Annotated in this window: 35 protein-coding genes, 1 tRNA gene and 1 pseudogene; 33 read left to right on the top strand and 4 right to left on the bottom strand. The window is 32.0% G+C overall.

Annotated features, from left to right (window positions below; translation table 11 throughout):
* Positions 1 to 105: 105 nt before the first annotated feature.
* The 15 genes and pseudogenes from KPL55_RS19835 to mltG form a co-directional block, all read left to right on the top strand.
* Positions 106 to 438, top strand: a pseudogene (locus tag KPL55_RS19835) (P-II family nitrogen regulator); the annotation flags it as partial.
* 23 nt (positions 439 to 461) lie between these two features.
* Positions 462 to 2,060 (top strand): nitrogenase molybdenum-iron protein alpha chain, encoded by a 1,599-nt coding sequence (gene nifD / locus KPL55_RS19830; RefSeq protein ID WP_216308486.1) that lies wholly within the window; start codon positions 462 to 464, stop codon positions 2,058 to 2,060.
* A complete protein-coding gene (gene nifK, locus KPL55_RS19825) occupies positions 2,060 to 3,430 on the top strand; it encodes a nitrogenase molybdenum-iron protein subunit beta (RefSeq protein WP_216308485.1) in 1,371 nt (456 codons plus the stop codon). The genes nifD and nifK overlap by 1 nt, the downstream gene beginning before the upstream one ends.
* Positions 3,431 to 3,454: 24 nt before the next feature.
* Complete coding sequence (gene nifE, locus KPL55_RS19820) at positions 3,455 to 4,780, top strand: nitrogenase iron-molybdenum cofactor biosynthesis protein NifE (protein ID WP_216308484.1); 1,326 nt, start codon at positions 3,455 to 3,457, stop codon at positions 4,778 to 4,780.
* Positions 4,781 to 4,795: 15 nt separating this feature from the next.
* On the top strand, positions 4,796 to 7,426 hold the full coding sequence (gene nifB / locus KPL55_RS19815) for a nitrogenase cofactor biosynthesis protein NifB (protein WP_216308483.1): 2,631 nt from the start codon (positions 4,796 to 4,798) through the stop codon (positions 7,424 to 7,426).
* On the top strand, positions 7,423 to 7,731 hold the full coding sequence (locus tag KPL55_RS19810; RefSeq protein ID WP_216308482.1) for a 2Fe-2S ferredoxin: 309 nt from the start codon (positions 7,423 to 7,425) through the stop codon (positions 7,729 to 7,731). The genes nifB and KPL55_RS19810 overlap by 4 nt, the downstream gene beginning before the upstream one ends.
* 50 nt (positions 7,732 to 7,781) lie before the next feature.
* Entirely contained in the window at positions 7,782 to 8,828 is a 1,047-nt protein-coding gene (locus KPL55_RS19805; RefSeq protein ID WP_216308481.1) for a homocitrate synthase/isopropylmalate synthase family protein, read from the top strand.
* On the top strand, positions 8,821 to 9,549 hold the full coding sequence (locus KPL55_RS19800) for a hydroxymethylglutaryl-CoA lyase-like TIM-barrel protein (protein ID WP_246599682.1): 729 nt from the start codon (positions 8,821 to 8,823) through the stop codon (positions 9,547 to 9,549). Before KPL55_RS19805 ends, KPL55_RS19800 begins: the two co-directional genes overlap by 8 nt.
* 47 nt (positions 9,550 to 9,596) lie before the next feature.
* Positions 9,597 to 10,229 (top strand): Fe-only nitrogenase accessory protein AnfO, encoded by a 633-nt coding sequence (anfO, locus tag KPL55_RS19795; RefSeq protein ID WP_216308480.1) that lies wholly within the window; start codon positions 9,597 to 9,599, stop codon positions 10,227 to 10,229.
* Between the two features lie 27 nt (positions 10,230 to 10,256).
* Positions 10,257 to 11,165: a hypothetical protein gene (locus KPL55_RS19790; protein WP_216308479.1), complete on the top strand. Its 909-nt coding sequence runs from the start codon at positions 10,257 to 10,259 to the stop codon at positions 11,163 to 11,165.
* Positions 11,166 to 11,361: 196 nt separating this feature from the next.
* On the top strand, positions 11,362 to 12,681 hold the full coding sequence (locus tag KPL55_RS19785) for an HD domain-containing phosphohydrolase (RefSeq protein ID WP_216308478.1): 1,320 nt from the start codon (positions 11,362 to 11,364) through the stop codon (positions 12,679 to 12,681).
* A gap of 40 nt (positions 12,682 to 12,721) precedes the next feature.
* Positions 12,722 to 13,690 (top strand): aromatic acid exporter family protein, encoded by a 969-nt coding sequence (locus KPL55_RS19780; protein WP_216308477.1) that lies wholly within the window; start codon positions 12,722 to 12,724, stop codon positions 13,688 to 13,690.
* Between the two features lie 154 nt (positions 13,691 to 13,844).
* A complete protein-coding gene (locus KPL55_RS19775; protein ID WP_216308476.1) occupies positions 13,845 to 14,303 on the top strand; it encodes a hypothetical protein in 459 nt (152 codons plus the stop codon).
* Positions 14,304 to 14,516: 213 nt separating this feature from the next.
* The gene (locus KPL55_RS19770; protein ID WP_216308475.1) at positions 14,517 to 15,965 is read left to right on the top strand and encodes a sensor histidine kinase; all 1,449 of its coding nucleotides are present in this window, start codon (positions 14,517 to 14,519) and stop codon (positions 15,963 to 15,965) included.
* Between the two features lie 93 nt (positions 15,966 to 16,058).
* A complete protein-coding gene (gene mltG / locus KPL55_RS19765; RefSeq protein ID WP_216308474.1) occupies positions 16,059 to 17,063 on the top strand; it encodes an endolytic transglycosylase MltG in 1,005 nt (334 codons plus the stop codon).
* A 76-nt stretch (positions 17,064 to 17,139) separates the two neighbouring features.
* Here mltG and KPL55_RS19760 read toward each other — a convergent pair whose 3' ends face one another.
* Both KPL55_RS19760 and KPL55_RS19755 read right to left on the bottom strand, forming a co-directional pair.
* Positions 17,140 to 18,522 (bottom strand): hypothetical protein, encoded by a 1,383-nt coding sequence (locus tag KPL55_RS19760; RefSeq protein ID WP_216308473.1) that lies wholly within the window; start codon positions 18,520 to 18,522, stop codon positions 17,140 to 17,142.
* A gap of 103 nt (positions 18,523 to 18,625) precedes the next feature.
* Complete coding sequence (locus KPL55_RS19755) at positions 18,626 to 19,411, bottom strand: glycyl-radical enzyme activating protein (RefSeq protein WP_216308472.1); 786 nt, start codon at positions 19,409 to 19,411, stop codon at positions 18,626 to 18,628.
* Between the two features lie 258 nt (positions 19,412 to 19,669).
* Here KPL55_RS19755 and KPL55_RS19750 point away from each other — a divergent pair, with 258 nt between their 5' ends.
* The 15 genes from KPL55_RS19750 (at position 19,670) to nadE (ending at position 35,334) form a co-directional block, all read left to right on the top strand.
* Positions 19,670 to 20,416, top strand: a complete 747-nt coding sequence (locus KPL55_RS19750) for a DeoR/GlpR family DNA-binding transcription regulator (protein WP_216308471.1) — start codon at positions 19,670 to 19,672, stop codon at positions 20,414 to 20,416.
* 18 nt (positions 20,417 to 20,434) lie between these two features.
* A complete protein-coding gene (locus KPL55_RS19745) occupies positions 20,435 to 22,840 on the top strand; it encodes a glycyl radical protein (RefSeq protein ID WP_216308470.1) in 2,406 nt (801 codons plus the stop codon).
* Positions 22,841 to 22,860: 20 nt separating this feature from the next.
* The gene (locus KPL55_RS19740) at positions 22,861 to 23,541 is read left to right on the top strand and encodes a fructose-6-phosphate aldolase (RefSeq protein WP_216308469.1); all 681 of its coding nucleotides are present in this window, start codon (positions 22,861 to 22,863) and stop codon (positions 23,539 to 23,541) included.
* A 174-nt stretch (positions 23,542 to 23,715) separates the two neighbouring features.
* Positions 23,716 to 25,227, top strand: coding sequence for a glucose-6-phosphate dehydrogenase (gene zwf, locus KPL55_RS19735; protein WP_216308468.1), 1,512 nt, complete (start codon positions 23,716 to 23,718; stop codon positions 25,225 to 25,227).
* Between the two features lie 14 nt (positions 25,228 to 25,241).
* Entirely contained in the window at positions 25,242 to 25,868 is a 627-nt protein-coding gene (locus tag KPL55_RS19730) for a cyclase family protein (protein WP_216308467.1), read from the top strand.
* Between the two features lie 9 nt (positions 25,869 to 25,877).
* Entirely contained in the window at positions 25,878 to 26,513 is a 636-nt protein-coding gene (locus KPL55_RS19725; RefSeq protein ID WP_216308466.1) for an aspartate/glutamate racemase family protein, read from the top strand.
* 50 nt (positions 26,514 to 26,563) lie between these two features.
* Positions 26,564 to 28,258: a M3 family oligoendopeptidase gene (locus KPL55_RS19720; protein ID WP_216308465.1), complete on the top strand. Its 1,695-nt coding sequence runs from the start codon at positions 26,564 to 26,566 to the stop codon at positions 28,256 to 28,258.
* Positions 28,259 to 28,877: 619 nt separating this feature from the next.
* Positions 28,878 to 29,297: a SoxR reducing system RseC family protein gene (locus KPL55_RS19715; RefSeq protein WP_216308464.1), complete on the top strand. Its 420-nt coding sequence runs from the start codon at positions 28,878 to 28,880 to the stop codon at positions 29,295 to 29,297.
* A 76-nt stretch (positions 29,298 to 29,373) separates the two neighbouring features.
* Positions 29,374 to 30,714, top strand: coding sequence for an electron transport complex subunit RsxC (gene rsxC, locus KPL55_RS19710; protein WP_216308463.1), 1,341 nt, complete (start codon positions 29,374 to 29,376; stop codon positions 30,712 to 30,714).
* Complete coding sequence (locus KPL55_RS19705; protein ID WP_216308462.1) at positions 30,711 to 31,700, top strand: RnfABCDGE type electron transport complex subunit D; 990 nt, start codon at positions 30,711 to 30,713, stop codon at positions 31,698 to 31,700. Before rsxC ends, KPL55_RS19705 begins: the two co-directional genes overlap by 4 nt.
* A 5-nt stretch (positions 31,701 to 31,705) precedes the next feature.
* Entirely contained in the window at positions 31,706 to 32,290 is a 585-nt protein-coding gene (locus KPL55_RS19700; RefSeq protein WP_216308461.1) for an RnfABCDGE type electron transport complex subunit G, read from the top strand.
* Between the two features lies 1 nt (position 32,291).
* The gene (gene rsxE / locus KPL55_RS19695; protein WP_216308460.1) at positions 32,292 to 32,915 is read left to right on the top strand and encodes an electron transport complex subunit RsxE; all 624 of its coding nucleotides are present in this window, start codon (positions 32,292 to 32,294) and stop codon (positions 32,913 to 32,915) included.
* Positions 32,915 to 33,496 carry an electron transport complex protein RnfA gene (locus KPL55_RS19690; RefSeq protein ID WP_216308459.1) on the top strand — a complete coding sequence of 194 codons (582 nt, stop codon included), beginning with the start codon at positions 32,915 to 32,917 and terminating at the stop codon, positions 33,494 to 33,496. Before rsxE ends, KPL55_RS19690 begins: the two co-directional genes overlap by 1 nt.
* A 29-nt stretch (positions 33,497 to 33,525) precedes the next feature.
* Complete coding sequence (gene rnfB / locus KPL55_RS19685; protein ID WP_216308488.1) at positions 33,526 to 34,401, top strand: RnfABCDGE type electron transport complex subunit B; 876 nt, start codon at positions 33,526 to 33,528, stop codon at positions 34,399 to 34,401.
* 132 nt (positions 34,402 to 34,533) lie between these two features.
* A complete protein-coding gene (gene nadE, locus KPL55_RS19680; RefSeq protein ID WP_216308458.1) occupies positions 34,534 to 35,334 on the top strand; it encodes an NAD(+) synthase in 801 nt (266 codons plus the stop codon).
* A 120-nt stretch (positions 35,335 to 35,454) separates the two neighbouring features.
* Here the strand turns inward: nadE and KPL55_RS19675 are convergent, their stop codons facing one another.
* A complete protein-coding gene (locus tag KPL55_RS19675) occupies positions 35,455 to 37,098 on the bottom strand; it encodes a methyltransferase domain-containing protein (RefSeq protein ID WP_216308457.1) in 1,644 nt (547 codons plus the stop codon).
* Positions 37,099 to 37,264: 166 nt separating this feature from the next.
* Here KPL55_RS19675 and KPL55_RS19670 point away from each other — a divergent pair, with 166 nt between their 5' ends.
* The 3 genes from KPL55_RS19670 to KPL55_RS19660 all read left to right on the top strand — a co-directional run bounded on the left by KPL55_RS19670 (position 37,265) and on the right by KPL55_RS19660 (position 40,397).
* Positions 37,265 to 37,825, top strand: coding sequence for a nitroreductase family protein (locus KPL55_RS19670; RefSeq protein WP_216308456.1), 561 nt, complete (start codon positions 37,265 to 37,267; stop codon positions 37,823 to 37,825).
* Positions 37,826 to 37,949: 124 nt separating this feature from the next.
* Positions 37,950 to 38,026, top strand: a tRNA-Lys gene (locus tag KPL55_RS19665).
* 139 nt (positions 38,027 to 38,165) lie between these two features.
* Positions 38,166 to 40,397, top strand: a complete 2,232-nt coding sequence (locus KPL55_RS19660; RefSeq protein ID WP_216308455.1) for an SPFH domain-containing protein — start codon at positions 38,166 to 38,168, stop codon at positions 40,395 to 40,397.
* 90 nt (positions 40,398 to 40,487) lie between these two features.
* On the opposite strand, the gene KPL55_RS19655 is transcribed toward KPL55_RS19660, so the two are convergent.
* Positions 40,488 to 41,993, bottom strand: a complete 1,506-nt coding sequence (locus KPL55_RS19655; protein WP_216308454.1) for an alanine/glycine:cation symporter family protein — start codon at positions 41,991 to 41,993, stop codon at positions 40,488 to 40,490.
* Positions 41,994 to 42,380: the final 387 nt, after the last annotated feature.

Below are 42,380 nucleotides of genomic sequence, written 5' to 3'. Positions count from 1 at the left end.
CAACAATTATACCAAACAGAGGGGGTCATTGTTTTTTGTGCTGAAAATAGCTACAAACCTTGCAATAGCAGGGTTTTAAATAAATAAAGCAAAGATAGTGTTAACACTATCCTTCTTAAACTAGGGGTCCCTTCTATGACTGCAGTAAAAGTTATGGGAAGAGGAAAGAAAAAAATAGCATATGAATTGTTTCAAAATGCTTTTGATGAAAATGATGAACTTCCTAAAATAGTAGCAGAACAATTGTCTGAGGTTCACAGATTAATGCCAAAGAGAATGATATTATTAGGCGTTTTGGATAAAGACGTAAAAGCTATAGTGGATACAATTATTGAAGTAAATCAAAATGGTAACCCGGGAAACGGAAAGATTTTTGTTCAGGCGGTAGAGGATGTCATTACAGTGAGAACTGGTCAAACTGGAGTAGAAGCAATTTAATAAAATGAAGAGAGGTGAAGTATATGAAGGATTTTATGGATAAGGTTCTGGAGAAATACCCTGCAAAAACTTTTAAAAGCAGAAAAGAACATATAGTTATTAAAAAAGCAAGTGAAGCACCACAAAAGATAATAGCTAATACTAGGACAATTCCAGGGATGATCACTAATCGAGGATGTTGTTATGCGGGTTGTAAAGGAGTTGTACTTGGTCCTATAAAGGATATGATTCATATAGTTCATGGTCCTATAGGTTGTTCTTATTATACTTGGGGTACAAGACGTAATAAGGCGAAAACCCAGCCAGGAGGTCAAAACTATATAGAATACTGTTTTTCAACAGACATGCAAGAAAGTGATATCATTTTTGGTGGAGAAAAGAAGTTAAGGGCGGCTATTACAGAGGCTGTTGAAATATTCAATCCCAAAGCAATAACAATTTCTGCTACTTGCCCAGTTGGATTAATTGGTGATGATATAAATGCTGTAGCTGTTTGGGCAGAAAAAACTTACGGGATTCAAGTTTTATCTTTTAATTGTGAAGGATATAAAGGAGTAAGTCAATCCGCGGGACATCATATTGCTAATAATAATTTAATGAGAAGTGTAATTGGAACAGGAACTAAAGTACCAACTAAAAAACACTCAATAAACATGTTAGGTGAGTATAACATCGGTGGAGACGGATGGGAAGTTGCTAGAATACTTAAAAAAGTAGGTTATGATATAGTCTGTGTAATGACAGGAGATGGAAGTTATGAGGAAATAAAAAATGCTCATACTGCGCAGCTTAATTTAGTTCAATGTCACAGATCTATAAATTATATAGCTGAAATGATGGAAGTTAAATATGGAATACCTTGGATAAAAGTTAATTTCATAGGAGCTACGGGTACAACGCAAACACTGAGGGATATAGCATTATATTTCGGAGAACCAGAACTGATAGAGAAAACAGAACAGATAATTGCGGAGGAAATAGCTGAAATTGAAGGTCAAATGCAATATTATAAAACAAGACTTGAAGGTAAAACTGCATGTTTATATGTAGGAGGCTCAAGGTCTCATCATTATCAAACACTTTTAAGGGAACTCGGAGTTGAGACTGTTGTTTCTGGTTATGAGTTCGCACATAGGGATGATTATGAAGGTAGAGAAGTTATTCCTAGTATAAAACTTGATGCAGACAGTAAAAATATTGAGCATTTAACAGTTGAGAAAGATGAGAAGAAATACAGAATGATTCTATCACCTGAAAAGTATGAAGAGTTAGCTAAGATAATACCACTAGCAAAATATGATGGTCTTATCAAAGATGAGAATGAAGGTACTATAATAATAGACGATATAAATCATTATGAAACAGAGGAAATAATTAAAAAATTAAAACCTGACATGTTCTTTTCAGGTATTAAAGATAAGTATGTAGTTCAAAAGATGGGAGTAATGTCTAGGCAGTTACATTCTTATGATTATTCAGGACCATATGCTGGGTATAAAGGAGCAGTAATTTTCGCTAGAGATATAACTTCAGGTGTTCATACTCCTGCATGGAGATATGTAACAGCGCCGTGGAAAGTAGAACCATTATTAGAAGGAAAAGTTGTTGGAGGTGATGAGTAATGTTAGATTTAACCACAAAAAAGATTGTAGAAAGAAAAGCATTAAGAATTAATCCTGCAAAAACTTGTCAACCTATTGGGGCAATGTACGCTGCACTCGGTGTTCACGCTTGTCTGCCTCATAGTCATGGTTCTCAAGGATGTTGTTCTTATCATAGAATGCAACTTACTAGGCATTTTAAGGAACCAGTAATGGCAACTACTAGTGCATTCACAGAAGGAGCATCAGTATTTGGTGGAGGATCAAATATGAAAACTGCAGTAAAAAATATATTTGAGCTTTATGCGCCAGATATAATTGCAGTTCATACTACATGTTTATCAGAAACTATTGGGGATGATCTTAAAACAATGATTTCACAAGTTCAACCTGATGTACCAGAAGGTAAATATGTAATTCATGCTAATACACCAAGTTATGCAGGTTCACATGTAACAGGTTTTTCTAGTATGGTAAAAGCATTTGTGTCTTACTTGTCTGTAAATAGTGGAACTAAAAGCAATCGAATTAATGTTATTCCAGGCTGGGTAGAACCAGGTGATATGAAAGAAATAAAAAGAATTCTTAGTCTTATGGAAATTGACAATATTCTTTTTCCGGATACAAGTGGTGTGTTAGATGCACCAATGACAGGAACTTTTGAAATGTATCCAGAAGGTGGTACTAAAATCGAAGACATTATTGATGCAGGAAATTCTAAGTTAACATTAGCACTTGGCACGTATACTTCAGAAGCTGCTGCAATAGAACTTGAGAAAAAATGTAAAGTTCCTATGAAAACTTTAGGTATTCCGATTGGTATTGAAGCTACAGATAGGTTGATTTCAGAACTCGCAACACTTACTCATAAAGCTGTTCCTAGTTCTATAGAAGTAGAAAGAGGACAATTAGTAGATTTAATGTTAGATAGTCAAGCATATTTTAGTGGTAAGAAAGTTGCTATTTACGGTGATCCAGACACAGTTCTTGGACTCGTGGAATTTGTAATTAGTTTAGGTATGATTCCTAAGTTTGTGATTTCAGGAACTCCTGGAGATACTTTTGCAAGGCAAATCAATGCAGTATTAGCTGAAAATGAAATAACAGATGCAGTAGTTAAAGGGTCAGCTGATTTGTTTGAGCTTCACCAATTAATGAAAAATGAGCCTGTTGATTTATTAATGGGAAACACTCATGGTAAATTTATTGCTAGAGCTGAGGATGTACCATTTGTAAGAGTTGGTTTCCCAATACTAGACAGATATGCACATCAATATTTCCCGATAGTTGGTTATACAGGTGCAATTAGATTAATAGAAATGATGTCAAACGTGATTTTAGATAAAATAGACAGAACTTGCGCTGAAGAGGATTTTGAATTAGTAATGTAATAAAATATTTGTGGAGGTGATTATATGAAACCGGAACTGCTTAAAGGAAGAGAAGACTCAGTCTGTTATAACTCTAAAAGTGAAGGCAAAAAAATGAAGTGCGACAGTAATAGTGTATCTGGTTCTGTAAGTCAGAGAGCTTGTGTTTACGCTGGAGCAAGGGTTGTATTAAATCCCATAACAGACGCTTTCCACTTGGTTCATGGACCTATTGGATGCGCTGCGTATACTTGGGATATAAGGGGAAGTTTATCGAGCGATTCCGAAAATTACAGAAATAGTTACTCCACAGATGTTAGAGAAAAGGATGTTATATTTGGGGGTGAGAAGAAACTTGCTGCTGCTATCGATGAGATAGTAGCAGGAAATTCCTCTAAATTGATATTTGTATATTCAACATGTATTGTAGGCGTTATAGGAGATGATATTGATGCTGTTTGCAAAGCTGCTGAAAATAAACATAATATTCGGGTTATTCCAGTTAAAGCACCTGGATTTTCAGGAAATAAAGCAGTAGGTTATAGAGCTGCATGTAATGCAATATTAAATCTTATGGGAGAAAATAATTCTCCAAAAGTTAACGGTATAAATATTTTAGGTGATTTCAATTTAGCCGGAGAAATGTGGATTATAAAAAATTATTTTAAAAGAATTGGTGTTAATGTGATTGCAAGAATCACAGGAGATAGCACAAGTGATGAGATAAAAAATGCTCCAACAGCTAGTTTAAATATTGTACAGTGTGCAGGTTCTATGCATTACCTAGCTAATCAAATGGAAGAAAAATTTGGGATACCTTATATAAATGTTAGCTTTTTAGGCCTTGAGGATATAAAAGCTTCTTTAACTAATGTTGCTGAGTTTACTAAAAATAAAGAAGTAATTCAGAAAACTAAAGATTTAATATTTGCTGAGGAAAAAGCAATTGAAGATGTATTGGCTTATTATAAAAAAAGACTAACAGGTAAGAAAGTAGCAATATATGTAGGTGGTGGATTTAAAGCCATTTCACTTATAAAGCAGTTTAGAGAATTTGGAATTGAGACTGTTATGGTAGGAACTCAAACAGGTAAAGAAGAGGACTACGATATTATAAAGAAAATAACTTCTGAGGGAACAGTAATATTAGATGATACTAATCCTGCAGAATTAGAGAAATTTATATTAGAGAAAAAAGCAGATATTTTAGTCGGTGGAGTTAAAGAAAGACCACTCGCATATAAACTAGGAATTGCATTTTGTGATCATAATCATGAAAGAAAACATGCCTTATCTGGATTTGATGGTGCGGTTAACTTTGCTAAAGAAATAGATTTATCTATAAATAGTCCAGTTTGGAAATTTATTTAAAGGGGAGGTGTTAATATGGAAAATAAAAATTCAGTAAATCTTAGTGTTAACCCTTGTAAAATGTGCATGCCGCTAGGCGGAGTAATGGCACTTAAGGGAATTGAAAATAGCATGGTAATTCTGCATGGGTCTCAAGGGTGCAGCACATATATTAGGCGTCACATGGCAACTCATTTCAATGAACCAATAGATATAGCTTCTTCGTCACTTACTGAAGATGGGACAATTTATGGCGGAGCTAAGAACTTGAAAATAGGACTTAAGAATATTATTAAATTATATAATCCTAGTGTTATTGGAGTACTCACAACTTGCCTTGCAGAAACTATAGGGGAAGACATTGGACGTATAATTATAGAGTTTGGGGAAGAGGAGAAAGACACTAAGGGTATAAAGATTATTCCAATATCGACACCTGCTTATTCTGGTACTCAATCTGAAGGGTATTATAAAACACTTAGAAGACTAGTTGAATCTTTAAGTAATGATGAATTGAAAAATAATAAAATAAATGTAATTGCTGCAAATATAACTCCAGGAGATATAAGGCAATTAAAATATATTTTAAATGAGTTTGGAGTAGAATACACATTACTACCTGATATATCAGATACCTTAGATGCAGGATACACTAAGGAGTACAATAAAATTCCACCTGGAGGCACAAGACTTGAGGATATAGTTTCAATGGGAGGATCATGTGCAACTATAGAAATGGATTTCACATCAGAAATAGGGTCTACTGCAGGGGATTATCTATTAGAAGCCTTTGGAGTGCCATTATATAAATGTGCTGTGCCAATGGGAATAAAAGCTACAGACTATTTAATAAATTTAATATCTAAAATTAGTAAAAAACCTATTCCAAAAGTATTAGAAAAGGAAAGAGGAAGGTACCTAGATGGAATAATTGATTCTCATAAATACAATGGAGAAGGAAGAGTTGTTATTTTTGGAGAACCAGAAATTGTTTATGCAGTAACATCGTTATGCGTAGAAAATGGAATTAAGCCACTTCTCATAGCTACTGGTTCCAAAAATAAAATTTTAGTAAATAATTTAAAAGAACTTACAAAGGATCTTGAGATTTTACCTATTATACTAGATGATACTGACTTTGAAGTTATTGAAAAGTATTGCAAGGCACTAGATGTTAATTTATTAATTGGAGACTCAAATGGAAGAAGACTTGAAGAAAAATTAGAGATTAAACTCATAAGGATTGGATTTCCTATTCATGATAGGATTGGCGCTCAAAGAGCAGTTAATATAGGATATTTTGGTTCATTAAGATTTTTAGATGAAATCACTAATGCTCTTTTAGAAAGAAAAGAGAGGGGATATAGAAAAGATATGTATGATAAATATTATGATAACGAAAAAGTTGAAGTTTCGATAGCTCACGAAAATTCGATAACCCCGGCCGTTAAAAAAGTGATTAGTATGGAAGAAAGAACAAAAAGTCATCCTTGTTTTAATAACTGTGCACATGATAATGCTAGAATTCACATACCTGTAGCTCCAGCCTGTAATATTAGTTGCAACTATTGCAGTCGTAAGTTTGATTGTGTAAATGAGAGTAGACCAGGAGTGACAAGCACTATATTATCACCAATAGAGGCACTAGAGAGATTTAAAGAGTATAAAGCTAAACTTAAAAATCTTACAGTAGTTGGAATAGCAGGTCCTGGAGATGCATTAGCAAATTTTGATGTGGTTAAAGAGTCTATTAGGTTAATTAAAGAGGAAAGTCCTGAAATTACATTTTGTTTATCTACTAATGGATTAATGTTACCTTTTTATGCTAATGAAATATTAGAACTTGGAGTTTCGCATATTACTATAACTATTAATACAGTAGATCCAGAGATAGGTGTAAAACTTTATAAGGAAATTAATTATCTTGGTGTGAAATATACTGGAATTGAAGGAGCTCGCATTTTATTACAAAATCAATTATCAGGCCTAAAATACCTAACTTCAAAAGGACTTATTTGCAAGGTGAACATAGTTTATGTAAAAGGTGTTAATGATATTGGAATAGAGGATACAGTTAAAAAAGTTAAAGAATGTGGAGCCTTTATGACAAATATTATGCCGATGATAAATGCACCGGGCAGTGTATTTGAAGATATTATAACAGTCAATAATGAAGAATTGTTATCTATGAGAAAAAAATGCGAAATCGATCTTAAACAAATGTATCATTGTAAACAGTGTAGAGCGGATGCTGTAGGAACACTTGGTAATGATATATCACAAGAGGCAGAAGTTACAATATCATCAGAGAGCGATGATATTAAAACAATCAGATTTGCAGTAGCATCTAAGTCAGGACTTAATGTGGATCAGCATTTTGGACATGCTACAGAGTTCTATATATATGATTTTGCAAGTGGCGATGCAACATTTGTTGAAAAAAGGAAAATACCTAAATTTTGTACAGGTGTCGATGATTGCAATGAGAGTCATGAAGATAAGATAGATTATATAATAAAAACTATTGATGACTGCTCTGGAGTGCTTGCTCTTAGAATTGGGGATGTACCTAAACAAAAACTTGAAAAGAAAGATATAAAAGTATATCTTTTATGTGATGAGATTAGAAGTGGAATTAGAAAAATAGTAGGGGAGGCAGTGTCATGAATAAACCAGAGTTTCACATTTTTGTCTGTACAAGTTCTAGAATAAATGGAACACAAAAGGGGTATTGTCATTCAAATGAATCAACTGAAATAGTGACTAATTTCTTAGAAGCTATAGAAGAGAATGACATTAGTGATAAGGTAATGGTATCTAATACTGGATGTTTTGGATTATGTAATGATGGACCAATAGTTGTTATATATCCAGAAGGAACATGGTATGGCAAGGTAACACCAGATGATGTACTCGAAATTGTGGAATCACATTTAATTAATGGAAACATAGTAAAAAGGTTAGAAATATAATTAAAAATAAATATTAGTTATATTGTAGATTGAAAAGGGGAGTGTTATTAATGTCAGTAGTTATAAATGGAAGAGAAAAATTTATTATTGATAGGACATTAATAACTATTACCCAAAAGAGCCTTGACCGAAATACAATTCATGAAAATGGATTAGCTGAGTTCATTATAAATTTAAAAAAAATAGGAGTAGATTTTTTTGAGATTGATGAGAGGACTTTTAATTATGTGGGACCTCTGATAATATCAGAGGCCTTTATTTTTAGAATAGATGAACTTAAACAATTGGAATTTTGTAGAAAAAGTGGTATAGAGTATATTATAATAAAAGAAGAAAATTTAGAATTAGTTAATATATGTAATAACAATAACTATAACTTTAAGATTATATTAGAAATAGGTACTAATTTATTTAAGAGAAATAATATTAATAAGATTATAGATGTAAATAAATTATTTTCTATAAGAGTTAAAGGTGAAAACAATTGGCTTTTTAATGATTATATAACTACAAATTGCAATGTTAAAACCGATATGTATGCAAGCAATGAATTTTCCATGGCAACCTCTATTGGGTTTCAGGCTATAAGCAGGGGGTATAGTTATGTAACTACTAGCTTTTGTGGCAAGGACGGGGTATATGGCACAACAGCTTTAGAGGAATTATTAGTTGCGTTGCAGGTTATTCTAGGAACGAAGATAAATGGCGAAATAAGTTTGCTCTCGCAAATGAGAAAGCAATATGAGAAAATAACCCATTGTAAGTTACCTAATAATAAACCTGTTATAGGTGTAGATGTATTCAAATATGAATCTGGAGTACATGTTGCTGGAATCCAAAAAAATCCAGAAACATATGAACCATTTAAACCTGAACTTGTTGGACTTGAGCGAAAGCTAGCATTGGGTAAACACTCCGGTAAGAACTCAGTAATTTGTAAACTTAAAGAACTTGGCATAGAAAATGAATTTAATGTATGTGACATTATTACAATATTAGAAAAGGTTAAAAATATTAGCATATCAAATAAAGTTGAACTTTCAGATAAGGACTTTATAGAGATATGCAGCACAATTGAGAGGCTACATTATGTGTAAGATTGTTGATACTACGCTAAGAGATGGTGAGCAAATGGCGGGTGTTGAGCTTGGGTTTGATAACAAAATTGAATTTGCAAAAATAATAGATTCGAAAAATGTATATCAAATTGAGGCTGGTACCCCTGCCATGGGTGGTGATGAAAAAAAGAGTATTGAAAAATTAATGAGCCTGGGTCTCAAAAGTAAAATATCAGCATGGAATAGAATGAATATAAACGATATAAATCATTCTATTGATTGTGGGGTTGATATTGTGCATATTGCAGTACCGGTCTCTGATATACAAATAAAGTGGAAACTAGGAAAGGATAGAAGTTGGGTTATAAACCAAATGAAAAAGAGCGTCTATTATGCTGAAGAAAAGGGCCTTGAAGTTGTAGTGGGACTTGAAGATGCCTCGAGGACTTCTACAGATTTTTTAGTACAAGTTATCAAAGAAGTCAAGGAACTTGGCATAAAGCGAATTAGATATGCAGACACCGTAGGCATATTGTATCCTGAGAAAACTTTTAAAATAATTTATGATATAAAAAGACAAACGGGTATTTCCATTGAATTTCATGCACATAATGACTTTGGTATGGCAGTTGCAAACTCAGCTTCCGCGGTTATGGCTGGTGCTGAATACGTGGATACTACATTTGGGGGAATAGGAGAAAGAGCAGGTAATTGTGATTATATAAAATTTATGGAGGCAATAAATAAAAATAAACAATAAAATAAGGAGGATAATTTATCATATTTATATGATGAATAGAAAATTATATGGAGATTGCAGTATTTCAAGACGTTAGTGGGAAAACACAATCTTTCCTAGAGCCTGGTATAATTAAAGTTTATTCAAGGCATTTGGGGAAATGGGCAGTAACTAAAGAAATTATGTTTAAAATTGACAATATAGGAGGACTAAAAGCAATTAGAGAAAATATTATAAATATGACAGAATCCTTAGGGGATTGCAATGTTTTTGTTGGGAGAGACATAAAAGGAATGGTTTATAACGTTCTTGATGGAATGGGATTCAATACATGGGAAATAGAAGGAGAACCTTTGGAATTTTTGGAGTTTGTGTATGAGAAGGAAGAAGAAGAGGCAAAAGCAAATGCTTTAGAAGGTAAGGCTTATAAATCACCTCAAATAATTTTACTTAAAGATGGAACCTATTTTTTAGATTTGAAGAAAATTCAGGAGAACGATGTTAACATTACTTCAAAGGGAATATTGTTACCGTTCCTAAATACCACAGTTTTTTATGGACTTGAAATAATTTGCAAGCATATTCCACATTGGTTTGAGGTCGAATTTAAAAGACTCAATTTGAAAATGAAAAATGAAATTATTGGAAATAATGAGGTTAAAGTTACAATACATCCTATGATTTGTGAAGAAGAGGAGTAATGAATATTCTATTTTGGAGATGATAATATGGAAGGATTTAAGACTAGTTATGGAATGCTTAATGGTATAAGTAGTATTGAATTTTATAATGGAGGCGCCATAAAGGAATGTAAATTAAATAAATACTCCGAAATGAAAACTATTTATGGGAAGCTAGTACCTCAATATGACGGAGCAGAATTAAGAAGAAAATACAAAAGATCACTATCGTTTTATGAAAATGGAAGTTTACAAAGCATCTCTTTTCAAAAACAGACTACTATTGATACAAGTATTGGTAAGTTACCTGCAGAACTTGCTGTATTTTATGAAAATGGAAAGATTAAACGTATTTTTCCTTTAAACGGCAAGATGACTGCCTATTGGACCGAGCAAAATGAATATAAACTCGCGGAAGAATTAAATTTTAGTTTAGAATTTGGAGCCTTTAAGAAAAAGATTATTGGGATTAGTTTTTATGAATCAGATTCGGTTAAAAGCTTAACCTTATGGCCAAAAGATTTCATTGAGGTACTAACACCTTGTGGTATTATTGAAACGCGTATAGGGGTATCATTATATCCAAATGGTGCTGTCAAATCATGTGAACCAAGAAAACAAACAATGATTAATACTATAATTGGTGAACTACATGCATTTGATGTTGGGGCTATTGGTATTAATGGAGATGTAAATTCTTTGAATTTTAACGAGGATGGAACTATTAAATCATTGCGATCATCACTAGATAAAATATCAATTAAAGATATAGATGGCCAGTTGAAAACACATGAACCAGGATTAAAAACAAATAGATTTAATCCTTTAGCTATGGATGTGGTACCAATGAACATTCAATTCTATGAAGGCAAAATAAAAATTAATGAAGATGAATATATTATAAAAGAAAATGAATTTTATATTGATAAATATATTAGAAAATTTTTAAGAAGCTAGTTATAGTTCTTTTTAGTATTTAATACCCTTATATGATGTTGAAATTTATAAAAGCTATTGTATATTAATTTATAAGTTTGTTATTTTAGTAAAAAAGAGGTAATATTTTATTGATATATTATTTTATCTTTAATTAAAATAAACAAATATGAAATTGTTGCTTTAATAAATTAAACATATATGAGGTGGTTTATAAATGCTTGAATTAAGCGATATTCTTATGAAAAAGGAATCAACTATTGAGAAAAAAATATATACAAAATCTTCGCTTATGGGTATTAGTCATGGTCTTGAAGATATGATAGTTGAGTTTAAATTAAAATCTGAAATTTTTGTATCATTTCAAAAGTTTGAATTTTTTATGGTAGAACTTGAAAGGTATAAAATTCTTGATAATTTATGCGAAAAAGTTTATGTATTTGCTCGAAATATTAATTTTGATAGTGTAAAAGATTTTAAAAACACAGTATTTATTGAACTTAATGAGGATGATTTAATGATAGATGAATGGAACATTATTATAAATCATAATGAGCATCCTGCCATTTTTATAAGTAAGGAAATATTTTATGATGAACCTGCAAAAGAGGATCAATTTAGAAAATTTAGTGGATATTTAAGTTTCTCAGCAAATATCCTATATGAAGCATTAATAATAATGAAAAATAAACTGGGTAAGTATGGTATTAATTATAATTTACGAAGGATTGAATGTGAAAATATTGAACAGGACATAATGACTAGAAAAATGAGTTTTTTTATAAATCATACTCTCAGCGAGATAGAGGATAAAAATTCTCAATTGATATCAAGAAATGCCATGCTTGAAAATGCTCTTAGTGAAAATGGAGAGCTTACAAACGAAATTATAAAACGTTTATGTTATGCGGCTGAATACAGAGATGATGATTCTGCAGTTCACATGGCCCGAATGAGTATATATTCATCAATTTTATATGAAAAGGTAGAAACATCTCAGGAAAAAATTAATTTAATGAATTATGCAGCTTTAATGCATGATATAGGGAAGATAGGCATTCCAGATTCGGTTCTCTTAAAACCTGGTAAGCTTACAACGCAGGAATTTGAAATAATGAAAACACACACAGTTATCGGGGCGAAGATACTTAAGGGATCGAAACGTAGTGTAATTAAAATGGGTTATGAGCTAGCCCTAAGTCATCATGAAAAATGGGATGGTAGTGGGTATCCATCAGGGCTTAAGGGTAAGGATATACCATTAACTGCTAGAGTTGTAGCTATTACAGATGTTTTTGATGCATTGTCTACAGAAAGAGTATATAAGAAGGCTTTCAAAATTGAAACTTGTTTAGATATATTAAAGGCAGAGAGGAACAAACATTTCGACGGTGAATTAGTAGATTTATTTCTGGAAAACATTGAAAAAATAATCAAATGTAAAAACACTATCGATTTGAAATTTTTAAGGAATGAAAATGAAGATGTGTTTGAGTTATTGTTTAATAATCCTATAAGCTTTTTCATTAAAGAATAAAAAATATTATACTATTATGATGGTAGGAGAAAGTTAAAAAATGATAAATTTGATGCAATCAAAAACAGTTAAGATAACAATGGCTGCAACAATAGCAGTTCTTATATCCACCTATTTAGAATTAGATTTTGCAGTAACAGCAGGCATAATTGCAATACTAAGTATTCAAGATACAAAAAGAGAAGCTCTATTAGTTGGTTCAAAAAGAATAATTGCATCATCAATAGCAATAATTTTATCTTTTGCATTATATGTTTTACTTGGAAATAACTCGGTTGTATTCGGAGTGTTTTTACTTGTATTTATACCTATAACAAATATTTTGAAAATAAATGAGGGCATGGTTGTTGGTGCAGTATTGTCAACGCATCTTTTAATAAGTACAAATATTAATATATATTGGATTATAAATGAAGTTAAGTTAACTATAATAGGCATTGGAGTCGCAATGATATTTAATTTATACACAAAATCATTAGAAGAAGATTTTGAGAAAAACAAGGAATCTTTAGAAGAAAAATATAGGTTGATATTATCAGATATGGCAGAAAGTTTAGTTTCGCAAGCTGTACCAATCTATGATAAAAAAATACTTTTAGATATTGAAGAATTAATTAAAAATACTAAATTAATGGCTCAAATAATAAACAATAATCATTTATTTAAGACTAATAATTATTACGTAGATTATATAGATATGAGGCTAATGCAATTAGATGCTATAAAAAGAATGAAAAGACATTTTTCTAGGTTTTATATGACTTACGAGCAAACTAGGTTATTGTCAGTGTTTACAAATGATGTTGCAATTAATATACGTGAAGATAATGATTGCATAAAGCTTATTGACGAGCTCGATTTACTTAGGAAATATTATAAAATGATGGAACTTCCCAAAAATAGAATTGAATTTGAAAATAGAGCGTTATTGTTCCAATTCTTAAATGATTTAGAGGATTTCTTGGTTATTAAAAAGGAATTCAAAGAATATTCTAACAATTTCAAATAATTAACTAAATCTAAACATTTTTATAACATAATCTTTACAATTAACTACTATAATAAATGTATCATGTACAATTTATTATAAAAATATCAATTAAGTGGCTTAAGGAATTTTAGTTTTATTAATCTAATTATTTATTAGAAAGGTGGAGATTAGAATGAAAGAAGAGGAATTATTATATAATGCTATTTTTCCAGAGGATAATGATCCTAATCATATTAATTATGGATATTTTATAGGTAGGAGCAAAAAAAGTGTAGATAGATTGAAATCTATAATTAACGAAAGTCAATTAAACCCAATATTAATTTGTGATGATAATAAGGATAATGCTTTTTTTGTTAAAGTTTTTGAAAGTGAAGTAGATAGATTTTTGAAGATTGTAGATGAGCTCAAGTTTAAACAAATTATTATAAATAGTTGCCATATGAACGAGGTAAAATATATGTTCGAAGAAGAAATAATGAATCATATAAAAAAAGGGCAAAAGTCACATAAATATATGTTGCCACAGAAATTTAATAGAGGGAAAAGAGACTGGAAATTACCAGATGTAATAAAGTTTAATCCTACAAATGAAAACAAACCTACATTAAAAGGAGTAATTAATTTATAAAAATTCTAAAATTTAATCTAGTTAACTATTATATATAGGATTGTCTATTAATGGCAAGCCTATATTTTTTTAGCTTAACAAAGAAATAATAATATTTATTGTCTAAGAAGGTGAAATATGCTAAAATTTAGATAATTACAATAATATATAAAAAATGACAAAGTCAGCGAATAAATATTCAATATATTTAGTGTCATAGGAGGAATTTTACAAATGCTGCAACAAAAACATGAGCAAGAACCAACTTATATTACTGAATCTAAAAAAAGGTGTATTGAATTAGGTATGAATCCTAATGAGCTAGGAACACCTAAAAATGTTTTAACAGAATTAGAGATTAAAGAGAAAAAACATGATTATAAAGAAATCTTAGAGGTTGTAAAATTCTTTAGTGAGAAAATAATTAAATCACTAGAAGGTACTCCTATATTAATTACTATATCAGATGAAAATGGTTATTTATTAGATATTCTAGGAGATGAAACAATTAAATCAACTATAGAGTTACTAGGAATTAAAACTGGTAATCAATTTAGTGAAGATATGGGCACAAATGTTGTTAGTTTAACTTTAAAACAAAATCACCCTGTACAGTTGATTGGAACAAATCATTTTAATAAAGCGTTATTTGGTAGTGCTTGTTATGGAGTACCATTTCATTATACCGATGACAATAATTTACTTGGAAGTATATGTATAATGACGGCGGTTATACTTCATAACCCGTTTTTTTTATTGACATTAACTACTGTAGTAGATGCAATAGAACGTGAATTATTACTTAGAAAACAAAATTCCAAACTTAATATAATGAACGAAATGATGATAAATAAGAATAAAATAATTGAGGGACAGAAAAAAGAATTGGAAAAATCATTGAAAGCACAGGAGGAGTTTTTGACTAACATATCCCATGAACTTAAAACTCCACTCAATGTTATATATTCAACAATACAACTATTTAATATGTATTGTAAAAATGGTTCATTAGATCAAAATAAAGATTCTATTTTTAGTTATATTAATTCAATGATGCAAAATTGCTATAGGTTATCTAAACTCATCAATAACATAGTAGACTTATCAAAAATTGAAGCTGGATTCTTTGAACTTTCATTATCGAATTATAATATAGTAGAAATTGTAGAGGAAATAGTAAATTCTGTTGCGGCTTATACTGATATTAAAGGATTAAATATAATTTTCGATACAGACATTGAGGAAAGAATTATAGCTTGTGACCCAGAGAAGATAGAAAGGATAGTATTAAATCTTATATCAAATGCAATTAAATTTTCTGATGCGGGAAACGAAATATTTGTTAATATTAAAGATAATGATAAATTTATTGAAATATCAATAAAAGATAATGGTATAGGGATTGAGAATGACCAATTGGATATAATATTTAATAGATTTAAGCAGGTGGATAAATCACTGTCAAGAAATGCAGAGGGCACAGGAATAGGACTAAGTTTAGTTAAAGCTCTTGTTGAAATGCATCAGGGCACCATATATGTTGAAAGTGAAATTGGAAAAGGAAGTAAGTTTACATTTGAACTTCCATCTCAAAAAGTGAAACAAGAAGATATATTAATTAGTAAAACGATTAGAAGTAAAATTGAGGATTTACAAGTTGAACTTTCTGATGTGTTTTCATAAGGATGAAAAGGTAATAGAAAATTAACTAAATTTAAAAATAGTAAAGAGTAAATAAATCGTATTTATTTATTGCTAATATACGGAGTTGATAATGTGCGAAAAAGAACGTTAGTGGTTACAATTGCAGTGATTTTATGTGGGGTAATATTAGGAAGCGGTTATTTGTATTATAAGCATATAACAACAATAAATGCTTGTGATATTAATATTATATTTAAGAAAAGTCAAACAATTGAGCAAGTAGCAAAGCAGCTACAAGAAAAAAATATAATAAAAGATGAGGGTACATTTATATATCATGCCAATAAAAAGGGACTTAAGGAAAGCGTTAAGGCAGGGAATTATATAATAAATCCTAGAACAAATTTAAATGATCTTATTACAAGGTTTAAGAACGGGAAATCAGACTTTACTATTATAACTATACCTGAGGGATATACGTTATATCAAATTGGTACTATTCTTGAAAAAAGTAATATTGTAAAAACACAAGATGTATTAAATGAAAAACTTGATGTTTTAAAAACAAATACTTTACTACTTAACCAAAAAGACGTTTATTATGATTTAGAGGGGTATTTGTTTCCAGATACCTATTTTATACTTAACGGAAGTACTAAAGAAGAGATTATAAATATAATGGTAAATAGATTTAAAATGGTTTTTTCAGATAAAAATAAGGCTCGAGCTAAAGAATTAGGGTTAGATGTTAATGAGGTTATAACTATAGCTTCACTAATTGAAAAAGAAACAGCAAATGATAGCGAGAAAAGTATAATATCTGGAGTTATTTATAACAGGCTCAAAAAAGGAATGCTACTTCAAGTGGATGCAGCAGTTATTTATGCAAAGACAAGAGGAGAAAAGAGTCTTGACAAGGTATATTATAATGATCTTAAGATTAAGTCGAAATACAATACATACTTATATAAGGGGTTGCCACCAGGACCAATATCATCACCAGGGAAAGCTTCAATAGAAGCCGCACTATATCCTCAAAAAAATGATTATTTATATTACTTAGCAAATGGAAATAAACATGTATTCAGTAAAACTTATAATGAACACTTAATAAATGAAAATAAATACATTAAATAATATTTAAAAACATTAAAGACTTAATTATAACATATGAAGTCTTTAATGTTTTTTGTTTCATATATAGAGTCTTAAATTAATATTTTATATCAGTAAATAATGTAGTGTTAAAATGTCCATAATAGTTTTGCACGGGAAAATCCATATCATTGTAGAATATTATTCCATCTGTTAGCATTGTTTCTTGACCATTAACAGATTTCCAGAGGGACACATTTTCAGTTTTATCACTTCGAAAAAATATCATGTCTTTGTTATTTACATAAATCGGAGAAAAATCAAAATAATTTGAGTTACTTGTAAGCTGTATTATTTGTTTTGTAGTTGTATCAATACTAAAAATATGGTGATTACCACTTAAAAGCCATTGAGCTATATTTCCAGGTGCATATGATGCTTCTTTAGAAGAAGCATATAGAATCGTTTTTCCATCTCCAGAGTAATTGGGGGTCATAAATGCATATTCCTTTGGTGGTATGGACTGAAATTTACCAGTTAAGATATTCAAAATAATTAGATGTTTATTATTACCCATAAATCTACCTTCCCCTGAGACTAATGCTAAAAATCTGCTGTTTTTAGGGTTTGGGGATATATTGTCTTTATAAGCTAGTGATATTATATTTGGATTTTCATATTCTATCAATTTATTATTCAAGATATCATATACAGCAAGTGGAACTCCATCTGCTGCGATAGAACCTGAATGTGGGTGCTTCCAAACATACAAATACTTATAATCATTTGATATTCCACTTATGATAGGGTACATCCCTAAATCACCACCTGTATCCATTTTATTTGGGATTGATTTTATAACTATTTTTTCTTCTTTTGATACTGGATTAAAGAATAGTACTCCGTAATCATTAATAAAATAAGAGTTATTCTTTTTATAATACAGGTACTGCTCTGCGTATATTCCCCCTGTAACGTCTAAGGTAATGTTTTGGTAATTATATTTATTTGCTAAATAAGGTTTGCTTATTTTATTTACTACATCAAAACTATATAAGCCACCAGAGGTTGGGGAATATAACAAAGTATTTTCATCTTTCCATGCAAAAGATAACTGCAATGCAAATGATAAATCAATAGGATTATGAGCTACTTTTATATGCTCATGTTTATCCGTTGTTATATACAAGTTTTTATCCTTAATATATGAAACATATTTTTTATTAGGAGATATGAGAGGACGTGAAAAGGAACCACCACTATCTAATGTGATATTTTTACCATTTAACGATACTGAAAGTAATTCATTTTTTCGTATTACCACGATATTTATATTACCTGTACTAGATATATCCTTTAAATCATCATTATTAAGAGTAGATGTTTCTATGCTTTGGAAGTCTGTATTGAGTTTTACCATGCAGCCAATTGTGATTGCAACAGTAATTAGTAATAACATAATAATTGAAAATTTCTGTAAATCTGATTTTGAATTTACCATAATTTCATATCCTCCTAGTTATATTTCATCTTACCAAGCTATCTTTTTATAAATAGTATTCCCTGATTTAAATGAAACAAACTGGAATAAAAAACAAGCTAAATTATATAGTGCAATTTAACCCGTTTTGTTTGAATATTTCTTTATAGTTTATTAAATCTTCTTCATGTAATTGTGCAACATCTTTAAACTTGTACTCCTTATTTAATAAGGAGTATTTTTTTTGCCCAAATTGATGAAATGGTAATAGATTTACTTTTGTGGCACCTGCCGCTTTTAATAAATCACAAAAACCTTGTGCATCTTTCAAACTGCTATTTATGCCAGGTATCACAGGGATACGTACAATAACATCCGTGCCTTGTCTAATTGCAGTTTTTAAGTTTTGAATAATTTTTTCGTTATAGACATTGGTATATTCATAATGTTTTTGGCTGTCATAATGTTTTATATCAAATAATATTAAATCAACATTTTCAATAAAAGTTTGAAAAATTTCTTGCGTGGCGTATCCCGTGGTTTCACATGCAGTATGAATGCCACAATCTTTAAATTGTTTTAGTAAAGCTATAGCAAATTCATATTGAAGCATAGCCTCTCCTCCAGATAAAGTAACACCACCACCCGACTCATCATAAAAGTCTTTATCTTTCATAACTTCACTCATTATGTAACTTAGATTTCTGGTGTCTCCAATAATGGTAAGTGCTGACTTTGGTTGAGCCTCCTGATCAAAGGATACCTCAGGACCTACATATTGTGACTCAGGGTTACTACACCAAAGGCATTTTAATGGGCAACCTTTAAAAAATACTACAGTTCGAATACCTGGTCCATCGTGAATGCTATATTTTTGTATATTAAATATACAAGCGGTTAAATTATTCATTCAAAACTCCTATATGTTTTATTTTTTTAATTTACTTAGATAAAATTATAGTAGCATAAACATATTTTAAAGTAAAGAAAATGCTTCATTAAAAACTATTTTAATTACGAATGAAACTTATTGTTGACTTATTTGATGATGTTAGTATAATTAAGTTATGAACATAAGAAATTTAATTTCATTCGAAACTAATTCCTTTCATTTCGAAATTTATTGTGATATAATTCTGATAATAATTGATAAGGAAGGGAGATCATCATGAATAAAAGACACACGAAATTATTAGAAATTGTAAATAAAGAGGGACGTATTGAGGTCACTTTACTATCAAGTTCACTAGAGGTTTCGCAAGTTACAATTCGCAAGGATTTGGCACTTCTTGAAGAGAAAGGCTTTCTAAAAAGAGAGCATGGGTTTGCCGTAATGGTCAGTAGTGATGATATTAGTAACCGTTTGGCATTTAATTACGATGTGAAAAGTAAAATTGCAATTGAAGCTGCAAAAATAGTTGAAAATGGTGAAACGGTTATGATTGAATCAGGGTCCTGTTGCGCATTACTTGCTAAGGAGCTTGCTACAAATAAGCGTGACGTTACCATAATAACAAACTCTGCATTTATAGCATCATACATTAGAGAATGCCCTTTTGCAAAGATAGTTTTGCTTGGAGGTGATTACCAGGCGGAGAGTCAGGTTGTTGTTGGTCCCATTGCGCGTAAATGTATAGATAACTTCTATGTGGATAAGCTTTTTGTTGGCACAGATGGATTTACTGCTAAATTGGGATTTACAGGAAAAAACCATATGAGGACCGAAATTGCACGTGCGATGGCTGAAAATGCAAATAAAGTTATTGTTCTAACTGAATCTACAAAATTTTCTAAGCAGGGCGTAGCTTTCCAATTCAATACTAAAGAAGTTGCTATGATTGTTACTGATAGTAAAATACCAGGCGAAATAACAAATTTACTAGTAAAAGATAATATAGATGTAAAGATGGTGTGATAAAAGGAGAAAAGTTAAATGAGCTATTTTGGTGAATTAAGTACAAGAATGAAAGAATTTAGGAATGATTTATTAAATGCAAAACCTATGGTATGCACCGAGCGTGCAAAACTTGCTACTCAGAGTTACAAATTACATGCTGATAAACCGATGGTTGTGCGAAGGGCTTTAATGCTTGAAAATGTTCTTAAAAACATGAGCATATATATTGAGCCTCAAACACTAATTGCAGGAAATCAAGCATCGTCTAATCGAAGTGCCCCAATATTTCCTGAATACGCAATGGATTGGGTTATTGATGAGCTTGATGAGTTTGATAAACGTGATGGAGATCGTTTTTATATAACGCAGAAAAGTAAACAAGATTTAAGAGATATTGCACCGTACTGGGAGCACAACACATTAAAAGATCGTGGACTTGCTGCTATGCCGCCCACTAGTAAGGTGTTTTATGATTTAGGAATTATTAAAGCTGAGGGTAATATTACTTCTGGAGATGCCCATCTCGCAGTTAATTATGAAAAAATATTAAAGTATGGTTTAGTTAAATATAAGTCGCATGCAGAGGAAAAGCTTAAGAAGTTAGATTTAACTGATTGTAAAAACTTAAATAAATCTTATTTCTATCAAAGTATTATAATTGTTTTGGATGCTGTGGTTTCTTTTGCTGGTCGTTATGTTGATTTAGCATTAGCTATGGCTAAATCTGAGCAAAATGATATAAGGAAAGCTGAACTTTTAAAGATGGCGCAGATTTTAAGTAAAGTGCCTTATTCTCCGGCTGATAATTTACATGAGGCGCTGCAATCGATGTGGATAGTACATTTATGTTTGCAAATTGAATCAAACGGTCACTCGTTATCTTATGGTAGAATTGATCAGTTTTTATATCCATTTTATGAAAAAGATCTGAGATTAGGTATTGTTACAAAAGACTCAGCTTGTGAACTATTAACTAATTTATGGATAAAAACTTATACCATCAATAAAATTCGTTCTTGGAGTCATACTCAATTTAGTGCTGGTAGTCCACTTTATCAAAATGTTACGGTGGGAGGACAAACAACATTAAAGCGAGATGCTGTTAATCCACTATCTTATCTTATATTACGAAGCGTAGCACAAGTTAAGCTACCACAACCTAACTTGACTGTTCGTTATCATAGGGGACTAGATGATGCCTTCATGAGGGAGTGTATAGAAGTTGTTCGATTAGGTACAGGTATGCCAGCTTTTAATAATGATGAAATTATAATTCCAAGCTTTATTCAAAAGGGCGTAAAGGAAGAAGATGCATATAATTACAGCGCTATTGGATGCGTTGAGGTTGCTATTCCTGGGAAATGGGGTTATCGTTGCACTGGGATGAGTTTCTTAAATTTCGTTAAGAGTTTTATGATTGCATTAAATGATGGTGTTGATATTGAGAGTGGGATTAAAGTGTGCGATGGAGTTGGCCACTTTAAGGATATGAAAAGCTTTGATGAGGTGCTTGCAGCATGGGATAAAATAATCCGTGAATTTACACGTCATAGTGTTATTATTGACAGCTGCGCAGATATTGTGCTAGAACAAGATGCTGCGGATATATTATGTTCTGCCTTGGTTGATGACTGCATTGAACGTGGATTAACCCTGAAAGAGGGGGGCGCTGTTTATGATTTTATAAGCGGGCTACAAGTTGGTATAGCAAATTTAGGGGATTCTCTTGCCGCTATTAAAAAATGTGTATTTGAGGATAAACTATTTACTCCAAAGCAGTTATGGGAAGCTTTAATAAATGACTTTGGAGGAGTAGATGGAAAGTGCATTCAAGATGCTTTAATAAATGGTGCACCTAAATATGGCAATGATGAAGACTATATTGACCTATTGCTAAAAGATGCATATGGTGTTTATATTGATGAGATTAGCAAGTACCATAACACTCGGTACGGACGTGGACCTATTGGAGGCATATACTATGCGGGAACATCTTCGATATCTGCAAATGTGCCACAAGGAGCTTCAACAACAGCTACGCCAGATGGAAGACGGGCACATACTCCACTTGCCGAAGGGTGTTCTCCAAGTCATGCAATGGATAAAAATGGTCCTACATCTGTGTTTAAATCAGTTTCTAAATTACCAACTGATAAAATTACAGGGGGAGTGCTTCTAAACCAAAAGGTTAATCCTCAAATGCTTGAAAAAGAAGAAGACAGGATGAAGCTTGTAATGCTACTGCGGACATTCTTTAATAGGTTACATGGTTTCCATGTTCAGTATAATGTTGTATCGAGGGAAGTTTTAATAGATGCACAAAACAACCCAGATGATCATCGTGATTTAATAGTACGTGTAGCAGGTTATAGTGCATTCTTTAATGTACTATCAAAACAGACTCAAGATGATATAATAGAGCGCACAGAACATAAAATATAGTATAAAAGGAGATTATAAAAATGGAGTATATGTTTGATACAGTTAATATAGATGATATTAAGCACTATAGTGAGTTTTTCAAAATTGTAGGAATTACAAGTAACCCTAGCATTATTAAACTAGAGGGTAAAATTAATTTTTTTAACCACTTCAAAGAAATTAGAAAGATTATAGGAATGGATAAATCATTACATATTCAAGTAGTCGCTAAGGATTATGAAGGCATGATGGCAGAAGCTGAGGCTATAATTAAAAATGTTGATGATAAGGTATTTATAAAGATTCCAGTAACTGAACAAGGGTTGAAAGCTATTAGGGGATTAAAATTAAAAGGTGTTGGGGTTACTGCAACTGCAATTTATACCAAGGTGCAAGGATTACTTGCAATGGAGGCTGGTGCAGATTTTATAGCACCATATTATAACCGTATGGAAAACATGGATATTGATCCTCAAGACGTTATTACAACTTTTGCTAGTATGATTAGAGAGTATAATTACTCAACTATAATACTCGCCGCAAGCTTTAAAAATATGGGGCAGGTAAATTCGGCATTTGAATGTGGTGCTCAAACAGCCACAGTTCAGCCAGCACTACTACATGCTGCTCTTGAAATGCCAGTAATTAATAAGGCTGTTGAGGATTTTGCAGGAGATTTTGAAACTGTATTCGGAAAAGGTGTATCTATTGTAGACTTATAGGATATAAATAAAGCCAACTTGTAATTTCTTTTTACAAGTTGGCTTTTTTAGACTGTGATATTATGGATATGGTATAATATATGTTCTAGATAAAATGCTTACAAAATAAGGTATACGTATTTCGTAATTTTGTGGTATATTATTCTTATAAATTATTAGAAAGGAGAACCTCGAATGGATAAAAATATAGATATAGATCTTTCTAGTATATTTGTAATTTTTGGCGGAACTGGTGATTTGACGAAACGAAAACTCATTCCCGCTATATTTAGTTTGATGTATGAGGAGAGATTACCAGAAAACTTTACAATCGTGGCAATAGGAAGACGAGAAAAAACAAATCAGCAATATAGAGATGAAATGTATGAATCAGCAAAACAATTTTGTAGGTTTTCATTAAATGATAAGTTATGGAATAAGTTTAGTAAAAGAATCTTTTATAAAAATTTTGATTTTACTTCAGATAATAAGGGGTATAGAAATTTAGATTTATTTTTGGAAAAGATGGATACTAAATATTTAACAGGAGGAAAAAGGTTATATTATTTGGCAGTTGCTCCTGAGTTTTTCGAAGGGATAATTAGAAATTTGAAGAATAATGACATGCTGAAAAAATCAACTGGTTGGCAGAGGATAATGGTAGAAAAGCCTTTTGGGTCGAGTTTAGAAACAGCTAGAACCTTAAATTATAATATATCAAAGTTAATACATGAAGAGGATATATTTAGAATAGATCACTATCTTGGGAAAGAAATGATTCAAAATATATTAGCAATCAGATTTGGAAATTCATTATTTGAACCACTATGGAATGCAAACTATATAGATAATATTCAAATTACATCTAATGAGCTTTTAGGAGTTGAAAATAGAGGCGGATATTATGAAAATGCTGGTATATTAAAAGATATGCTTCAAAATCATTTATTGCAAATGTTAACTATGATTGCAATGGAGCCGCCTGTAGATTTAAGTCCAGAATCTATAAGAGATGAAAAGGTTAAGGTTTTAAGGTCTCTTAGACCATTTACTCAGGAATCTTTTAATGAGGACATTGTTCGTGGTCAATATGGTGAAGGGACATCTAATGATGTGGAAATGGTAGGATATAGGCAAGAAGTAAATGTGTCGCCAAGTTCAAATACGGATACTTTTATAGCCATTAAAACTTATATTGATAATTTCCGTTTTGGTGGAGTGCCTATATATATAAGAGCTGGGAAAAGAATGGATACTAAAAGTACAGAAATTGTTATTCAGTTTAAAAAACTTCCTGGAATTAATTATTATAAGGAATTTGATCAAATTGGTCATAATCTCTTAGTTTTAAAAATTCAGCCAGAAGAGGGCTTTTTCTTTCGCATTAATGCTAAAAAACCTGGTAACGAGTTTAAGATGGAAAAGGTAGAACTGGATTATTGCCAAAGTTGTAAGTATGTGAATGATTCACCAGAGGCTTATGAGCGGTTAATACTTGAAGCAAGTAGAAATAATACATCCTTGTTTACAAGGTGGGATGAACTCGAATATTCGTGGAAATTTATAGAAAGTATTGAAAAGGGAATAGAAAACAGTAATAATGCATTAAATTATCCAAATTATAAGGCGGGAACTGCGGGTCCACTAGCGGCAATAGATTTAATTGAAAAGGATGGTAGACAGTGGTGGAACACTGCTTCTGACTAAAATGGAGGTAACATATGATAATATATGATATATCAATGACTATTGAAAAAGAAATGGGAGTATATAAAAATATAGAGGAAAAAAGACCTGTTATAAAATTTGAAAGAAAAATTCCAAAAGATAGCATTAATGAGTCTAGTATGTATATGAATTTACATACTGGAACACATATCGATGCCCCATATCACGTAGATAATATGGGAGCAACAATCGAGTCTGTTGAACTTAATAAATTAATAACAAAGTGTAGAGTTCTGGATTTAACAAATGTAATTGACAAGATAACAAAAGAGGATCTTATTAATAAAAATATTAAGTATGGCGAATTCTTATTGCTTAAAACTAAAAATTCTTTTACAGAAAAATATGAACCTGATTTTGTTTATGTTGAAAAAAGTGGAGCGGAATACCTTGCGCAGAAAGAAATAATTGGAGTAGCTATAGACTCCTTTGGAATAGAGAGGGCTCAGGCGGATCATGAGACTCACAAAGTTCTTTTTGATAATGGTATAACTATAATTGAAGGTGTAAGGTTAAAAGATATTGCTCCGGGGGAATATTTCATGTGCGCGCTACCACTTAAAATTAAGGGAGTAGATGGTGCTCCTGCTAGAATAGTATTAATAAAAGACCTAATATAGGTGAGTAACATGAAAGTTGCTGTAATTGCAGGAACCCCTGTAGATACTAAAATGGGTGTAGAATTTCTATCTTCGAAAGGAGTTATAGCAATAGGATATTCGGTGTCAACATGCCCAGAGGAGCAATCTAAAATTCAGATATTGTCTCCTCTTGATCTTGAGGAGAAGGTTAGAAATATAATAGAAAAAACAAAATATGAAATGATTGACACAATATTAGTATACTGCAATTCATTAAGTGCTGCAGTTGACATGGCACGGTTATCTAGAGAAGAAGGCATAAGAATAATAACTCCCTTTGATATTTATAAAAAAATTGCTTTTGATTATAATAGTATTGGTGTTATAACAGCTAATAATAAAAGCTCAGCAGGTATTGAAAAAGTTATACAATCAGTTAATCCCAGTTGTAATGTTATTGGAGTAGGAATACTACCAATGGTTGTGGATATCGAAAAAGGTATATCTGCAATTGAAATAGTTGGAAAATTTGCACTACGAAGTTTAATGGAGTTTTATTCCAGTGCAAAAGTAGATGTTATTATTCTAGGATGCACTCACTTTCCATATATTTATGATGAATTAAGAAAGTGTACGTCTATCCCTATTCTTGATCCAGCAGAACTAATGTATAAAATGATATGAATAAAACTGCCAAATATAAATAAAATATAATATTAAGAGAGGTGAATATAATGAAATTTACACAAATGTTGTATAAAAGACCAGATATGAAGGATTTAGAAGCAAAGTTTAATAAAGTATTAATAAAATTTAATAATTGTGATACTTTTGAGGATGCAAATATAGTAATGGTGGAAATTAATGAGTTAAGAAGTGAAATTGAATCTATGGCCGAACTAGTTACAATACGTCATACTGTGGACACTACAAATTCATTTTATGAAAAAGAACAAGATTTCTTTGATGAAAATATGCCTATATATGAAGGGTTAGTTGCGTTATATTATGATGTTCTTATTAATTCAAAATTTAGATCTAAATTAGAGGAAAAGTGGGGTATTCAACTTTTTAATATGGCCAATTTGAATATAAAAACTTTTTCACAAGATATTGTTGAAGATCTAAAACTAGAAAATAAGTTAGATAGTAAATATACTAAATTGATAGCTTCTGCAAAAATTATGTTTGAAGGTGAAGAAAGAACATTATCCCAATTAACTCCATTTAGATTGTCTACTGATAGAGATATGAGGAAAAGAGCTAATGAAGCTAAATATGCTTTCTTTTCTAAAAATGAAACAATCTTTGATGAAATTTATGATGGGCTTGTGAAGGTAAGAACTAAAATAGCTAAAAAATTAGGATATGAAAATTTTGTACAACTTGGGTACGATCGTATGCTTAGGTCGGACTATAATCCAGAAATGGTAGCAAATTATAGAAAACAAATTAAAGATAATATTGTTCCGGTGGCTACTAAATTAAGAGGGAGACAATGTAAACGCCTAGGTCTAGAACATTTATATTATTACGATGAGGGAATAAGCTTTAAAACTGGAAATGCAAAGCCACATGGTAATCCTCAGTGGATAATTAGTAATGGTAAAAAAATGTATGAAGAATTGTCAAAGGAAACAGGGGAATTTTTTAATTACATGATTGATAATGAACTCATGGACCTAGAGAGTAAAACAGGTAAAGCAGGTGGTGGTTATTGTACATTTATAGGAAAATACAAATCACCATTTATATTTTCAAATTTTAACGGAACTTCAGGTGACATAGATGTATTAACACACGAGGCAGGACACGCATTTCAAGCATATTGCAGTAGGAATTATAAAGTGCCTGAATATAACTTCCCAACTAATGAGGCCGCTGAAATTCACTCAATGAGTATGGAGTTTTTAACCTGGCCCTGGATGAAGTTGTTTTTTAAGGAAGAAGAATTAAAATATACTTTTAATCATTTAAGTGAAGCCGTTTTATTCTTGCCATATGGGGTAACGGTTGATGAGTTCCAACATTATGTTTATAATAATCCAAAAGCAACTCCTGCTCAAAGGAAAAGTGCTTGGAGAGAAATAGAAAAGAAATACTTACCACATAGGGATTATGGGGAAAATGATTATTTAGAAAGAGGTGGATATTGGCATCAACAAGGACATATTTTTGGTTCACCATTCTATTATATAGATTATACATTAGCTCAAGTATGTGCTTTCCAATTTTGGCAGAAAGCTAAGGATAACAAAGAGAATGCATGGACTGATTATATGAACCTTTGCTATGCGGGTGGAAGCAAATCCTTCTTAAAATTAGTAGAGCTTGCAAATCTAAAATCACCATTTGGTGATGGCTGTATAGAATCAGTTATGCATAACATTGAAAATTGGCTTAATATTGTTGATGATGCATTACTATAAACTTTTTAAATAATACTTATAAGTATCTTAATAAATGAAAAATCCAGTAGATTATTAGTCTGCTGGATTTTTTTGTTATATGTTAGATTAGTTATGAGGTTTTTGGGGACATATTATGTGATATTTGTTAGCCTTTACAGGGCGGAGATATGCTATGAATGGCTTGTACAGTGAGTTATAGCGGTTAGTTAAATTAATAACAAAGTATAAGGGAAATACCAAAAATTCTTCATATAATAAATAAATTATTATAAAAACTGTTATAGTACTGAAATGAATAATTATTACAGAAGGAGTAGATATTTTAAAGTGACAATGGGATAGTGTGATTTTACATCCCTAAATACATTAGTACAGAGGAATATAAAATGTAAACAGCAAAGTTCTACAAAATATGCTGTACTAATTTTAAAAGGAGTTTCTTATTATATAAAGTAAGTAGGACAAAAAATGACTAATTGTTAAAAAAATAATTATTATTGACATTTACATCAAATAAACCTATCTTGAGTAATGGAAGTTGAAATTTATATTTAATTTAAGCGGTTCTAGTATATGTAGGAATTTTGTGGAGATTTTATAATTTAATCAGTATTGTAGCCCAAAAGGAGCTGTAAAGATGGTAAAAGAAGAAGAAGGAATTATAATAGAGATATCTCAAAATAACATTGCTAAAGTAAAAGTAGGTAGGCATAATGAATGTAAAAATTGTGGTGCATGCCCAGGGGATAGTTCAGTTGTAATTGAGGCTAAAAATTTACTTGGAGCTAAAATCGGACAACGAATTGCTTTTCAAATAAAAGAAACTAATATGTTAATGGCAGCATTTGTTGTATATATAGCCCCTCTTATTGTAGTTGCATTTGGTGTTTATGTTGGACAAGTAATTGCTAAAAAATTTGGGTTTTCTGTGAAAGGCTTTCAAATAGCAGGCGGAATACTAACATTCATATTATCAATAATAAATATAAAACTATTTGATAAGTTTGCTCATAATAATGATAAAATGCAACCTGTGATTACTCAAATTCTATCTTAATGTAGGATTTTTTTTGATTATTAAGGTTTTAATATAATTAACTGTATTTTAAATATGCTAAAAGAGGTGTTGAAAAGTGATAAAAAGTTTTCGTGGAGGAATACATCCAAATGGTAATAAAAGTTTGACTGCAGGCAAACCCATAGAAACAGGCTTATTACCAAGTAAGGTTGTTATTCCCGTGAGTCAACATATAGGTGCTCCTTGTACACCAGTTGTACAAAAGGGGGATTATGTAAAAAAAGGACAGGTTATAGCAAGCAGTACAGCTTTTGTTTCAAGCCCAGCACATGCTTCGATATCAGGTATGGTTAAGGATGTGGCTTTATATCCTCATCCTGTATTTGGGAAGTGTCTTTCTATTTTTATTGAAAATGATGGAAAGGATGAATGGACAAGTGGAATCCCTTTTGTTCGAGACTGGGAGAAGCTAAATGACAGTGAAATAAAAGATATAATTAAGGAAGCAGGTATCGTTGGAATGGGAGGAGCTACGTTCCCAACACACGTAAAATTATCTCCACCAAAAGGAAAGAAAATTGATCTGTTTATTTTGAATGCAGCAGAATGTGAACCATTTTTAACTGCAGATGACAGAATGATGATTGAATATTCTGATAGGATTGTTATCGGCGTAAAGATAGTTATGAAGGTTCTTGGAGTTCAGAAAGCATATGTTGGAATTGAGGATAATAAACCTGGTGCAGTAATTGCTATGAAAAAAGCATTTGAAGCAGAAGTAGGAGTTGAAGTTAAGGCAATTCCAACAAAATATCCACAAGGAGCTGAAAAAATGCTTATCAAAGTAATAGCAGGACGTGAGGTTCCGTCAGGTAGTTTACCAATGGATGTAGGTGTAGTTGTTCAAAACGTAGGTACAGTAGTTGCGATTTGTGACGCTGTGGTAAATGGAATTCCTTTAATTCAAAGAGTAACAACTATAAGTGGAAGTGCTATAAAAGAGCCTAAAAACCTTTTGCTTAGAATAGGAACAACATTTGAAGATGCTATTGCCAATTGTGGTGGATTTGTAGAACAACCAGCTAAAATTATTATGGGTGGCCCTATGATGGGATTTGCACAAGCTAATTTAGGAGTTTCTATTATTAAAGGTGTTTCTGGAATCTTAGGGTTAAGCAAAAAGGATATTAATAAGGGCACGGAATCTCCCTGTATTCGTTGTGGAAAATGTTTGACTGTTTGTCCTTGTGGACTTAATCCAAGTATGCTTAGTATTTTGGGAGAAAGGGACATGTATGAGGAAGCAAAACTTGAACAAAATCTCTTTGATTGCGCTGAGTGTGGGAGTTGTGTTTATGTATGTCCTGCTAAGCGGAATATTGTTCAATATATTAGATACAGTAAGATGAAAAACAATGCAGATGCTGCAAAAAAAAGGGAGGCACTAGCTAAATGAGTGAAATAAAAATACAAGATAATATCTTTACAATTTCTACGTCTCCGCATATACGAGCAGAAGCATCTATATCAAAAATTATGTGGACTGTAAGTATAACACTCGCTCCAGCTTCACTTTTTGCAATTTATCATTTTGGAATTTCTGCTTTGATAATATTGCTTGCGGGGAGTTTGTCAGCTGTAGGTTTTGAATATATAGTACAAAAACTTAGAAAAAAACCAATAACTATAACTGATGGAAGTGCATTTTTGACAGGACTATTGCTTGCAATGTGTTTACCTCCAGCAATTCCAGCTTATATGGCCATAATTGGATCATTTATTGCTATTGTAATAGCAAAACATTCCATGGGTGGTCTTGGGTATAATATTTTTAATCCAGCACATATAGGTCGTGCTGCTCTTATGGTATCATGGCCAGTTGCAATGACAACTTGGACAAATTTGAGCGGAAAGGTTGACGTTGTATCTTCTGCAACACCACTCAATATATTGAAACAGCAAGGATATTCGAAACTAATTGATACTTTTGGAAGTGCACCTCAAATGTATAAAGCTATGTTCATTGGTGTCCGTAATGGAAGTATTGGTGAGACCTCAACAATTTTATTACTAATTGGAGGTATATATTTAATTTATAAAGGATATGCAAATTGGGTAGTTCCTGTATTTATGATTGGAACTGTAGGTATTTTGACATGGGTGTGTGGACCAACAGGGTTATTTAGTGGAGATCCACTTTTTCATATGATGGCCGGAGGTCTTGTTATAGGGGCATTTTTTATGGCTACAGATATGGTTACTATTCCTATTACAAAGAAGGGACAGATGGTTTTTGCTATTGGAGTTGGAGCACTTACTGTCCTAATAAGACTTAAGGGCGGTTACCCAGAAGGGGTATGCTATTCTATACTGCTCATGAATGCAGTAGTACCGCTTATTGATCGCTCTATGAAGCCGATTAAATTTGGAGCAAGGGGGTAGTGAAAATGTCAGATGAGAATAATGTTATGCCGAAGATTAATCACGAGAAAAAATATACTATTTACCAAATTGCTATGAATTTAACAGTTACTTGTTTAGTATCAGGTGCAATTATTGCAGCAACATATTTCATAACAGCACCAGTTGCTGTAAAAACCTCAGCAAAAATTAAGACTGATTCAATGAAGTCATTGGTTATGGATGCACAAAAGTTTAATCCAGTTAAAAATAAAAAAGAATGGTTTACAGCAGAAAAAAATGGAAAAATAATTGCATATGTTGTTCCAGCGGAAAGTAAAGGATATGGCGGAGCAATTAAAATGCTTGTATCTGTTACAACCCAAGGGGAAATCATTAACTTTGACATATTAGAGAGTAAAGAAACACCTGGACTTGGTGATAACGCAAGTAAAGATCCTTTTAAAAGTCAATTTAAAGATAAGTCAGCAAAAAACTTAGAAGTTGTAAAAGATGTTACAAAAGTTGACAATATTCAAGCTATGACTGGTGCTACCATTTCTTCTAAAGCGGTAACAAAAGGCATTAAAGAAGCTGTAGAGCAAGTATCGCAGTATGTAAGGGGGAAATAACATGAGAGAGTTATGGAATATATTTAAAAAAGGAATCATAGCGGAGAATCCAATTTTTGTTCTAGCACTTAGTCTTTGTCCAGCGCTCGCGGTAACTAGTAGCGCGATAAATTCATTAACTATGGGCCTTGCAGTAATGTTTGTTATAACTGCAAATAATACTGTTGTGTCAATTACTAGAAATATAGTAAACCCTAAGGTTCGTGTTCCTGTGTATATTACTTCAGTTGCAACAATTGTTACTGTAGTGCAGTTAGTATTACAGGCGTATTTACCGGTTCTTTATAAGGCACTAGGTATATATTTAGCATTGATTGTTGTATTCGCAATTATTTTAGCTAGAGCAGAGGTTTTTGCTTCAAAGAACAAAGTGACTCCTTCATTTTTCGATGGATTAGGAATGGGATGTGGTTTTGCTCTTGCACTTTTATCAATCGGTATAATTCGTGAACTTCTAGGTACGGGAGCTGTTTTTGGAATAAAAGTACTTGGATCTGGGTATAATCCAGCGCTTATCATGATTTTACCGCCAGGTGCATTTATACTAATAGGTTACATGGTAGCAGGTTTTAAAATGTGGACCGACCATATGGAAAAAGCTAAACTTGAAAGAGGTGAGATATAATGGGTCATTATCTAACTCTGCTTGCCAGTAACATAGTAGTAAATAATTTTGTTTTGACAAGATTTTTAGGACTTTGTATTTTCTTTGGAGTTTCAAAGAGTCTAAATGCCTCTATTGGTATGGGAATGGCTGTAACTTCTGTTATGACTTTAAGTTCCATGCTAGCATGGGTAATATATCATTTTGTATTGATGCCATTTCATTTGACATTTTTAACAACGGCAGTCTTTGTACTTTTGATTGCTAGTTTTGTTCAGCTTTTAGAAATGATAATTAAAAAACATGCACCTACTTTATATAATATGTGGGGTATTTATTTATTACTAATTGCTACAAATTGTATTGTATTTGGAGTGCCACTTATAAATGTAGAGAATAATTATTCATTTTTAGAAAGTACGGTAGCGGCAGTCGGTGCTGGACTTGGTTTCGCTTTGGCAATAGTACTTATGGCAAGTTTAAGAGAGAAATTAAGATTAGCTGATGTGCCTAAACCATTACAAGGCCTAGGCATAGCGTTTATTTTAGCGGGTATGTTATCTTTAGCCTTCCTAGGGTTTTCTGGGATGATATCAGTTTAGATAGGAGATGAGTGAATAATATGAGTAATATTGAAATTGCAGTTGCGGTTATAGTTGTAATGACATTAGTTGGACTGATGTTTGGTTTAGTTTTAGCGTTTGCCAATAAAAAATTCTACATTGAAGTAAATCCATTGATTCATATTGTAGAAGATATATTACCAAAAGGGCAATGTGGAGCCTGTGGATATGCTGGTTGTATGGCTTATGCAGAAGCTGTAGTTATAAATGCAGATGTACCACCAAATCTTTGCGTTCCAGGTAAAGCTGCTATTGCAAAAATGGTTGCAGAATTAACTGGTAAAGTGGCTGACAAAATGGAGCCAAAAGTAGCTTTTGTAAAATGTGCAGGTAGCGTAGATAAAGCTGCTAAAGCGTATGAGTACAAGGGAGTACAAGACTGCGTTGCAGCAACACTATTACAGGGAGGACCAAAGGGATGTAAGCATGGTTGTCTCGGTTTTGGTACATGCGTTAAAAATTGTCCTTTTGATGCAATGACAATGAGCGACAGTGGATTACCTATTATTGACAATGAAAAGTGTACAGGGTGTGGAAAATGTAAAACAGTTTGTCCAAAACAAGTTATCGAATTAGTTCCCATTGGAATTCCTGTTGCAATGAACTGTAATTCAAAAGATAAGGGAGTTATAACTCGTAAACTATGCAAAGTTGGATGTATTGGGTGCGGAATTTGTGTTAAAAATTGTCCGCACGGTGCAATAAAAATTGAAAGCAATCTAGCGGTTGTAGACAACGAGATTTGTGTCTCATTGTGTAGTGAATCTACTTGTTTATATAAATGTCCAACAGGTGCTATTAAGAATTCAATAGAGAAAATTGATAAAAATAAGAGTAGTACAATAGCTGCAGAATCATATAAAAATAAAACCCTCGCTAACTAATATTGTTAACTTTTTCTATTTTATAAAATGGAGAAAATAATGATTTTTAGTCTTGATGTAGCTTGGAATTATGGTAAAAATAGAATATTATGTGTTATACTTAAAGTATAAACAAGTTTAAGGAGGCTGGATATGAATAAAATTAGACAACAAGAAATAATGCAGGAATTTGCTATACCTTGTCCTCTCAAAAATGAATCAGATGAAAAGTATGCTTATAGAATGATTGATAAAATCTCTGAATTTTTAAAGGACTATGCTACGAGCACTGGTAAAAAAGGTTATGTCTGTCATCTGACAGGTGGAGTAGATAGCTTTGTTACAAGTATGCTTATTAAAAAATCAGGATTATATTTAATTAATTTATCTCTTCCGTTTGGAATTAAATCAGACATAGGTGATGTAGAACTTGCAAAAGAAATTATAAAACCTGATGTATTTAAAAGCTATGATGTAATGGGTCCTGTAATCGAATCTATTGAGCTCATGCGTGATTTACCATCTTCAAATGTTGATATAGGAAACACAAAATCTAGAATGAGAATGACTGTGTTATATAGGATAGCTGAGGTTTATGACGTTTTAGTTGCTGGTTACACAAATGCTGCTGAGCTAACCCTTGGAATGGTAACAAAGTATGGTGATAATTCAGCAGATATACAACCGCTTGAGGGAATAACAAAAAGCATAGTATACGAAATGGCAAAAATATTTAATGCACCAAATTCTATAATTAATAAACCTACTACAAATGGTGTATGGGATAATAGATCAAATCAAAAGGAAGTAATTGAACTAAATCATCAGGTGTGTATGTATTTAAGAGGTGAGGATATCTCAGAAGAATACGAGAAGAAAATAATTAGATTATATACAATATCTAAACATAAAAGGAATTCTCCAGTTTCGCCAAAAGATACTTGGTGGATCTAATAAAATAAAAAACAGATGCACCTAATATGAACTGACCTCTGTCAAGTAGACAGAGGTCAGTTCATATTTAGGGCATCTGTTTTTTTTAGTATGTTTAAATACTCGGGATCTTAATGTGAACTATTTAACTTGTAGCACAAATATATGAGGGGTAAGTCTACCACTCTCAATTTTTATCTCTTGAAGTAATTCAAGCTCATCATGACCACTTAGGACATCTTTAAATAATTGTTTTTCTATTGTATAAATAAATGCCATTCCTCCTGGTCTTATAAATTCAGAGATTTTATTCGCAAATTCAGTATATAAGTCAACGTACTTATTATGAGTGGTTGACTTATTGTCGAAAGGCATGTTTGTTATCATCTCATCAAACTGGCCATAAGGAATAAATTCTAATATATCCTCCGCTATAAGGTCTATATCCACATTAGCTAATTTAGAATTAATTGTAGCTGCGGATATTGCCTCTCTATATATGTCTACTCCTGTTAATGACTCAGACTCTCCTAATTTAGCTCTTTCAATAAGCATTGTTCCAGCACCGCAAAATGGGTCTATAACTTTAGAATTAGGGTTTAGCCATCTTTCTATAGATTTTATTGCAATAGCTGCAGTTATAGGATTTATGGATGTAGCCAAATCGTTTTTTCTATAGTCAAATCTATTGTCTTTGAAAGCATATAGTTTAACATATACGCTACATAGGTTATTTCTTTCAATTATCCTAACTTCAACTTCATATGCGGAAGGGCTATTTCTAAGAGTTCCATTAGAAAGTTCGTCGATTTCTCTTGAAAGATTTTTTACAAATTCTGAGCGTTCTCTATTTAAATCCATAGTTTTAAATTCAACTCTGTATCCAAAAGGGGCATTAGCATCATTAGCGTGACAATTATTTAAAAAACCCACAATATCTGCATTAATAATTTCCGCAGCTATTATTTTATAATTAAATTCAAGATCAACGCAGTCAGCTAAAGGATACAAAAGCTCATAAAAAGTACGGCAGGTATAGATCTTTTCTAAATCTTTTTCGCTAATAAGTATACCATCATCCACTATTTTTCCATCTATCCATTTCTCGTCAAGCTCAGTTAAAGTAAGCTGATATTGATAATTCATAATTGTAAGTAGCATTGGTACAGGAGTGTCAAATCCCTTAAATTCATGGTGCACAGTAGGAGACAATTTATCGATTGCCCTTGTAAGGGCAAGTTTCTCTTCATTTATATGTTTATTTGTTGTTACGAGTGTATCATCTTCCATACTATCTTTTTCGTTTGCAACTACGTCCTCAAACATTTTTTTTAGCTTTTCACCGTCAACAGCACTACCACAGTTTCCTATTGCAAGTACATAGGAATATCTTACAAATAGTTTATCCTCAGAATTATAAGCATTATATAAGGCCTCTAAATATGACGGATCTGCTAGTTCTCCAATAACTCCACATACATTCTTTCTCACCTTTGGATCAGAATGGCTAAGAAGAGCGCTAAGTTTTTCTTTTGAATTACCAATAGTTCTTTTGAACATACCTCTTGGTTTTTCTTTCTTTAAGATGTCTCGTATAACAGAAAGCAATGCTCTTGGGTTCTCCTCTGTTATTATTTTTGACCATAACATGGGAATTGCATTATTATAATCTAGGGAAAGTTTATTTATTATAGCAGATCTCTGTTTATCATCTGAAGTTTTTAGGCTTTCTATGAAAGCTGTAATTTTATTATTTATTTCTGATTTATCATTTAGTTCTATCATTTGTTACACCTCTTATGTTTAAATTTAGTGATATTAATTATATCATAGATTCATTTTTTAGTGTGATGCATGCTATTAATAAATAAAATAATAGTATTATTAAAGTATAATGATATAATTAGGACAATTACATTAAAAAATATATTATATAATGGAGGATTTCAAAATGAATGAAACTTTAAAAAACATAAGTAATAGAAGAAGTACAAGAGCTTTTTTACCAGAACAAATTAATTCTTCACATTTGACAGATATAATAGATGCCGGTATTTATGCACCAAGTGCTAGTAATAAGCAGCCATGGCATTTTACGATAATACAAAGAAAAGATATTATAGATAGGTTAAGTGTTGCATTTAAAGAAGTCGCAAGAAAATCAGATAACGAGTATATTAGAAGACTTGCTGATAATGAAAAGTTCCATGTATTTTATAATGCACCAACAGTTGTCATAGTATCAGGAGATGTCACCAATGATTCAGCGCCAGTTGATTGCGCAGTGGCAGTAGAAAATATGCTTATTGCTGCAGAATCCTTAGAAATTGGTTCATGTTGGGTTGGATTTATAGCGTACTTATTAAATAGTGACGAGGGAGCAAAATTTTTGAAAGAGCTAGAAATACCAGAAGGATTTAAACAAATACACTCATTTTGTCTTGGATATAAAAAAATTGAGATAACTAATGCACCAGCAAGAAAAGAATATACAGTAAACTATATAAAATAATAATAAAATTCAGCAGAAAAGATAATTCTGTTGAATTTTTCATGATAATAAAACGTATTTTAAAAAAGTATTTACAAACGCGTAAATATAATATATAATATAGAAGTTGTCGAAAGTCGAACATGCTTCATTAGCTCAGCTGGTTAGAGTACCTGACTCTTAATCAGGGTGTCCAGGGTTCGATTCCCTGATGGAGCACCATAAAAAAATCAAGATCTTATGATCTTGATTTTTTTTTCGTAGAGTAAATTAATAACACTAACATATAATACAATAATGTGTTAATATTGGAATATGGTTTGAATTGTTATATTGGATCATAAATCAAGGGGGGGTAATTATGTTTTCGTACACAGTACTTATTATACCTGGTATAGTTATAGTTGCATTAATATTAGTTGCTTATGGAATAGGATTTACAAGTATAGGAACAGATGAAGTAGGTATCGTTGAAAAGTGGTGGAGCTCTGGTGGTTCAGTACCTGCTGATGGTCTTATTGCACTAAAAGGTGAAGCTGGTTACCAGCCAGGAGTATTAAGAGCCGGTGTCCACTTCAAAACACCATTCAAGTACAAAGTTAAGAAAGTAAGGCTCGTAACCATACCACAAGGTCAAATAGCTTATGTATTTTCAAGGTCCGGAGAAAGTTTAGGGGATGGTCAAACTTTAGGGAAGGTTATACCCCAGAGCAAGTCATTCCAAGATGTTATAGCATTTTTAAACAATGGTGGACAAAAAGGACCACAAAGACAAATTCTTCGTGAGGGTACTTATGCATTTAATTTAGCACAATTTATTATAATTACGAAAGATAGGGTACATTCTATATTTACTTCAAAGGATGAAACTGCTCAAATAGAAACTATGCGAAGCGACTTGGCTAAGGAAGGTGGATTTAATCCTGTAATTATATCAAGTTCAAAGCTTTCTGATCAATATAGCCAGCAGGGCGATGGCAGTGAAATAGATGGTGTATATAATAAAATAGCTAACAAAACGGTTAGCCGAGATACTATAGGTATTGTAACTATTAATGAAGGACCAACACCAGACAATGGAGCGATTATAGCACCTATTGTTGGAGATGGTATAGATAATGAGTTCTATCACAATAATTTTCAGGAGCCAGAGAAATTTTTGGCGGCTGACGGTAGAAAAGGCAAACAGATGCAAGTACTTACGGATGGAGTTTATTTCATTAATAGAATGTTTGCAAGTGTTGATATAGTACCGAAAAGTATAATAGATATTGGATATGTAGGAGTCGTTGTAAGTTATTTTGGCGACAAGGGTGAAGATGTCTCAGGTACGGGTTATTCTCACGGCGAGCTTGTTGAACAAGGTAAAAAAGGCATATGGAAAGATTCTATGATGCCAGGTAAGTATGCATTTAATACTTATGCAGGTAAAGTTGTGCCAGTTCCAACTACTAATGTAATATTAAAGTGGATTAGTGGTCAAACTGGGGTACACAAGTTAGATGATAACTTAAAAGAAATCAGTTTAATAACTAAAGATGCTTTTGAGCCTAACTTACCACTAACTGTAGTATTTAATATTGATTATAGAAAAGCATCATCAGTTATACAAAGGTTTGGAGATATTAAAATGCTTATTGAACAATCTCTTGACCCGATGATAGCTGGATACTTTAAAAATATTGGTCAAACAAAAACACTTATAGAATTGGTTCAAGATAGGAGTCAAATTCAACAACAAGCAGCAGATGAAATGACAGGTAAATTTAAGTTATATGATCTAGAGCTACAAGAAGTGTTAATTGGAACACCAGCAGCATCTTCTAGCGATACAAGAATTGAAAAAATACTCGCTCAGTTAAGAGATCGACAAGTAGCGATGGAAGAAATTAAGACAAATGAGGCAAAGCAAAAATCTGCTGAAAAGCAAAGAGAGCTTAATGAAGCTCAGGCAAAAGCAATGGCTCAGTCAGCGCTTACTCAATCAAGTATTGATATAGAGGTAGCTGATAATAAAGGTAAATCTGAATTAAGGCTTGCAGAGCAGTTAGCATTAAAAACGCAGAAGCTTTCTGAAGCAGACAAATATAAAAGAACACAAGAGGCTGATGCTGAAAGATATACTAGAGAAGCTCAGGCGGCAGCTCAAGCTAAAACAATTGAATTAACAGCAACTGCGAATGCTAAACAAGTAGAACTACAAGCAAGTGCAGAGGCATTTAAACTTGAAACAGTAGGTAAGGCAACAGCACTAAACATTAAAGCCGTTGCGGACGCTACTGCTGAGCAAGAAACAAAGGTTGGTATTGCAAAGGGTAAGGCTGCAAGAGCATTAGTTGAAGCATACGGTGGTCCAGAGTTACAAGTGCAACAGAGTGTAATGATAGCATTTGCAGATGCATTAAAAATAAGCAAGTCACCACTTGTACCTCAAACTATAATAATGGGAGGAACTGATGGGAAAACCCCCAATGCAATGGAAGGTATAATGAGTATGGTACTTGCAAATATGGCAAGTGAACGAAGTTCATTCTCTCCAAAGGGTATAGATGACATGAGCGCTGAAGAAATAAATACCGAGGAAATTAAATAGTGAAAAGTTAATTAAAATACAATAAAAAAATCCAGTAGAATAACAGTATTCTACTGGATTTTTTTATTGTATTTAATAAGAAATTAATTATTAAGAATTATTTTCTTCATCAATTATATCTTGTTCTTCTTTCTCATCTCTTACAACTTTTCTTTCATTAACTTTGTACCAAGCATTTGCATTTTTAATGCCTAATTCTTGAGGATCAAATATAAATGTTGATTGATCTCTTCCCATTTTAACTTGTTTTTCATAATCTTTTAAAACTTTAAGACCGACGTTTCCAAGAATTAGTATAGCAATAACATTAAGCCATGCCATTGTTCCAACAGCAATATCACCAAGTGCCCAAGCAATTTCTGCTGTTTTAATAGAACCATAAAATGTTGAAGCAAGAATTCCTATACGGAGAATATTAGTAGCGAACTTGCTATATTTAGAATTTTTAAATAAATAAGTTAAGTTTGTTTCAGCTATATAGTAGAATGCCATAAGTGTTGTAATTGCAAAGAAAAATAATGCTATTGCAATAAAAGGGGCTCCAAATTTTCCAAGAACTGTACCAACTGCCATTTGAGTATACCCCGGTCCAATTGCTACTTTTGGAATGTTTTCTACTAGAAATCCACCAGCTGGGTTTATAACATTATATTTACCTGTTGATAAAATCATAAATGCAGTTGCAGAACATACAAATAATGTATCAAAGTAAACTGCGAAAGCTTGTACTAATCCTTGTATAGCTGGGTGAGATACTTCGGCAGCAGCAGCTGATTGCGGGCCTGTCCCCTGTCCAGCTTCATTTGAATATATTCCTCTTTTAACTCCCCATTGGATTGAAGCTCCAAGGATTCCTGCAAAAGCTTGCTCTGCGCCAAAAGCACTTTTAATTATTAAAGAGAACATATGAGGAACGGCCGTAATATTAAATGCAAGTACTGTTAATGCAACTAATATGTACGCAAGTGCCATAAAAGGCACTACAATTTCTGCAACTTTTCCAAGTCTCTTTGTACCACCAAATACAATAAAAGCAAGTAATACGACTACAATACAGCCAGTTATAACTGGACTAATACCAAATGCAGTATTTACGCTAGCCACAATACTATTTGATTGAACTCCTGGAGCGAAAAACCCCATACCAATTACGGTTACAGCCGCAAATGTAATTGCATACCATTTTAAGCCCATAGCTTTTTCAATGTAGTATGCAGGCCCTCCACGATATTCTCCATCGACGTTTTCTTTATAAACTTGGGCAAGAGTACATTCTATAAATGAAGACCCTGCGCCAAGAAATGATATAGTCCACATCCAGAAAATAGCACCAGGTCCACCCATAGCTATTGCAGTAGCAACTCCGGCTATATTACCTGTGCCAACACGACCAGCAACTGACATTGCAAAGGCTTGAAAGGAGGACACCCCGTGACTGGAGTCTCCTCCAGTAAATAAATGTTTTACCATGTGCTTAAGATGCCTTACTTGCATAAATCTCGTTCTAAGTGAAAAATAAATACCTGAGCCTAGACATAAAAAGATTAGAGCGTTACTCCAAATTAGTCCGTTTAACTTATTGATAAAAAATTCCATAAATTCCTCCTAATAGTTACAAATCGTTGTGTAAAAAAGTATAGTTATAATTATATCACAATTTTGAAAAAATTGCAAGAATATGCACAGAAATATGCACGAATTATATTGCAAAAGCTTATAATATAACAAAAAATGCATATTGATAAAACGACTTTACTTTTAATGTATTTTTTTCGAAAAGTTATATAATATAATAATAAATAAATATTATTGAAATATTATTGAAATTTTGTTGAATTATTATGAAATAAAAATATTATGGTAAACATATTGGTGTGAATGTCAACGAATTTCTTTACCACTTGCTACTGAATTTGTTTACCAGTAGTGACAATGAAAAAGTTTACCACTTTACTATTTTTGCTACTGAAAAAGTTTACCACT

It is taken from the genome of Clostridium lacusfryxellense, assembly GCF_018861735.1.
Lineage (GTDB): Bacteria > Bacillota > Clostridia > Clostridiales > Clostridiaceae > Clostridium_AD > Clostridium_AD lacusfryxellense.
The sequence above is the reverse complement of the archived record's forward strand: the minus strand, read 5'-3'. Positions and strand labels throughout refer to the sequence as shown.

Coding starts and splice junctions, on each gene's coding strand:
- KPL55_RS19760 (WP_216308473.1), bottom strand. CDS start 18,522: ATGGTAAATTCAAAATCAGATTTACAGAAATTTTCAATTATTATGTTA.
- KPL55_RS19730 (WP_216308467.1), top strand. CDS start 25,242: ATGATAATATATGATATATCAATGACTATTGAAAAAGAAATGGGAGTA.
- KPL55_RS19745 (WP_216308470.1), top strand. CDS start 20,435: ATGAGCTATTTTGGTGAATTAAGTACAAGAATGAAAGAATTTAGGAAT.
- rsxE (WP_216308460.1), top strand. CDS start 32,292: ATGAGAGAGTTATGGAATATATTTAAAAAAGGAATCATAGCGGAGAAT.
- KPL55_RS19755 (WP_216308472.1), bottom strand. CDS start 19,411: ATGAATAATTTAACCGCTTGTATATTTAATATACAAAAATATAGCATT.
- KPL55_RS19725 (WP_216308466.1), top strand. CDS start 25,878: ATGAAAGTTGCTGTAATTGCAGGAACCCCTGTAGATACTAAAATGGGT.
- KPL55_RS19800 (WP_246599682.1), top strand. CDS start 8,821: ATGTGTAAGATTGTTGATACTACGCTAAGAGATGGTGAGCAAATGGCG.
- KPL55_RS19750 (WP_216308471.1), top strand. CDS start 19,670: ATGAATAAAAGACACACGAAATTATTAGAAATTGTAAATAAAGAGGGA.
- KPL55_RS19770 (WP_216308475.1), top strand. CDS start 14,517: ATGCTGCAACAAAAACATGAGCAAGAACCAACTTATATTACTGAATCT.
- KPL55_RS19705 (WP_216308462.1), top strand. CDS start 30,711: ATGAGTGAAATAAAAATACAAGATAATATCTTTACAATTTCTACGTCT.
- KPL55_RS19805 (WP_216308481.1), top strand. CDS start 7,782: ATGTCAGTAGTTATAAATGGAAGAGAAAAATTTATTATTGATAGGACA.
- KPL55_RS19690 (WP_216308459.1), top strand. CDS start 32,915: ATGGGTCATTATCTAACTCTGCTTGCCAGTAACATAGTAGTAAATAAT.
- KPL55_RS19790 (WP_216308479.1), top strand. CDS start 10,257: ATGGAAGGATTTAAGACTAGTTATGGAATGCTTAATGGTATAAGTAGT.
- nifK (WP_216308485.1), top strand. CDS start 2,060: ATGTTAGATTTAACCACAAAAAAGATTGTAGAAAGAAAAGCATTAAGA.
- KPL55_RS19675 (WP_216308457.1), bottom strand. CDS start 37,098: ATGATAGAACTAAATGATAAATCAGAAATAAATAATAAAATTACAGCT.
- nifE (WP_216308484.1), top strand. CDS start 3,455: ATGAAACCGGAACTGCTTAAAGGAAGAGAAGACTCAGTCTGTTATAAC.
- KPL55_RS19660 (WP_216308455.1), top strand. CDS start 38,166: ATGTTTTCGTACACAGTACTTATTATACCTGGTATAGTTATAGTTGCA.
- KPL55_RS19700 (WP_216308461.1), top strand. CDS start 31,706: ATGTCAGATGAGAATAATGTTATGCCGAAGATTAATCACGAGAAAAAA.
- zwf (WP_216308468.1), top strand. CDS start 23,716: ATGGATAAAAATATAGATATAGATCTTTCTAGTATATTTGTAATTTTT.
- nifD (WP_216308486.1), top strand. CDS start 462: ATGAAGGATTTTATGGATAAGGTTCTGGAGAAATACCCTGCAAAAACT.
- KPL55_RS19740 (WP_216308469.1), top strand. CDS start 22,861: ATGGAGTATATGTTTGATACAGTTAATATAGATGATATTAAGCACTAT.
- nifB (WP_216308483.1), top strand. CDS start 4,796: ATGGAAAATAAAAATTCAGTAAATCTTAGTGTTAACCCTTGTAAAATG.
- nadE (WP_216308458.1), top strand. CDS start 34,534: ATGAATAAAATTAGACAACAAGAAATAATGCAGGAATTTGCTATACCT.
- anfO (WP_216308480.1), top strand. CDS start 9,597: ATGGAGATTGCAGTATTTCAAGACGTTAGTGGGAAAACACAATCTTTC.
- KPL55_RS19715 (WP_216308464.1), top strand. CDS start 28,878: ATGGTAAAAGAAGAAGAAGGAATTATAATAGAGATATCTCAAAATAAC.
- KPL55_RS19810 (WP_216308482.1), top strand. CDS start 7,423: ATGAATAAACCAGAGTTTCACATTTTTGTCTGTACAAGTTCTAGAATA.
- KPL55_RS19785 (WP_216308478.1), top strand. CDS start 11,362: ATGCTTGAATTAAGCGATATTCTTATGAAAAAGGAATCAACTATTGAG.
- KPL55_RS19775 (WP_216308476.1), top strand. CDS start 13,845: ATGAAAGAAGAGGAATTATTATATAATGCTATTTTTCCAGAGGATAAT.
- KPL55_RS19720 (WP_216308465.1), top strand. CDS start 26,564: ATGAAATTTACACAAATGTTGTATAAAAGACCAGATATGAAGGATTTA.
- KPL55_RS19670 (WP_216308456.1), top strand. CDS start 37,265: ATGAATGAAACTTTAAAAAACATAAGTAATAGAAGAAGTACAAGAGCT.
- KPL55_RS19780 (WP_216308477.1), top strand. CDS start 12,722: ATGATAAATTTGATGCAATCAAAAACAGTTAAGATAACAATGGCTGCA.
- KPL55_RS19655 (WP_216308454.1), bottom strand. CDS start 41,993: ATGGAATTTTTTATCAATAAGTTAAACGGACTAATTTGGAGTAACGCT.